The 57,671-nt window shown below is 59.9% G+C and carries 44 protein-coding genes, 1 tRNA gene and 1 riboswitch (2 of these 46 cut by a window edge); of the genes, 41 read left to right on the top strand and 4 right to left on the bottom strand.

What is annotated here, in order from left to right; all coding sequences use genetic code 11:
- From PQG80_RS13190 to rsgA, 5 genes are all read left to right on the top strand, one after another.
- Positions 1 to 906: the 3' portion of a sensor histidine kinase gene (locus tag PQG80_RS13190; RefSeq protein WP_271751828.1), read on the top strand. It extends 876 nt beyond the left edge of the window; the window shows 906 of its 1,782 coding nt (coding positions 877-1,782); the start codon falls outside the window, past its left edge; its stop codon occupies positions 904 to 906.
- Positions 899 to 2,653 (top strand): response regulator transcription factor, encoded by a 1,755-nt coding sequence (locus tag PQG80_RS13185; protein WP_271751827.1) that lies wholly within the window; start codon positions 899 to 901, stop codon positions 2,651 to 2,653. The genes PQG80_RS13190 and PQG80_RS13185 overlap by 8 nt, the downstream gene beginning before the upstream one ends.
- Positions 2,654 to 2,680: 27 nt before the next feature.
- Positions 2,681 to 5,095: an alpha-L-rhamnosidase-related protein gene (locus PQG80_RS13180; protein ID WP_271751826.1), complete on the top strand. Its 2,415-nt coding sequence runs from the start codon at positions 2,681 to 2,683 to the stop codon at positions 5,093 to 5,095.
- Entirely contained in the window at positions 5,092 to 6,711 is a 1,620-nt protein-coding gene (locus tag PQG80_RS13175; protein WP_271751825.1) for a beta-galactosidase, read from the top strand. Before PQG80_RS13180 ends, PQG80_RS13175 begins: the two co-directional genes overlap by 4 nt.
- 409 nt (positions 6,712 to 7,120) lie before the next feature.
- A complete protein-coding gene (gene rsgA / locus PQG80_RS13170) occupies positions 7,121 to 8,251 on the top strand; it encodes a ribosome small subunit-dependent GTPase A (protein WP_271751824.1) in 1,131 nt (376 codons plus the stop codon).
- 115 nt (positions 8,252 to 8,366) lie between these two features.
- On the opposite strand, the gene PQG80_RS13165 is transcribed toward rsgA, so the two are convergent.
- Positions 8,367 to 9,236, bottom strand: coding sequence for an AraC family transcriptional regulator (locus PQG80_RS13165; protein WP_271751823.1), 870 nt, complete (start codon positions 9,234 to 9,236; stop codon positions 8,367 to 8,369).
- A 125-nt stretch (positions 9,237 to 9,361) separates the two neighbouring features.
- On the opposite strand from PQG80_RS13165, the gene PQG80_RS13160 reads away from it, so the two are divergent.
- From PQG80_RS13160 to phoU, 14 genes are all read left to right on the top strand, one after another.
- A complete protein-coding gene (locus tag PQG80_RS13160; protein ID WP_271751822.1) occupies positions 9,362 to 10,432 on the top strand; it encodes a Gfo/Idh/MocA family protein in 1,071 nt (356 codons plus the stop codon).
- A 158-nt stretch (positions 10,433 to 10,590) separates the two neighbouring features.
- Positions 10,591 to 11,553, top strand: coding sequence for a sugar phosphate isomerase/epimerase family protein (locus PQG80_RS13155; RefSeq protein WP_271751821.1), 963 nt, complete (start codon positions 10,591 to 10,593; stop codon positions 11,551 to 11,553).
- 23 nt (positions 11,554 to 11,576) lie between these two features.
- Positions 11,577 to 12,710, top strand: coding sequence for a Gfo/Idh/MocA family protein (locus PQG80_RS13150; protein WP_271751934.1), 1,134 nt, complete (start codon positions 11,577 to 11,579; stop codon positions 12,708 to 12,710).
- A 369-nt stretch (positions 12,711 to 13,079) separates the two neighbouring features.
- Positions 13,080 to 13,123: riboswitch (PreQ1 riboswitch) on the top strand.
- Positions 13,124 to 13,254: 131 nt separating this feature from the next.
- Positions 13,255 to 13,920, top strand: coding sequence for a 7-cyano-7-deazaguanine synthase QueC (gene queC, locus PQG80_RS13145; RefSeq protein WP_271751820.1), 666 nt, complete (start codon positions 13,255 to 13,257; stop codon positions 13,918 to 13,920).
- A complete protein-coding gene (gene queD, locus PQG80_RS13140) occupies positions 13,920 to 14,363 on the top strand; it encodes a 6-carboxytetrahydropterin synthase QueD (protein ID WP_271751819.1) in 444 nt (147 codons plus the stop codon). The genes queC and queD overlap by 1 nt, the downstream gene beginning before the upstream one ends.
- The gene (gene queE, locus PQG80_RS13135) at positions 14,356 to 15,090 is read left to right on the top strand and encodes a 7-carboxy-7-deazaguanine synthase QueE (protein ID WP_271751818.1); all 735 of its coding nucleotides are present in this window, start codon (positions 14,356 to 14,358) and stop codon (positions 15,088 to 15,090) included. The genes queD and queE overlap by 8 nt, the downstream gene beginning before the upstream one ends.
- A 12-nt stretch (positions 15,091 to 15,102) precedes the next feature.
- On the top strand, positions 15,103 to 15,600 hold the full coding sequence (gene queF, locus PQG80_RS13130) for a preQ(1) synthase (RefSeq protein ID WP_271751817.1): 498 nt from the start codon (positions 15,103 to 15,105) through the stop codon (positions 15,598 to 15,600).
- Between the two features lie 235 nt (positions 15,601 to 15,835).
- The gene (locus tag PQG80_RS13125) at positions 15,836 to 17,080 is read left to right on the top strand and encodes a methyl-accepting chemotaxis protein (RefSeq protein WP_271751816.1); all 1,245 of its coding nucleotides are present in this window, start codon (positions 15,836 to 15,838) and stop codon (positions 17,078 to 17,080) included.
- A 122-nt stretch (positions 17,081 to 17,202) separates the two neighbouring features.
- Positions 17,203 to 18,117: a phosphate ABC transporter substrate-binding protein PstS family protein gene (locus PQG80_RS13120; RefSeq protein WP_271751815.1), complete on the top strand. Its 915-nt coding sequence runs from the start codon at positions 17,203 to 17,205 to the stop codon at positions 18,115 to 18,117.
- Between the two features lie 99 nt (positions 18,118 to 18,216).
- Positions 18,217 to 19,143, top strand: coding sequence for a phosphate ABC transporter permease subunit PstC (gene pstC, locus PQG80_RS13115; protein ID WP_432432752.1), 927 nt, complete (start codon positions 18,217 to 18,219; stop codon positions 19,141 to 19,143).
- Positions 19,140 to 20,027, top strand: coding sequence for a phosphate ABC transporter permease PstA (gene pstA / locus PQG80_RS13110; RefSeq protein WP_271751813.1), 888 nt, complete (start codon positions 19,140 to 19,142; stop codon positions 20,025 to 20,027). Before pstC ends, pstA begins: the two co-directional genes overlap by 4 nt.
- A gap of 374 nt (positions 20,028 to 20,401) precedes the next feature.
- Positions 20,402 to 21,130, top strand: coding sequence for a phosphate ABC transporter ATP-binding protein PstB (gene pstB, locus PQG80_RS13105; RefSeq protein WP_271751933.1), 729 nt, complete (start codon positions 20,402 to 20,404; stop codon positions 21,128 to 21,130).
- A 103-nt stretch (positions 21,131 to 21,233) separates the two neighbouring features.
- A complete protein-coding gene (pstB, locus tag PQG80_RS13100) occupies positions 21,234 to 21,980 on the top strand; it encodes a phosphate ABC transporter ATP-binding protein PstB (protein ID WP_271751932.1) in 747 nt (248 codons plus the stop codon).
- Positions 21,981 to 22,003: 23 nt separating this feature from the next.
- The gene (phoU, locus tag PQG80_RS13095; protein ID WP_271751812.1) at positions 22,004 to 22,663 is read left to right on the top strand and encodes a phosphate signaling complex protein PhoU; all 660 of its coding nucleotides are present in this window, start codon (positions 22,004 to 22,006) and stop codon (positions 22,661 to 22,663) included.
- Positions 22,664 to 22,770: 107 nt separating this feature from the next.
- Here phoU and PQG80_RS13090 read toward each other — a convergent pair whose 3' ends face one another.
- Positions 22,771 to 24,732 carry a copper amine oxidase N-terminal domain-containing protein gene (locus tag PQG80_RS13090; RefSeq protein ID WP_271751811.1) on the bottom strand — a complete coding sequence of 654 codons (1,962 nt, stop codon included), beginning with the start codon at positions 24,730 to 24,732 and terminating at the stop codon, positions 22,771 to 22,773.
- Positions 24,733 to 24,922: 190 nt separating this feature from the next.
- A complete protein-coding gene (locus PQG80_RS13085; protein ID WP_271751810.1) occupies positions 24,923 to 26,065 on the bottom strand; it encodes an acyltransferase in 1,143 nt (380 codons plus the stop codon).
- A 168-nt stretch (positions 26,066 to 26,233) separates the two neighbouring features.
- Here PQG80_RS13085 and polA point away from each other — a divergent pair, with 168 nt between their 5' ends.
- The 5 genes from polA to PQG80_RS13060 all read left to right on the top strand — a co-directional run bounded on the left by polA (position 26,234) and on the right by PQG80_RS13060 (position 32,288).
- On the top strand, positions 26,234 to 28,945 hold the full coding sequence (polA, locus tag PQG80_RS13080) for a DNA polymerase I (RefSeq protein WP_271751809.1): 2,712 nt from the start codon (positions 26,234 to 26,236) through the stop codon (positions 28,943 to 28,945).
- Positions 28,946 to 29,012: 67 nt separating this feature from the next.
- Complete coding sequence (gene mutM, locus PQG80_RS13075; RefSeq protein WP_271751808.1) at positions 29,013 to 29,957, top strand: DNA-formamidopyrimidine glycosylase; 945 nt, start codon at positions 29,013 to 29,015, stop codon at positions 29,955 to 29,957.
- A 112-nt stretch (positions 29,958 to 30,069) separates the two neighbouring features.
- Positions 30,070 to 30,870 (top strand): MntP/YtaF family protein, encoded by an 801-nt coding sequence (locus PQG80_RS13070; RefSeq protein ID WP_271751807.1) that lies wholly within the window; start codon positions 30,070 to 30,072, stop codon positions 30,868 to 30,870.
- A gap of 231 nt (positions 30,871 to 31,101) precedes the next feature.
- Complete coding sequence (gene coaE / locus PQG80_RS13065; RefSeq protein ID WP_271751806.1) at positions 31,102 to 31,710, top strand: dephospho-CoA kinase; 609 nt, start codon at positions 31,102 to 31,104, stop codon at positions 31,708 to 31,710.
- A complete protein-coding gene (locus PQG80_RS13060; protein WP_271751805.1) occupies positions 31,707 to 32,288 on the top strand; it encodes a lytic transglycosylase domain-containing protein in 582 nt (193 codons plus the stop codon). The genes coaE and PQG80_RS13060 overlap by 4 nt, the downstream gene beginning before the upstream one ends.
- Before the next feature lie 83 nt (positions 32,289 to 32,371).
- On the opposite strand, the gene PQG80_RS13055 is transcribed toward PQG80_RS13060, so the two are convergent.
- Positions 32,372 to 32,593: an alpha/beta-type small acid-soluble spore protein gene (locus tag PQG80_RS13055; RefSeq protein WP_271751804.1), complete on the bottom strand. Its 222-nt coding sequence runs from the start codon at positions 32,591 to 32,593 to the stop codon at positions 32,372 to 32,374.
- Between the two features lie 119 nt (positions 32,594 to 32,712).
- On the opposite strand from PQG80_RS13055, the gene nrdR reads away from it, so the two are divergent.
- The 17 genes from nrdR to PQG80_RS12970 form a co-directional block, all read left to right on the top strand.
- Entirely contained in the window at positions 32,713 to 33,174 is a 462-nt protein-coding gene (nrdR, locus tag PQG80_RS13050) for a transcriptional regulator NrdR (RefSeq protein ID WP_090113883.1), read from the top strand.
- Positions 33,175 to 33,341: 167 nt separating this feature from the next.
- Positions 33,342 to 33,417: transfer RNA gene (locus PQG80_RS13045), tRNA-Ala, on the top strand.
- 441 nt (positions 33,418 to 33,858) lie between these two features.
- The gene (locus tag PQG80_RS13040; protein ID WP_271751803.1) at positions 33,859 to 35,670 is read left to right on the top strand and encodes a sensor histidine kinase; all 1,812 of its coding nucleotides are present in this window, start codon (positions 33,859 to 33,861) and stop codon (positions 35,668 to 35,670) included.
- A 3-nt stretch (positions 35,671 to 35,673) separates the two neighbouring features.
- Positions 35,674 to 36,459 carry a response regulator gene (locus tag PQG80_RS13035; protein WP_271751802.1) on the top strand — a complete coding sequence of 262 codons (786 nt, stop codon included), beginning with the start codon at positions 35,674 to 35,676 and terminating at the stop codon, positions 36,457 to 36,459.
- 143 nt (positions 36,460 to 36,602) lie between these two features.
- Positions 36,603 to 37,958, top strand: a complete 1,356-nt coding sequence (locus PQG80_RS13030) for an ABC transporter substrate-binding protein (RefSeq protein WP_334219819.1) — start codon at positions 36,603 to 36,605, stop codon at positions 37,956 to 37,958.
- 268 nt (positions 37,959 to 38,226) lie between these two features.
- Entirely contained in the window at positions 38,227 to 39,108 is an 882-nt protein-coding gene (locus PQG80_RS13025; protein ID WP_271751801.1) for a carbohydrate ABC transporter permease, read from the top strand.
- 21 nt (positions 39,109 to 39,129) lie between these two features.
- A complete protein-coding gene (locus PQG80_RS13020; protein ID WP_271751800.1) occupies positions 39,130 to 39,978 on the top strand; it encodes a carbohydrate ABC transporter permease in 849 nt (282 codons plus the stop codon).
- Positions 39,979 to 39,987: 9 nt separating this feature from the next.
- Positions 39,988 to 42,234 carry an FAD-dependent oxidoreductase gene (locus tag PQG80_RS13015; RefSeq protein ID WP_271751799.1) on the top strand — a complete coding sequence of 749 codons (2,247 nt, stop codon included), beginning with the start codon at positions 39,988 to 39,990 and terminating at the stop codon, positions 42,232 to 42,234.
- A 128-nt stretch (positions 42,235 to 42,362) separates the two neighbouring features.
- The gene (locus tag PQG80_RS13010; RefSeq protein WP_271751798.1) at positions 42,363 to 43,529 is read left to right on the top strand and encodes an MFS transporter; all 1,167 of its coding nucleotides are present in this window, start codon (positions 42,363 to 42,365) and stop codon (positions 43,527 to 43,529) included.
- A 229-nt stretch (positions 43,530 to 43,758) separates the two neighbouring features.
- On the top strand, positions 43,759 to 44,529 hold the full coding sequence (locus tag PQG80_RS13005) for an SDR family NAD(P)-dependent oxidoreductase (RefSeq protein WP_271751797.1): 771 nt from the start codon (positions 43,759 to 43,761) through the stop codon (positions 44,527 to 44,529).
- Positions 44,530 to 44,897: 368 nt separating this feature from the next.
- A complete protein-coding gene (locus PQG80_RS13000) occupies positions 44,898 to 49,856 on the top strand; it encodes an InlB B-repeat-containing protein (protein WP_271751796.1) in 4,959 nt (1,652 codons plus the stop codon).
- Positions 49,857 to 49,963: 107 nt separating this feature from the next.
- Entirely contained in the window at positions 49,964 to 51,703 is a 1,740-nt protein-coding gene (locus tag PQG80_RS12995; protein WP_271751795.1) for a sensor histidine kinase, read from the top strand.
- Positions 51,700 to 53,055: a response regulator transcription factor gene (locus tag PQG80_RS12990; protein WP_271751794.1), complete on the top strand. Its 1,356-nt coding sequence runs from the start codon at positions 51,700 to 51,702 to the stop codon at positions 53,053 to 53,055. The genes PQG80_RS12995 and PQG80_RS12990 overlap by 4 nt, the downstream gene beginning before the upstream one ends.
- Positions 53,056 to 53,256: 201 nt before the next feature.
- Entirely contained in the window at positions 53,257 to 54,960 is a 1,704-nt protein-coding gene (locus tag PQG80_RS12985; RefSeq protein ID WP_271751793.1) for a type 2 periplasmic-binding domain-containing protein, read from the top strand.
- A gap of 64 nt (positions 54,961 to 55,024) precedes the next feature.
- Positions 55,025 to 55,915: an ABC transporter permease gene (locus tag PQG80_RS12980; protein WP_271751792.1), complete on the top strand. Its 891-nt coding sequence runs from the start codon at positions 55,025 to 55,027 to the stop codon at positions 55,913 to 55,915.
- Positions 55,916 to 55,933: 18 nt separating this feature from the next.
- Positions 55,934 to 56,818: a carbohydrate ABC transporter permease gene (locus PQG80_RS12975; RefSeq protein ID WP_271751791.1), complete on the top strand. Its 885-nt coding sequence runs from the start codon at positions 55,934 to 55,936 to the stop codon at positions 56,816 to 56,818.
- A gap of 47 nt (positions 56,819 to 56,865) precedes the next feature.
- On the top strand, positions 56,866 to 57,671 hold the 5' portion of the coding sequence (locus tag PQG80_RS12970; protein WP_271751790.1) for a glycoside hydrolase family 31 protein. Its footprint extends 1,624 nt past the window's final position; 806 of the gene's 2,430 nt are visible here — the first part of the coding sequence; it begins with the start codon at positions 56,866 to 56,868; the stop codon falls past the right edge of the window.

Below are 57,671 nucleotides of genomic sequence, written 5' to 3'. Positions count from 1 at the left end.
CTGTTCCTGCTGGCGTTCGTGATCTCCGCGCTGCTGATCTCTGCGATCTCGGTCGGCATGACCCGGCGCCTGTCGGAGCTCGCGTCCAAGATGAAACGTATCCACAAGGACAACTTCCAGAGCTTCGTCGAGGTCCGGGGCAAGGACGAGGTCGCGCAGCTCGGCGAGATGTTCAACGTCATGGTCCGGCGCGTGGGCACGCTGATCCAGGAGGTCTACCAGTCGGAGATCGACCGGAAAGGGCAGGAGCTGAGGACGAAGGAGGTCGAGCTGTACGCGCTGCAGACGCAGATCAATCCGCACTTCCTGTTCAACGTGCTCAACATGATCCGGGGCAAGCTGCTCATCGTCGGCGAGCGGGACACCGCGAAGGTCGTCGGATTGCTCGCCAAGTCGTTCCGGATGATGCTGAGGAGCGGGGGACAGACGGTCGCGCTGTCCGACGAGCTCGAGTTCGTCGACAGCTATCTGCAGATTCAGCAGTACAGGTTCGGTCACAAGTTCACGTACCGGATCGACGTTCCCGCGGAGGCGAAGGACGTACGGCTCCCTAAGCTTAGTCTGCAGCCGCTCGTCGAGAACGCGATTACGCACGGCATCGAGCTAAGTCCGACCGACTGCCGGATCTGGGTCGAAGGCGAGGTCGTCGGAGAAGAGCTGCGCCTGAAGGTAGGCGACGACGGGCTCGGCATGACGCCGGAGCGTCTCGCGGAGGTGGAGCGGTCGCTCGCGGAGGATGCGCTAAGCCGGGAGTCGCATATCGGCCTGCGCAACGTTCATGCAAGACTGAAGGCGAGATACGGCGAGGACAGCGGATTAAAAATCACGTCGTCGCCCGGGGAAGGCGTGACGATACGCCTGGTGATCCCGATGGCGGAGCGACCGGAGGAGGAGCGCGATGTATAGCGTGTTGATCGTGGACGACGAGCCGCTCGCCCGGCAGTCGCTCCGATATCTGATCGATTGGAAATCGCTCGGCTATCATATCGCGGCCGAGGCCGCGGACGGCGCCGAGGCGCTCGCGATCATGAAGGCGCAGCCGATCTCGCTCGTGCTGACGGATATCCGGATGCCGGTCATGAACGGGCTCGCGTTCGTGGAGAGGCTGCGCGAGTTCTCGGAGGCGGCGGTCATCGTCCTGAGCGGCTACGACGACTTCGAGTACGCCAGGCAGGGCATGAAGATGGGCGTCAAAGACTATCTGCTGAAGCCCGTCGACGAGGACGATCTGGAGGCGCTGCTCTCCCGCATCTCGGCGGAGCTCGCCGCAAGGAGCCGGCTCGACCGCCAGCAGCATCTCGGCGAATCGATGCTGCGCGAGCAACTGCTCCGCAGATGGACGCAGGGCCAGATCGGCGCCGCCGAATTCGGGGAACGCCGGCATCTGCTGCCCTGGCGGGATCCGGACGGCGTCTACGTCTGCCTGCTGGCGGAGATGGACTTCGTGTACGGCAGCGGCGGCCTGGCGCTGTCGGAGCGGGACGTCGCGCTCAAGCGGTTCGCCGTGCTGAATATCGCCGAGGAGCTCTGCATGGGACTCGGCTCCTTGTTCGAGGCGGGCGAGGACCGGTACGGCATCGTGCTGCGCGCTGCTGAAGCGGCGGAAGCGGAGCCAGGCGAAGCGGGGGACCGGCCGGTCGAGGCGAGTCAAGGCGAAACGGGGGACCGGTCGGCGGAGGCGTTGGCAAAAGCGGAACTGCTGGCGGAGATGTTGGCCGCGCGCATCGCCGAGTCGGTGGCGCTGTACGCCAAGGAATCGGTCACCGTCGGCGTCGGTCACGCGGTGGCGGATCCGATGCGCCTGGCCGATTCCTTCGCCGCAGCCGAGGAGGCGCTCGCGGCGAAGTTCCTGCATGGCGGCGGCGCGGTGCTGCGCCCGCTGAAGCCGCCGGCCGAGGCCGGCGATGCCGGCTTGGCTGGCGGGGGCTGTGACGCCGACGGCAGCGAGGCTGCCGGCCTTGCGGGCGCGACTGGCGCCGGCGACCGGCCGGCGGAGCCGGTCAAGGCGATCATGGCGCAGCTGGAGCGGGTGCTCGCCGCGGTGCGGAGCCAGGATCGCGCCGGCGCGGAGCTGGCGCTGACGAGCCTGCGCCAGGCGCTGCCGCACAGCGGCATGAGCGCGGGCGCGATGCGCACGGCCGTGTTGTACGCGCTCGTGCAGCTGTTCCAGCTGCTCAAGGAGCAGGGCGCCGATCCGAGCCCGCTGTTCGCGCACGAGATCGGCGACTACGCCCGCGTCATGACGACCAAGACGGCCGACGAGCTGCTGCGCTTCGCGGAAGGCAAGTATATGGGCGTCCTGGAGCAGCTGGCGCGCATGCGCGCCATGAAGCCCAATAGGGTGATCGCCGAGGCGAGGGCGATGATCGACGCCCATTACAGCGACAACATCAGCCTGAGAAGCATCGCCGATCAGGTATATTTGAATCCCAATCACCTCGGCAAGCTTTTTAAATCCGTGACCGGCCTGTCGTTTAACGACTACCTGCTGCAGGTCCGGATGGAGCATGCCAAGCGCATGCTCCGCGATACCGATCTCAAGGTGTACGAGATCGCGGCCAGCGTCGGCTATACCGAGCTGGATTGGTTCTATAAGCGCTTCAAGGCCTTCACCGGGGTCAGCGCGGGCGAATATCGGGCGGGCGCGGGATGACCGCGTCCCGGAAAAGAGGCGAGAAGCATGGATGAGATCAGAGAGTGGCGGGCCGACTGGATCTGGCCCGAGGCGCTGCGCTTGGAGCAGGAGGGCGGCACGCGGCAGCAGCGGGCGCTGTTCAGGCGCACGTTCGAGGTGCCGGCCGGCGGAGCGAGGCTCGCGCTGGACATATCGGCGGACAGCAAGTACCGGTTGTATCTGAACGGCAAGCCTGTCGCCCGGGGGCCGATCAAGGGCGATGCCTGGGCGCAGTATTACGACACGCTGGACCTCAGCGAGGCGCTAGTCCCGGGCGTCAACGTGCTTGCGGCCGAGGTCGTGCATTATCCCCGCTTGGCCGGACTGCCTGGCGCGGAGGTCGGTCCCGCGTCCGAATGGCGGGCGGACAGCGGCGGGCTGTGGATCCAGGGCGCGCTAGCGGACCAAGCCGGCGGGGAGCTGGAGCGGATCGATACCGGCGACCGGTGGGCGGCGCTGCCGCTGCGGGCGGTCCGGATCGGGCCGGAGACAGGCACGCTGTTCGTCGGCGGCACGGAGGAAGTGCGCGGCGACGCGATTCCGGCGGGCTGGCGGGAAGCGGGCTTCGACGACGCATCGTGGCTGCGCCCGAGCGCGACGGAGCCGCTCGACCGGCTGTACGGCCAACTCAGCCCGTGGCAACTGACCGCGAATACGATTCCGCGCATGCGGGAGACGCCGCGCGCGTTCGCGAGGACCATGCGGTGCGAAGGCGTGCCTGGGGACGACGTTGCGGCCGGCACTCGGGAGACGCTGCCGTTTCCCCTTACGCTGGCGCCGGGGCGATCCGCGTGGATCGAGCTGGATGCCGGTCTCCTGACGACCGGCTACGTCCGGCTGGCCGTCGCGGGCGGCGCGGGAGCGCGGATCGCGCTCCTGTATTCGGAAGCGTACGAATACGAGAACCCCGCGGACCACGGCGGCCAGCGACGCGGCGTGCGCGACGACCCCGCAGGCAAGGTGCTGCGCGGCATCGAGGACGCGTACTTGCCGGCCGGTACCGGCACGCCGGACAGCCCTGAGGCGTACGAGCCCATGGGAAGGCGGGCGTTCCGCTTCGTCAGGCTGTCCGCGCGGGCGGGGGACGCGCCGCTGACGATCGTGGGACTGGATTATGCGGAGACCGGATATCCGCTGGACGCCGTCTCCCGGGCCAGGACGTCCGACCCGCTGTCCGGCGCGCTGTGGGACATCAGCCTGAACACGCTGCGGCGCTGCATGCAGGACACGTACGAGGACACGCCTTATTACGAGCAGATGCAATACGTGATGGACGCCAAATCCCAGGCACTGTTCACCTACGCCGTCGGCGCGGACGACCGGCTGGCGCGCAAAACGATCCACGACTTCCACAGCTCGCTCACGCCTTCGGGCATGATCCAGAGCCGCTATCCGTCGGTGAACGGCCAGTTCATCCCCGGCTTCGCGCTCTATTGGGTCATGATGGTGCACGATCATTACCGGCACTTCGGCGATGCGGCGCTCGTGCGCAGGTATCTGCCCACGGCCGACGCGATTCTCGGCTGGTTCGACCGGCGGATCGGGGGCGACGGGCTCGTAGGCCGCATGCCCGAAGCCCACTGGTCGTTCGTGGATTGGGTGGCGGAGTGGAACGGCACCGCGGGATCTCCGCCGGCCAAGTGGCAGGGACCGCTCACGATCTACAATCTGATGTACGCGACCGCGCTTCGCCAGGCGGCGGACCTGAACGCGTGGTCCGGGCGCGGCGACACGGCGGCCGAGTACCGGCAGCGCGCGGAGCGCGTGCTCGAGTCCGTGCGCGAGCAGTGCTACGACGACGCTGAGCGGCTGTTCCGGGACGGTCCGGCAGTCGCCCAATTCTGCCAGCATACGCAGATCTGGGCCGTGCTGGCGGAAGCCGTCGGCGGCGTCGAAGCCCGCGCCTTGATGGAGCGGATGCTCGCGCGGACCGACCTGCCGAAGGCGTCGTTCTCGATGGCGCATTATTTGTTCCGGGCGGCCGCTAAGACCGGGCTGTACGGTTACGCCGACGCCTTCTGGCAGCCGTGGCGGGAGCAGGTCGGCCTGCATTTGACCGCCTGGGTGGAGGATCCCGTACAGCAGCGCAGCGATTGCCACGGCTGGGGCGCGCTGCCGCTGTACGAGTATATCGCGGAGACGCTGGGCGTCCAGCCGGAGGAGCCGGGCTACCGGACCGTCCGGATCGCGCCGCGCATAGGCGGCCTCGCTTGGGCGAACGGCGAGGCGATAACGCCCGCCGGTCTGGTGAAGGTGGCTTGGACGCTGGAGCGGGTAGACGGCAAGGACCGGTTCGTGCTGAACGGCGAAGCGCCGGACGGCGTTCCGGTCGCGGTCGTGCTGCCAGACGGCACCCGGCACACGCCGGCTGGCTCGGTTTTCAGATATGAATGCATCTTGGAGGAGGAAGCGACGGCATGAAGCTGGCGACCGCATATTATCCCGATTATCACCCGCAGGAGGAATGGTCCAGGGACTTCAGGCTGATGCGCGAGGCAGGCATCGAATGCATCCGCATCGCCGAGTTCGCCTGGGCGAAGATGGAGCCGGAAGAAGGCGTCTACGACTGGGGCTGGCTGGACGATAGCATCCGTGCGGCCGAGGCGCACGGCCTCGCGGTCATGCTCTGCACGCCGACGGCGACTCCGCCGGTATGGCTCACCGAGCGGTACCCTGACATCCTGCCCGTCGGCAAGAACGGCAGGACGATCGCTCACGGGGCCAGGCAGCAGCGCTGCTACAGCTCGGACCCATACAAAGAACGCTCGCTCCGGATCGTCGAGGAGATGGGCAAGCGCTATGGCGGCGATCCGGCCGTGATCGGCTGGCAGATCGACAACGAATTCGGCGGCGAGACGAAATACGACTACGGCGAAGTGTCCAAAAAGGGATTCCAGGCGTATCTCGAAGCGGAATTCGGGGATATATGCGCGCTCAACGAGCGATGGGGCACCGCGTTCTGGTCGCAGACCTACCAGCGCTTCGACCAGATCCAGCTGCCGGCGCCGATCGACTGCGACGTGATGATGTGGCCGCATCCCAGTCTGGAGCTCGCGTTCCGCCGTTTTTCCTCCAAGGTCATGACCGACTTCCACCGCAGCCAGGTCGAGATGCTGCGCCGTTATACGAAGGCCCCTATCACGACGAATGCCTTTATGTTCAACTGGGGGGACAACGTGGATTGGTCGAAGCTGTTCGATTGCAGCGACGTCGTCGGCATCGATATTTACAGCAGCGACGAGGAGGAGATCGCCTTTTATGCGGATGCCTGCCGTTCGCTGCTGGATCGACCGTTCTGGGTGATGGAGTACGGATCGGGGAGCGCGGCGCTGCCGGCCGAGATGGATCTGATGCGCGCGCGAGGCTGCGAGTGGTTCAGCCTGTTCAAGTTCCGGGTGTTCCCGTGGGGTCAGGAGCAGGAAGTGGCGCACGGCGCGCTGCTGGGCGTGACGGGCCATCCGCGCCCGGGTTATGACGCAGTCAAGAGCTGGGCCGCGGTCCGCGACGTCTCGGCCGCGCCGCCGCAGGCCGAAGCCTCGGGCGTCGGCGTCTATTACGACTTCGAGTGCGCTTGGGCGTACCAGATCTCGAAGGCCGATCCCGTCGATTACTTTAAGTACGTGCACCGGACGGTGTACGGCAGCGCGTACAGCCGGGACGCCTCGGTCAAAGTGCTGTTCGAGCCCGGCGCCATCGCGGGGATCCGCACGCTGCTGCTGCCGCTGCAAATTCTGCACGACGACGCGCTCGAGCGTGCGCTGATCGACTTCGTGAAGGGCGGCGGCCACCTGGTCGCGACGTCGGACCTGTTCCGGCGCAACCGCGACAACGTATACTTGAGCGCGGTGCCCGCGATCTTCAGTGAGGTGCTCGGGTGGAGCGACGGCCGTTTTATCGACGACGTACCCGAGCTGGAAACGTCGGCGGATCCCGTGCTGGCGGACCGCGCCTGCGGGCTTGGCCGGATGACGGTCGTCAGGCGGGATCTGGACCGGGAGGGCTGGGCCGCGCTGACCCGCGAGGGCGTGCGTGCGTGATTCCGGCCGCTTGACCTTGTCCTGTAACCAATGATTGACATCGGGACAGCGGCATGATTATAATGTAAATCAACGATCGAACAAGGAGGCTGATGTAACATGTCCAACGTAACGCTGATTGTTTTGCTGCCGTCCGTCGCATTTGCATCGGTCTCGAACGGAGCCGGCTTAGGAGACTAAGCTTATTCAGCCATCCTGGCTGACGCCGCGGAGACCGACAGGTCTCCGCGGTTTTTTGTTGTGCACGGATATTCGGTTCTTCTCTCCGCCCCGCAGCGGGTTCTAGCTGCGTTCCGAAGGCGTATCGCGCCTGGCGCGGGAAGGATCCGAGGTCCGTCCGGCCGCAGGGAGACCTGGGGCTTTTTGTGTTTTTTATATCAAAAATCTAACCTAAGGGGTTATCGTACGAATGCAAACGGACGCAAAGACAGCTTGGCCCGAGATGGAAGCCTACGGCTGGAACGAGGAATGGGAGAAGAAATATCTGGCGCTGCCGACTGCGGCCAAAAAGCTCGCGCCGGCGCGGGTCGTCGCGCAGTACAGCCATCAGTACAGGCTCGCGACGCCTTGGGGAGACCGGTTCGCCGAGGTGTCCGGCAAGTACGCCTTCGCGGCCGCGTCGCCGGGAGATTATCCCGCGGTCGGAGACTGGGTGGCCGCCGAGCTGCCGGACGGCGGCTCGCCTGCCGTGATCCACGCGCTGCTGCCGAGGCGGACGTCGATCGTGCGCAGAGCGGCGGGCAGCCGTCCGGACGAGCAGATCATCGGCGCCAACCTCGACGCGGTGTTCATCGTCGCTTCGCTGAACGAGGACTGGAACCTGAGGCGCATCGAGCGTTATCTGATCGCCGTCCGCGAAGGCGGGGCGCAACCCGTGCTGCTGCTGACCAAGGCGGATCTGTGCGACGCGCCGGACCGCTACGTCGAAGAAGCCCGCGCGATCGCGCCGGACGTGCCGGTGTTCGCGGTCAGCGCGCTGCTGGATCGGGGGCGGGACATGCTCGCGCCTTATGTGACGCCGGGGATGACCGTCGGCGCGACGGGGTCGTCCGGCGTCGGCAAGTCCACGCTGCTCAACTGGCTGGCGGGCGAGCGGCATCAGGTCGTACAGGACATACGCGAAGATGACGCGCGGGGGCGCCATACGACGACGCACCGGGAGCTGTTCCTGCTGCCATCGGGCGCCATATGGCTCGACACGCCGGGCATGCGCGAGCTCCAGTTGTGGGAGTCGGAGGAAGGATGGCAGGCCACGTTCTCCGATATCGAGGCGCTGGCCGCGTCCTGCCGGTTCCGGGACTGCAGGCACGGCGCCGAGCAGGGCTGCGCCGTGCGCGAAGCGCTGGAGGCGGGGGAGCTCGATGAGGGGCGTTACGCCAATTACCGCAAGACCGAACGCGAGCTGGCCCGCCTCGCGCTGAAGGAGCAGCGCGCCGGCAAGCGTAGCGCCAAGGAGGCGGCCGGGCGCGGGGGCAAGTCTGCGGCGAAGGATAAGAAGCAGGCGCGCCGTCCTATCGTTACGATCGGAGACGAGGACTAGTCTAACCGCTCTAAGTTTATGCACGGGAGCATGGGAGCCCTTGAAGCCCGGCAAAAAGAAACCCGCGAAGGATCGCCATGGGCGCCTTTGCGGGTTTTTTATCCATATGTCCGCGCTATCGTCCCCAGGCCAGCATCTTGCGCTGGAACTCCTTGGGCGAGCACTGGTTGAAGCGCTTGAACATCTTGTAGAAATGCGCCATGTTCGGCATGCCGATGCGGTCGCCGACTTCGCTGACGCTGAGATCGCGGGTGAGCAGCAGCTGTTCGGCGGTCTTGATCTTGCGGAAGTTGACGTATTCGGTGAACGAGATGCCCATCGACTTTTTGAAAAACTTCACGAAATAATAATAGCTCATATTCGCCAGCCTGCAGGCGTCCTCGACGGTGACGCGCCCGGTGATCCCCGATTCCACGTAATCGAGCACGGGCCTTAGCCGGATGCGCTCGACGCGGTCCTGTCCCGCCAGCAGCCCCATCTTGTCTTGCCGGATCATGACGAGCAGAATCTTCTTGATCAGCAGGTTGACCGCGAGCTCGTACCCTGCCTCCTTGCGGCGGGCTTCCTCGTAGATCTCGGTGATGCAGGCAGCCGTCTCGCGTCTGGCTTCCGCATTTTCCTTGAACAGATAGTTCATCGCGCTGAGCGGAACCTTGGTCTCATTAAAGTATTGAAGATACGAGATCGTGCTCTGGTCGAAAAAGGCCTGGAGATCGAACTGCAGCACCAAGTACTGCAGCTGCGAATCCCCGTAGCTCCGGTCGCGGTGCAGCTGCGAGCTGCCGAGCACGACGACGTCGCCTTCGCCCATGACGTGCGTCTCGCCGTTCACCTCGACGTCGAGCCTGCCGCTCTGGATGAGCAGGAGCTCGCATTCGGGATGGTGATGCCAGCCGTAGAGCAGGTCCGCGTGGCGCGTAGCTTGCCATACCTTGATCGAGAGCAGCGGATTCTCGTATTCGATTTTTTCTTGCCTTGCCTGCATGCCGGGTGGCCTCCCTGACCAAAATCGCATAACGACCGCGCATCATTGCACATGGGAATCTCGAGGATGAATGATATACTTGAATTGTAGTTCGAACAGCGCGAACATTCAAGGAGGACAACCTTTTGAGCCATGTGCATGTGGGCATGATCGGCTGCGGGGGCATCGCCTTCGGCAAGCACCTGCCTTCGCTCGCCAAGATCCCCGAAGTCAAGATCACCGCATTCTTCGACGTATCCCAGGAGCGGGCGTACGACGCCAAGTCCAAGTTCGGCACGCCGGAAGCCCGCGTGTACGACAACGTGCAGGCGCTGCTCCACGATCCGGACGTCCATGTCGTGCACGTCTGCACGCCTAACGATACGCATGCCGAGATCTCGATCGCCGCGATGGAAGCGGGCAAGCACGTGCTCTGCGAGAAGCCGATGGCCAAGACGTCGGCCGACGCCCAGCGCATGCTCGAGGTGTCCGAGCGGACCGGCCGCAAGCTGAGCATCGCCTACCAGAACCGCTATCGCGCCGATAGCCGCTGGCTGTACGCAGCCTGCCGCGGCGGAGAGCTGGGAGAGGTGTATCTGGCCAAGGCGCATGCGGTCCGCCGCCGCGCGGTGCCGACCTGGGGCGTATTCCTCGATCTGGAAAAGCAAGGCGGCGGCCCGTTGATCGACATCGGCACGCACGCGCTCGACCTGGCGCTGTGGATGATGGACAATTACGAGCCGAGGACCGTCCTCGGCACGACCTACCGCAAGCTCGCCGAGCAGGGCAGCCCGGCCAACGCCTGGGGCAACTGGAATCCGGAGGCGTTCACCGTCGAGGATTCGGCGTTCGCGATGATCACGATGAAAAACGGCGCGACCGTGTGGGTAGAATCGAGCTGGGCGCTCAACACGCTCGACGTGGACGAGGCCAAGGTGACGCTCCACGGCTCCAAGGCCGGCGCCGACATGAAGGGCGGACTGCGCGTCAACGGCGAGGAGCACGGCCAGCTGTACACCAAGGAGATCCTGCTGGGCAACCAGTTCGATCCGTCGATGCCCAATGACTCGGCCGAGCGCGAAGCGCGCGCCTGGATCGACGCGATCCTGAACGATCAATCGCCCGTCGTCACCGCACGCCAAGGCTACGTGGTGCAGCAGATCCTCGAAGCGATCTACGAATCCGCGAACAAGGGACAAGCGATTTCCTTCGCCTAAGCGTCCTGGTCCAGGAGATACTCATAGCGTCGCCGGAAGCCGATCCTCGTTTTAACGCAAAACGGAGATGACTTCCGGCGACCGTTCCTGTAAACTAAGTTTGCTGGATAAACAAAGCAAAATCCATATCCACTTTCGAAAGGTTGGGTGAAGCGCTCGTGAAATTGGGAGTATTTCTCGTATTGTTCGGCCAGCAGGACCTCGAAGCAGCACTGGATACGGCCAAGTCGGCCGGTCTCGAAGCCGTTGAACTCGGCTGCGGCGGATTTCCCGGCACCGCGCACGTTAACGCGCGCGAAGTGCTGAATGACGAAGCCGCGATCGCGCGCATCAAGAATGCGGTCGAATCCCGCGGCATGACGATCAGCGCGCTGAGCGTGCACGGCAACCCGTTGCACCCTAATGCAAGCGTTGCCAAGTCGGATCACGAGGACTTCGTCGCGACCGTCCAGCTGGCGGAAAAACTGGGCGTCGACACCGTTATCACGTTCTCCGGCTTGCCAGGCGAATCGGAGAATTCCAAATATCCGTCCTGGGTGACCTGCCCTTGGCCGCCGGATTTCCTCACCGTGCTCGAGTGGCAATGGAACGAAGTCGCGATTCCATACTGGAAAGAGCAATCCGCGTTCTGCCGCAAGCACGGCGTGCGCGTCGCGATCGAATCCCACCCGGGCTTCCTCGTGTATAACACCGAGACCGCGCTACGTCTGCGCCGCGAAGCCGGCGACAACATCGGCGTCAACTTCGACCCGTCCCACCTGTTCTGGCAGGGCATGGACCCGATCGAGTGCGTGAAGGCGCTCGGCGATTCGATCTTCCACGTGCATGCCAAGGACACGAAGATCGACGCGCGCAATACCGCGCTCAACGGCGTGCTCGACACGAAGCACTACGGCGACATCCTGAACCGTTCGTTCGTCTTCCGCACGGTCGGCTACGGGCATGACGACGAGTTCTGGAAGAACCTCGTCAGCACGCTGCGTCTGGTCGGCTACGACGGCGTCATCAGCATCGAGCACGAGGACGGCATCATGAGCGTGAACGAAGGCTTCACCAAAGCCGCGAGCTTCCTGAACGGCCTCATTCTGAAAGAGAGCGCGGGTGAAATGTGGTGGGCGTAAACAAAAAGACGCTGAACGTCGGCATGGTCGGCTACAAGTTCATGGGCAAGGCCCACAGCCATGCCTACAAGGATGTCGGCATGTTCTTCGACCTCGAAGCGCCGGTCGTCATGAAGGCGATATGCGGACGGGACGAGCAGGGCGTGTCCGAAGCGGCCGACAAGTTCGGCTGGGAAGGCTACGAAACCGACTGGAAAAAGCTCGTCGCGCGAGACGATATCGACTTCATCGACATCAACGCGCCGAGCGACGCCCACAAGGAGATCGCGCTGGCCGCGATCGCGGCGGGCAAGCACGTGCTCTGCGAGAAGCCGCTCGCGCTGAACCTGGCCGACGCGCGCGAGATGCTCGCGGCTGCCGAAGAAGCGGGCATCAAGCACGCCATCTGCTTCAACTACCGCTTCCTGCCGGCCGTGCAGCTGGCCAAGCAGATCATCGACAGCGGCAAGCTCGGCGAGATCCACCACTATCGCGCCACCTATCTGCAGGACTGGCTGGTCGATCCCGAGGCGCCGCTCGCATGGCGCCTCAAGAAGGAAATCGCGGGCTCCGGCACGCACGGCGACCTCAACGCGCATAGCATCGACCTCGCCCGCTTCCTGATCGGCGAGTTCGACCGCGTCGTCGGCCACAGCCGCACGTTCGTCAAGGAGCGTCCGATCCCGTCGTCGACGTCCGGCCTGTCGGGCAAGGGCACTTCCGAAATGGGCGAAGTCACCGTAGACGACGCCACGGGCTTCCTGGCCGACTTCAAGAACGGCGCGATGGGCGTCTTCATCGCGACCCGCTTCGCCGCCGGCCGCAAGAACCATAATACGTTCGAGATTCACGGCAGCAAGGGCACCTTGCGCTGGGATCTGGAGCGTCTCAACGAGCTCGAGGTCTACTTCCGCGAGGACGAGCCTGAGCTGGCGGGCTTCCGCACGATTCTCGCGACCGATCCTTCGCACAAATACGCGGGCAACTGGTGGCCGGCCGGTCATATCATCGGCTACGAGCACGGCTTCGTGCACATCGTGTACGAGTTCCTGCAGCACATCGCCGCGGGAACGCCATTCGCGCCGACGTTCGCGGACGGCGTACGCTGCCAAGAGGTGCTCGAAGCGGTCGATCTGTCGATCGAGCGCGGCGCCTGGGTCGGCATCGAAGAAGTATAATTGGAGCTTAACGCGGCGGAGCCTATTCCGCCGCTATACAATCCCTCGACCCTCCGGGCGTCGGGGGATTGTTTTTTTCAGCCCATTCCACTATCCCATCGGCTCAGCTTGCGGGGCGATCGAGCCTTTGGCAGCGCATTGCATGGGTAGAAATAAGATGAATCTGCGTCTAAGGCAAGGTTTGCTGAACGGATGGGATAGTGGAACGACGAGAAAAATCGGGTAAAACTTTTGGGGTTTCCAGAATTTTGAATTCGTTTCTCTCTGGAATGGTGCTGGCGGTTGCTTGGCCGAGTGTGGTATAGTACCTACCGTACAACTAAAGAATAATTCCGGGCGAGGCGGTCCTTCCGAGGACGGCCGGCAGCGCCGGGAGAGGTTCGCGAACTCCCTCTATAAAAAACTATGCAAAAGCGGCGGACCGTCAAGGGCGCTGTCGTTTTTGACGTTCGGCGCGAAGCGGGCATGGCCGCTTCGCGCCGTTTCTTTAGGATCGGGGAATTCAGAGATCTCTCTCCTCTTGCCCAACTAGGAGCGTGCAGCGATGAAGCAAGAAAAAGCGGTCGTCGTCTTCAGCGGCGGCCAGGACAGCACGACCTGCCTGTTCTGGGCGAAGGAACGATTCGCCGAGGTAGAGACGGTTACGTTTAAATACGGTCAGCGGCATGCATTGGAGACGGAGATCGCGGCAGAGATCGCCGAAGCGCTCGGCGTGCGGCATCATCTGCTGGATATGTCGCTGCTCGGCCAGCTCGCGCCGAATGCGCTCACGCGGGACGACATCGACATCAAGCAGGAAGAAGGAGCGCTTCCCACGACCTTCGTGGACGGCCGGAATTTGCTTTTCCTCAGCTTCGCGGCCGTGCTCGCCAAGCAGGTCGGCGCGAAGCATATCGTGACCGGCGTCTGCGAGACGGATTTCAGCGGTTACCCGGACTGCCGCGACGTGTTCGTCAAATCCCTGAACGTGACTTTGAATCTGTCGATGGATTATCCGTTCGTCATCGATACGCCGCTTATGTGGTTAAACAAAGCGCAGACGTGGGAGCTGGCCGACCGGCTGGGCGCCTTCGAATTCGTGCGGGATCGGACGCTGACCTGCTACAACGGCATTCCCGCCGGCGGATGCGGGGAATGTCCCGCATGCAAGCTTCGCAGGCGCGGCCTGGAAGAATATATGGCCGCATCCGGACGGGAAGGTGAACGCTGATGCTGCAGCAGATCTATCCCGTACCCGCTCATCCGTACCGCTATGAGCTGAACAAGGATTTTCAGTTTGCCGCCGCCCACTATATTCCTGCCGACGAAGCAGGCAAGTGCAGGCAGCTGCACGGGCATACCTACTTCGTCAACGTGACCATAGCGGGAGACGCGCTAGACGGCGCGGGATTCCTCGCGAACTTCTCCGAGATCAAGCGGCTCATCCATGCACGGTTCGACCATACGCTTCTCAATGAAGATACGGAGAGCTTCAGCGCTGCGGACCCGGACCGGTATCCGACGACGGAGGTCGTGGCGCGCACGATCTGCGAGTTAGTCCAGCGCGATCTCGATCAACGGGCGAACCGTCCGGTCTGCCTGCAAGTATTCGTGCGCGAGACGCCGACGAGCTACTGCATCTATCGACCGCGTGCGGGCGACGGCCATGCTTGAGAGAGAGGCGCGGCTGCCCGTCATGGAGATCTTCGGGCCGACCGTACAGGGCGAAGGCATGGTGATCGGACGCAAGACGACCTTCGTCCGCACGGCAGGCTGCGATTACCGCTGCGCATGGTGCGACTCCGCCTTTACCTGGGACGGTACGGGCAAAGAAGATATTCGGATGATGACGGCAGAGGAGATCGTGGCCGAACTCTCCGCGCTGGACGGCAGTCCGCCGGATCATGTGACGCTGTCCGGGGGAAACCCCGCCTTGTTGTCGCAGCTCGGCGCCTTAATCCAAGCGCTCCGCGGCGCAGGCGCCATCGTCGCCCTGGAGACGCAGGGCAGCCGCTGGCAGGATTGGTTTCTGCAGATCGACGAGCTGACGCTGTCGCCCAAGCCGCCGAGCTCCGGCATGGCGACCGACTGGGACCGGCTGGAGGAGATCGTCGCGCGGCTGGCCGAGGCTGGCCGCCATTATAGCCTTAAGGTCGTCGTGTTCGACGACGAGGATCTGTCCTATGCCGGCGAGGTACACCGGCGGTTTCCGGGCGTACCGTTCTATCTGCAAGCGGGCAACGGACGGCTCGGCGAGCAGGAGCGGGATCGATTGCTGCCCTATCTGCTGGCGCGATACGAATGGCTGGTCGAACGTGTCGTCGCCGATCCCGGACTGCGCCGCGTGCATGTGCTGCCGCAGCTGCATACGTGGATCTGGGGCAATAAAAAAGGCGTATAGGAGGCGAGAGAGATGGCAGGAAGAAGCAAGGAAGAGTTGACGGGCGTATCCCTGCTTGGCAATCAGGGCACCGCGTATAAAGCTACGTATGCGCCCGAGGTGCTGGAAGCGTTCGATAACAAGCATCCGGGAAGGGATTATTTCGTTAAATTCAATTGTCCCGAATTCACGAGCTTGTGCCCGATGACGGGCCAGCCGGACTTCGCGACGATATATATATCTTATATTCCCGACGTGAAGATGGTGGAGAGCAAGTCGCTTAAGCTGTACCTGTTCAGCTTCCGCAATCATGGGGATTTCCACGAGGACTGCATGAACATTATTATGAACGACTTGATTGGACTGATGTCGCCTCGCTATATCGAGGTGTGGGGGAAGTTTACGCCGCGCGGCGGCATCTCCATCGATCCGTACTGCAATTGGGGCCAGCCGGGCACGAAATACGAGGCGATGGCCGAGCATCGGCTGATGAATCACGATCTGTATCCGGAAAAGGTGGATAACCGGTAGTTTGAACAAGCATGCTTGAATCGATACGCGGTATATAAGGCTGCTCTCGATCGGACTGGAAAACAGTCCGGCGGCGCGGCCTTTTTGCTGTATATGGGTTCGCGTTTGTGTCGCGAAACGCAGCGTTTCGTAAAAACCGGCAGAATTTACAATTCTCCAACGTCCTTCGAACGCCCCGTTGACAAGGCGCTGATACACTGAGCGGGTCTAGAACAGCGGAGAAGGAGTTGGGGGCATGAGCTTGCTTCTATTAGAAAAGTCAAAATTCAGAACGGCTGCGGAAGCCGCGCGTACGCAAACCAAAATTCGGAGCGTGACCTCTCCTGGCGCGGAGGAGAGCCGCACGGACGAATCGTCGGACTATGCGAAGCACTATCCGTCGGTGTCGCTCGCGGACTGGATTCGCAGCTGTCCGCAGGTGTCGCCGGAGCAGACCTGCGGCGAGATCGCCGAGCTGTTCCGCCGTCGCGAGGAGCTCGAGTGCGTCGCCGTCGTGCGAACGTCCGGCGAGCCGGCGGGCATTGTCATGCGGCACCGCTTTTTCAGGCTGATCGGCTCGCTCTACGGCATGCCGCTGTTCGCGGACAAGCCCGTCGCCAAGCTGATGGACGGCGGAGCGATGACCGCCGAGACCGACCTGTCGCCGCAGGAGCTCATCGACCGCGCGATGTCGCGCGACGAGGAGCGTATCTACGACGCCTTGCTGATGACGAGCGGCGGCCGCTTCGCCGGCGTGCTCACGGTCAGCGACATGCTGCAGCTCTCGCGCTTGCTGCGCCGCGAGCTCGCCGGGCGCCAGATGGCGACCGTGCGCGGCGCCGAGCGGATGTTGCGCGACATCCGCGGCTCGGTCGATCGCCTCGCCGGCGAGGCTGCGGTCTCCCGCGCGGGCAGTCTGGAGATCGCGGAGATCGCGGAGCATGGCAGGGAGGACATGACCGAGATGCTGGGGCTGTTCCGCTTGTGGACCGAGACGGCGGACCGTCAGGCCAAGTCGGTGGACGAGCTGCTCGCCCGGGTGTCCGACACGGTCGGCATCGCCAAGATGATCGCGCAGCTCGCGGACCAGTGCAACCTGCTCGCGATGAATGCGCAGATCGAAGCGGCGCGGGCAGGCTCGCACGGACTCGGGTTCGCCGTCGTCGCGCAGGAGGTGCGTCAGCTCGCGGATCAGACCAAGTCGCAGGCGGGGCAGATCCATGAGCAGCTGAGCGGCATGGCGGCTTCTGCCGCGGCCGCGGCGGCCCATGTGCGCGAAGGCAAGGAAGGCGCCGACCGCGGGCTGCTTCAGGTGCGCAGGACGGAGGAGACGTTCGGCAGGCTGTGGGCGCGCAGCTCAGACAACGCGAAGGGAACGGAGCATCTCGCGGCGGCTTCGCTGGAAGCGTCGGAGATGTCGAAGCAGATCGCGGCGCAGGTCGCCAAGCTCGCGGCCCAGATGAACGAGACGCCCGACGAAGAAAAACAAGAAATATATTAACGCCGGACAATTTTTACATAGCGTTAACAATACCCGAATACGAGATTGACGATTGGCCGCTAGAATCAGAGATGTGCTTGAGGCAAACCACATAAACACACATTTGAAAGGGGCTCTCATCCTTGAAAAAATCTCTGCTCGTACTGACGACGCTCGCGCTTGGCATCTCTCTCGCCGCTTGCGGAAAAAACGAAAATTCCAATAACGCGAACGCCGGCGCATCTTCCGGCGCCGCGCTCAGCGGCGCGATCAGCGCTGCAGGCTCCACCGCTCTCCAGCCGCTCGTCGACCAAGCTTCCAAGAAGTTCATGGATCTGAACAAGGACGTGACGATCACCGTCAACGGCGGCGGCAGCGGCGCCGGCCTGTCCCAAGTCGCGGAAGGCACCGTGCAAATCGGCAACTCCGACGTATTCGCCGAAGAGAAGCTGAAGGACGCGGACGCCGATAAGGCCAAGGAGCTCGTAGATCACCAAGTCGCCGTCGTATCGATCGCGGCCGTCGCCAACAAGGATGTCGGCGTGGACAACCTGACGAAGGCGCAGCTCGTAGACATTTTCACAGGCAAAGTAACGAACTGGAAGGACGTCGGCGGCAAGGACGAGAAGGTCGTGCTCGTCAACCGTCCGGCAAGCTCCGGTACCCGCGCGACGTTCGAAAACTTCGCCCTGGGCGCCAAGTCCGAAGATCTGCCGGACTCGATCACTGAAGACGCATCCGGCACGGTACGCAAGCTCGTCTCCGAGACGCCTGGCGCGATCGGTTACCTGGCGCTCTCCTACCTGGACGACACGATCCAAGCGCTCAAGTACGAAGGCGTAGAGCCGACCAGCGAAAACGTCGCTTCCGGCACTTATCCGGTATGGGCATACGAGCACATGTACACGAAGGGCCAGCCGGAAGGCGCGGTCAAGGCATTCCTCGATTACATGCTGAGCGACGAGATTCAAACCACGGACGTGAAGGATCTGGGTTACATCCCGGTCAGCGACATGAAGGTTACCCGTGACGTCGCAGGCGTCGTAAGCAACAAATAATCATAAGCCCGACCGACGGAAAAGCACGATAATAGCGGCAGAGGCGGACCTGTAATTAGGGCGCCTCTCTTGCCATGTTAAGGAGAGGCTTGCATGAACATGACCCAAACCGGACCTGCGGACGCCCTTTCGAAGGACGGCGGCAAATTTCCGAAGCATAGACTCGAGGAGCTCCGCGGCAGAGGCTACGTGATGTTCTGCGTATTGCTGCTGATCGTCATCATTTTCTCGATCGTCTACTTCATCGCGTCCCGCGGCCTTACGCCGTTCACCAGCCAGGGCGTGAGCCTCGGCAATATGCTCGGCGGGCTCAAGTGGGCGCCCGAAGCGGATACGCCGTCGTTCGGCGCGCTGCCGTTTCTGTTCGGCTCCTTCGCGACGTCGGTGCTGGCCGCGGTCATCGCCGCGCCGCTCGGCATCTGCGCCGCGATCTTCATGACCGAAATGATGCCCAAAGTCGGCAAAAATATTTTGCAGCCCGCCATCGAGCTGCTCGCGGGCGTGCCTTCCGTCGTATACGGGTTCGTCGGCCTTAGCGTTATCGTGCCTTTCCTGCGGGACGTCTTCCCCGGACAGGGCGTCGGCATCCTCGCCGGCTCGATCGTCTTGTCCGTCATGATCCTGCCAACCATCACGACGGTCGCGACGGACGCGCTTCGCAGCCTGCCCGCCGGGCTGAAGGAAGGCTCCTACGCGCTCGGCGCCACCCGCTGGCAGACGATCTCCCGCCTCGTCATCCCGACGACGCTGCCCGCGCTCATGACGGGCGTAGTGCTCGGCATCGCCCGCGCGTTCGGCGAGGCGCTGGCCGTGCAGATGGTCATCGGCAACGCGCCGCATATCCCGCATTCGCTCACGCAATCGGCCGCGACGCTGACCAGCATCATCACGCTGTCGATGGGCAACACGACGAGCGGATCGCTGCATAACAACGCGCTGTGGAGTCTCGCCCTTATTTTGCTGATCATGACGTTCCTGTTCGTCTTCGTCGTACGCCTGCTGGAGAGGAGAGTGAAGCGCGTATGAAGGCCAAGTCCGTAGACCGCATCATGACCGGCGTCATCGTCGGCATCGGCTTCTTGATCATCGCGCTGCTGGCCGCGCTGCTCGGCTATCTCCTGATCCGCGGCGTAGGCCATATTAGCTGGCACTTCCTCACCTCCGCGCCGGAGTCGATCCGCTCGGGCGGCGGGATCGGGCCCCAGCTGTTCAACTCGCTGTTCCTGCTCGTGCTGACGATGATCATCACGGTGCCGCTCGGCCTCGGGGCCGGCATCTACATGAGCGAGTACGCCAAGCAAAACCGGTTGACCGCGTTCATCCGCCTCATCGTAGAAGTGCTGTCTTCCTTCCCTTCGATCGTCGTCGGCCTGTTCGGACTGCTGGTCATCGTCAACCGCTTCGGACTCGGTCTGTCGCTCATGTCCGGCGCGCTCGCGCTGACGGTGTTCAACCTGCCGCTCATGGTGCGGATCACGGAGCAGGCGCTGCGCGCCGTGCCGCGCGAGCAGAAGGAAGCGGGGCTGGCGCTTGGCCTGTCACGCTGGCGCACGATCACCACGGTAATGCTGCCTATCTCGCTGCCCGCGATCGTCACGGGCACGATCCTGGCCGCGGGCCGCGTGTTCGGCGAAGCGGCTGCCCTGCTCTTCACCGCCGGCATGAGCTCGCCGCGGCTCGACTTCAGCGACTGGAATCCGCTGCATCATACGTCGCCTTTGAATCCGTTCCGCCCGGCCGAAACGCTGGCCGTGCACATCTGGAAGGTCAACAGCGAGGGTCTCGCCCCGGATGCCGCGCAGATCGCCGCGGGCGCATCGGCCGTACTCGTCATCACCGTGTTGCTGTTCAACCTGGGCGCGCGCTGGCTCGGACGCGCGCTATACCGCAAGCTTACTGCCGGACGCTGATTGCCGCTCGGCTCGCGCAGCTGCCGGGGGCAAGTGGGCAGAGTCCTGCTTGACCGGGTATTGCAGAAGCGCACGCGAATTCAAAGGAGGAATTGATCGTGACCATGATCGCGACGGAAAAAACGGAAGCCGAACGCGTCGCAAACCGGACGACCGCAACCCCTAGCGACGCAGGGACCGCCGTCGGCGCGCCGGCCGACCCCCGCGAGAAAGCGGCGGCGTCCGTGCCTGCGCCGCTCCCCGGCGCATCGCCCGCTGCAGCTCGCGACGAGTCGGCGCAGCGCGCCATCCCGGGTCTCGCGCCATCGGCGCCGGAGCCCGGCGAGACCGCCCGGACCCAGCCCGCGCCGAATCCGGCCTTTTACACCAAGGACCTGTCGGTCTACTACGGCGAGAAGCAGGCGATCAAGCAGGTCAGCATGGCCTTCCCGGACCGCCAGGTCGTCGCGCTGATCGGCCCCTCGGGCTGCGGCAAATCGACGTTCCTGCGCTCGCTCAACCGGATGAACGATCTCATCCCGGGCGCTTCGATCGACGGCGAGATCTGGATCGGCGGCCAGAATATCTGCGATCCCCGCACGGACGTCGTACGGCTGCGCCAGCGGATCGGCATGGTATGGCAGCGCCCGAATCCGTTTCACAAGTCGATCTACGAGAATGTCGCCTTCGGCCCGCGCTATCACGGCGTGAAAAACAAGGCTGCGCTCGATCAGCTCGTGGAGGAATGCCTGCGCAAGACCGCGCTCTGGGACGAGGTCAAGGACCGGCTGCACCAATCCGGCCTCGCGCTGTCCGGCGGCCAGCAGCAGCGCCTCTGCATCGCCCGCTCGATCGCCGTGAAGCCCGACATTCTGCTCATGGACGAACCGGCCTCCGCGCTCGATCCCGTATCGACGGCCAAGATCGAGGAACTCATCGCCGAGCTCAAGCGGGACTATACGATCGTGATCGTCACGCACAACATGCACCAGGCCGCTCGCGTATCCGACAAGACGGCGTTCTTTTTCCTGGGCGACCTGGTCGAGTACGACGAGACGAACAAGATCTTCACCAACCCGTCGCGCAAGTCGACGGACGATTATATCTCCGGGCGGTTCGGCTGAGGCTCATGGGAAGCTGCCGAAGCGGCGCATCGTCGGCTTCGCGCAGGACGGCAGAGTGGCGGATTGGAGCCACAGCGCAAGGACAGGAGGAGGAACGCAAGTGATCATCGAGACGAAGCAGCTGCAGCTGTACTACGGCAAGTTCCAGGCGCTCAAGGACGTGGACTTGACGATTCCCGAGAAGAGCATCACCGCCTTCATCGGCCCTTCGGGCTGCGGCAAGTCGACGCTGCTGCGGACGCTCAACCGGATGAACGACACGATTCCGGGCGTGCGCATCGAAGGCGAAGTCGTGATTCAGGACCGCAACATCTACGACGGGGAGACGGAAGTGGAGTTCCTGCGCAAGCGGGTGGGCATGGTGTTCCAGCAGCCGAATCCGTTTCCCAAGACGATCTACGATAACGTCGCGTACGGGCCTCGCCTACACGGCACGACCAAGAAGTCCGAGCTCGACGCCATCGTGGAAAAGAGTCTGCGGTCGGCGTCGCTGTGGCACGAGGTCAAGGACGTGCTGAAGAAGTCCGCGTGGAGCCTGTCGGGCGGCCAGCAGCAGCGCCTGTGCATCGCGCGCGCGCTCGCGGTCGAGCCGGACATCCTGCTCATGGACGAGTCGACTTCGGCGCTCGACCCGATCTCGACGACCAAGATCGAGGAGCTGACGCGGGAGCTCAAGAAAAGTTATACGATCGTCATGGTCACGCATAACATGCACCAGGCAGCCAGAATCTCGGACCGGACGGTATTTTTCCTGAACGGAGAAGTAGTGGAGTCCGCGGATACGGAGCAGCTGTTCCGTGCGCCGCGGGATCAGAGGACGGAAGATTATATCTCCGGCAGATTCGGTTAACGACCGGGAAGGGGCATCGGCTAATGACGGCAAGAAGAGAATTCGATATCGGGCTCGTGCAATTGCAGAACATGCTCGTGGAAATGGGGGAGCGGGTGGAAAAGGCGCTCGGCGACGCCATGCAGGCGCTCGAGGGGCTGAACAGCCCGCTCGCGCAGCGGATCGTCAAGGCGGACCCCGAGCTGAACCGGCTTGAGGAACGGATCGCGGATCTGGGCGCCAAGCTGATCGCGACGCAGCAACCGGTGGCCAAGGACCTGCGCCGCATACTCGTGGCGCTCAAGATCTCCTCGGACCTCGAGCGGATGGGCGATCTGTCCGTCGACATCGCCAAGGCCGCGATCCGGCTGGAAGGGCAGTCGCTCATCAAGCCGCTCGTCGACCTGCCGCGGATGGCCGAGCTGGCGCAGACGATGATCGGCGAGTCGATCCGATCGTACATCGACGAGAACGTGGATCTCGCCTACAAGATGGCCAAGGACGACGACATGATCGACGCGCTGTACTCGCAGATCCTGCGCGAGCTGTTCGAGATGATGGGCGACAATCAGAAGACGATCAACCAAGCGATGAACCTGTGCTTCGTGGGACGCTACATCGAGCGGATCGCGGACCACGCGACCAATATCGGCGAGAACGTCGTCTATCTGGTCGTCGGTACGCGGCCGGATTTGAATCAGTAATTGTAGCGAATATGAAACGCCTTTCGTAGAGAAGGCGATGGACTCAGCGCCGACGCGCACAAAAAAAGCCGTTCCCGTCATGAGACGGGGAACGGCTTTTTTGCGCTTTATTTCATCGGGATAAACATCAGCGTGATCGGCAGATTCGAGCCGAGCGCCGTCAGGTACGAGATCTCGACGGTCTCGTTGTACTGTCCGGTGCGATAGACCGGCGTCGCGACGTTCGGATTCTCGAGAATGCTCGTGTTGGTCACCGGGACCTTCATGCCGTTGACGAGGAAGGCGCCGGTGTAGATGCCGCCTCGCGCGTTAAGCGAGATCAGCGTGTTGGCCTTGACCTGCAGCGTCATGTGGTAGACGACGCCGAAGTTGCCCCAATTGTTCTCGGGCTGACCGTTGAGCTGGTCGATGCCGTCGAGCGCCGGATCGATCTTGTGATCGCCGAACACGATGCGCTTCGGCGTATCGCCGAGGGTGTCCTGGATGACGATCTCGCGATCGGCGCCCTGGAACGTGCCGCGGATATGCTTGCCGTCGCGCTTCATGACGCCGAGCGTCGGCAGCTTGGTCAGCGGGTCGTCGCCGCTCTTCACGGCGAACAGCGTGAACTTGACGTTCGTCGACGTGCTGAGATCCGCGTATGCGGAGAAGGTCTGGCCTTTGGACAGCGCCTTCTGGTTCAGCTCGGGCACGATCAGCTTGGTCGCGCCGGGCGCGAGCCACGTGGTAGTCGTCGACTGCGTATCCCGGGCGTCCAGGTAGCGGATCGCGGCCATCTTGCCCGTGTACGCGCCGAACGTCTCCGGACCCGCGCTGCCCCATGCGCCGAGGTCGATGCTGGCGGACTCGGTCGCGCTCTCGTTGGTCGCCGCCATGTAAATCTTGAGCGGCTCGCTGCCGAGGTTCTGGTGGTACAGGAACAGGCGAAGATCGCCGGCCAGCGTATCGCGGTACAGGACGCCGGGACCGGTCAGGTCCTCGGGGCTGTCGGAAGCGATGAGCGCGCGGTTCGTATTATAGAAGGTATAAGGAACGGTCGGGATATTCAGGATCTCCGGGCCCTTGACCGGATATTTGTCCCCGACCAGCGTGAAGCGCTCGTTGAACTCCGTCTCGGTGTACATGACATCGGTCGAGATCGTAATCGTCTTGGTGAAGTCCGAGATGCTGCCGTGCTTGTCGGTGACGCGCAGCGTGACCGTCTGCGGGCCGGATACGAAGAAGCCCCGTTTGTTGTTCGCCCATTCGGTCGATACGATCGCATTCTCGTCGTCATACGATTGATCCGTATAAGTGATTGGTTCGCCGATCATATACGTGTCCTTGTCCGTCGTGAACTGGGCGACAGGCGGCTGATTGGGCGGCAGCACCGTGACGGACACGGCATAGGGCTCGAGCCAATTCCCGGCCATGTCCTGCACGCTGCGCGTAATCACGTATGTGCCGGGTTCGGGGAAGACGCTGAGGTTGCCGTCCCAGCTCTCGGACAGAATCTTGCCCGCATTCTTGGAGAGGCTCGTGTACGTGACCTGCGTCTCGCCCGCATAGATGACGTCCTGGTCGACCTTGAAGTCCGCGGTCGGCGCGACGCTCCACGTCAGCGATACGGTGCCGGGCGCGGCGGACAAGGTGGAGCCTGTCGCCTTGACCCAGTCCCTAAGCGGAACCATGAGGCTCCCCTTGTAGATGTAGGCTTTGCCGGAGGAGGCGTACCTCGTGCCGTTCAGCGAATAAGTGGTGCTGCCCGTCTTGAAGTCTACGACGTTGCCGTCGGTCGAAACGGTATAGGTCTTGGAGGCTGCGTTATAGGCGATCCTGTATCCGAATCTGGCAGCCAGCATGGATATGGGCGCGTAGGTAACGCCCTTGACGATAAGCGCGGGCTGCGGCGACGCGTATGTAGCGCCATTGACCGAGATCTGCGGCTTGTTCAGCGTCAGCGTGAGGACGGAATCGCCGGCGCCGGCGGCCGTCGCGACAGGCGTGGCTACGGGCACGATGAGCGAGGCGAGCAGCGCCGCCGAGGCGACCCATTTTACGAAACGTTGTTTTCCTTGCTTCCAATTCATAGTGCGAAAGTCTCCTTTTGTTCGTTAAAATCCGATAAGTGCGGGAAGGTGCAACTCTACTCTAGACGAGACCCGCCTCCAAAAGTTGCGTTTTAAATGGTGAACAAAGAACGAACAAAAGGCCGCCCTGGCGGACGGCCTTGTTGAAACGCGGCCCAGGGGGCCATAAGAAGCACGGATAAAACGCCGATCAGCGGGTTGCCCCAGGTTTCTTTTTGGGTGCGGAGGAGGTGCCGAACAGGATCCAGGCCCACCGGAAATTGCGCTGAATGGCCCAAGTGACGCCCCATGCGACCAGCAGCGCCGAGAGGAACTCGCAGGCGTAGTAGACGTGGAACAGCAGGCCGTTGCCCGGAACCGGGATGTCGCGGTAATAGTAGAGCACGGCCGGGTGGATAAAGTAAATGCCGAAGGAACATATGCCGATATTCCCGAGCAGACGGACCCAGACCGCCCGCGGGCGGCGGAGCAGGAGATTGGCGATCAAGAACAGCGCGATGGCCGATAGCACGTTAAAAAAGAATTGCGTATAAGCGAAAACCTGACCGTCGGCCCAGTCCTTGTGCACGAGTCCCTGGTAACGCAGGTACACATAATAAGCGCCGGAGACCGCCCATAGCGCGACCGCGATCGAGGCAGCCAGGCGCCGTACCGCAGGACGCGCCGCGAACCAGGCCAGTATCTTTTCATAATGAATGGCGATCCACATGGCGACCGCGAAGATGCCGAAGTACGAGATGAACAGGCTGCCCGTACGGTGCAGCACGCCCGGCCATCCCTGCTGATGGACGATATACTCGCGGTTCAGGTAATAGTAGCCCCACTGGAGGGCGATGCCGATCCACCAGATATGGCGGCGGACCCAGCCGCTGCGCAGCGCGAGCAGGAGGATCGGGAACAGGATGTAGTACTGAATGATGACGAACATGAAGTACAAGTGGCCGTAAGCCTGGCCGGTGAGCAGCTGGCCCAGGAACTTGGACGCGGAGTCGGCGGGCGGCGCGAATTGGTTTTTTAATAGAAAATACAGCAGGCTGAATATGGCGTACGGCAGGACGGCGTTCCAGATCCGCTTGCGGTAGAAGACGGCGATCGCGCCGCCGGTCAAAGGCTTGCCGACGTAATTGTAAGTGAGCACGAAGCCGCTGATGAAAATAAACGCCGGCACGGCAAAGACCGCGAATTCATGCAGGAACACGTAGATGCCGTAAAAGGACGATGACGTCTGCAGCTGGACGAGCGCGTTGCTGGTGGAATGAATCATGATGACGGCCAGGATCGCCATCGCGCGCAGCAGGTTGATCTCTGGAATGTAGCGCCTCGCTTGGGTCATGCGAACTCTCCTAACGATTCAAATATATTAGCAATATATCATAGCCTGCGACGGCGAAGTGCTTAAACTTTCCTTAACGAGCGGAGGCGTCCGGACGTCGCCCGGCCTCCGGCGTTTATGGTATGATTGATCCTAATGGAAGAAGAACGGGATGGAGCGTGCGATACGATGGCTAAAACATGGAAAACGGAGCAAGGCGAAGGCGCGGCGCCGCGGGACAAGCTGCTCTTGATCGACGGCAACAGCATCGTCTTCCGGGCGTTCTACGCGATGCCTCCGCTGACGAACGGCGCCGGCTTGCATACGAACGCGGTGTTCGGGTTCACGACGATGCTCCTCAAGGTGCTGGAGGAGGAGCGTCCGACGCATCTGGTCGTGGCGTTCGACGCGGGCAAGACGGTATTCCGCCACGAAGGCTTCGCGGCGTACAAAGGCGGACGCCAGAAGACGCCGCCGGAGCTGTCGGAGCAGTTTCCGCTGCTCAAGGAGCTGCTCGACGCGTTCTCGATCCGCCGCTACGAGCTGCCCGGCTACGAGGCGGACGATATCATCGGCACGCTGACGCAGCAGGCCGAGGAAGCGGGCGTCGAGGCGGTCGTCGTCTCCGGCGACAAGGACATGCTGCAGCTGGCGTCCGAGCGGACGACCGTGCTCCTCACGCGCAAGGGCGTGAGCGAGACGGAGCGGTACACGCCCGAGATGATCGGGGACAAGTATGGCCTTACGCCGCTGCAGATCATCGACTTGAAGGGGCTCATGGGCGATACGTCGGACAATATTCCGGGCATTCCGGGCGTCGGCGAGAAGACCGCGCTGAAGCTGCTGTCCGAATACGGCAGCGTCGAGCGCGTGCTCGAGCACGCCGAGGCCATTAAGGGCAAGCTCGGCGAGAACGTCCGCAGCCATCAGGAGTCGGCGAAAATGAGCAAGGAGCTCGCGACGATCCTGCGCGAGATTCCGCTCGAGCAGAACTTCACGGAGCTGGCTTGGGAGGGGTTCGACGAGGCGTCGCTGCTGTCCGCGCTGCGGAAGCTCGAATTCAAGTCGCTCATCGAGCGGCTGGAGCTGAGCGAGGGCGCCTATGATGCCGGCGGCGCGGCAGACGTCACGCAGGGCGCTGCGTACGAGACGGTCCGCGTGGAGAGCGCTTCGGATTGGGCGGCGCTCGCGGAGGCGCTGCCGCAGGCGGAGAGCTTCATTCTCGACGCGAACGGCGACAACCCGCATCAGAGCGAAGCCATCGGCATCGCGGTCGCCGCGGGCGACCGGGTGTTCGCGCTGCCGTTCGCGGCGCTGCTGTCGGCGGAGGCAGAGCCGCTGCGGGCCTGGCTCGCGGACGCCGGCGCGCCGAAGACCGGCTACGACCTGCACCGCGTGGAGCTGGTGCTGGCCCGCCGGGGCATCGAGCTGCGCGGCCAGGCGTTCTGCTGCTCGCTCGCCGCGTACCTGCTCGATCCGACCGAGGCCGACCCGTCGCTGGTCGGGCTGCTCGCGAAGGCGGGCCTCTCCGGCATCGCCCCGGACGATGCCGTATACGGCAAGGGCGCGAAGTTCCGCGTGCCGGAGCCGGACGCGCTCGCCGCTCATCTGGCCGCCAAGGCGGACGCGATCCGCAGGCTCGCCGCGCGGCAGGCGGAGGCGCTGGATGAGGCCGGCATGAGGCCGCTGTACTACGAGCTGGAGCAGCCGCTCGCGATGATCCTCGCGGACATGGAGAAGCAGGGCATCGTCGTGCAAGCCGAGGCGCTCGAGGAGCTGGGCAAGGACTTCCAGTCGCGCATCGGCCAGATCGTGACCGAGATCTACCGGATCGCGGGCTTCGAATTCAACATCGGCTCGACCAAGCAGCTTGGCGAAGTGTTATTCGACAAGCTGGGTCTGCCCGTCGTCAAGAAAAACAAGACCGGCTATTCGACGGACGCCGAGGTGCTGGAGAAGCTCGAGCCCTACCATGAGATCGTGCGGCTCATCCTGCATTATCGCCAGCTGGCGAAGCTCCAGTCGACCTATATCGAAGGCCTGCTGAAGGAAATTCGTCCGGAGGACGGCAAGATCCATACCTACTACCGGCAGACGATCGCGGCGACGGGCCGACTCAGCAGCCAGTACCCCAACCTGCAGAACATCCCGATTCGCATGGAGGAGGGACGCCAGATCCGCAAGGCGTTCGTGCCGTCTGAGCCGGGCTGGCAGATCCTCGCGGCCGACTACTCGCAGATCGAGCTCCGCGTGCTGGCGCATATCTCCGGCGACGAAGGACTAAAGGAAGCGTTCCGCCTCGAGATGGACGTCCATACGAAGACGGCCATGGACGTGTTCGGCGTCAGCGCCGAGCAGGTGGACGGTAACATGCGCCGCAGCGCCAAGGCCGTCAACTTCGGCATCGTATACGGCATCAGCGACTACGGGCTGTCGCAGAACCTCGGCATTACCCGGAAGGAAGCGGCCGCCTTTATCGAGCAATACTTTGCCGCCTTCCCGGGCGTACGCCGCTATATGGACGAGATCGTGGCGCAGGCTAAGCAGGACGGCTACGTCAAGACGATGCTCGAGCGGCGCCGCTATCTGCCGGACATCCGCTCGTCGAACTTCAACCTGCGGTCGTTCGCGGAGCGCACGGCGATGAATACGCCGATCCAGGGCACGGCCGCCGACATCATCAAGCTCGCGATGGTGCGCATGGCCGAAGCGCTGAGGTCCAAGGGGCTGAAAAGCCGGATGCTGCTGCAGGTGCATGACGAACTCGTATTCGAGGTGCCTCCGGAGGAGCTGGAAACGATGAAGGCGCTGGTACCCGAAGTCATGGCGGCCGCGCTGCCGCTCGACGTGCCGCTGAAGGCGGAGGTCAGCGCGGGCGTAAACTGGTATGAGGCGAAGTAAGAGGCGCGCGTACTAGCGTTCAAGTTTAGTAAATGGGTCAGTCACCGTAGAGAAAGGATGAGCGAACATGCCGGAACTCCCGGAGGTAGAAACGGTCAGGCGTACGCTGAACGAGCTGATCGTAGGCAAGACGATTCGGTCGGTTACGGTACGTCTGCCGCGCATTCTGCAAAAACCGGACGATCCCGACGTCTTTGGCGCGATGCTGGAGGGGCGGACGTTTACGGCCGTGGAGCGGCGCGGCAAGTTCCTGCGGCTCATTCTGGACGGGCTCGTGCTGGTATCGCATCTGCGCATGGAAGGGCGGTACGGGCTGTTCGCCGACGACGCGCCGCTGGACAAGCATACGCATGTCATTTTCCACTTTACGGACGGCACGGCGCTGCGGTACACGGATGTCAGGCAGTTCGGCACGATGCATCTGTTCCCCGCAGGGGAAGAGCTGGTATCGCCGCCCCTCGCCAAGCTCGGCCTCGAGCCGCTCGAGCCTGACTTTACCGCGGACAAGCTGAGAAGCTCGCTGGGGCGCAGAAATACCAAGATCAAGCCGCTGCTGCTGAATCAGGAATGGATCGTGGGGCTCGGCAATATTTATGTAGATGAGACGCTGCATCTGGCGGGCATCCATCCGGAGCGAATGGCGGGCGAGCTCACGGGCAAGGACTGGCGGCGATTGCACGAAGCGATCGTCGTCACGCTGACCGCGGCGGTCGAAGCGGGAGGCTCCTCGGTCAAGTCCTACGTCAACGGACAGGGCGAGATGGGGATGTTCCAGCACAGGCTGCGCGTGTACGGCAGGACCGGCGAGGCTTGTCCGTCGTGCGGTCATCCGATCGCCAAGTCGGTGGTCGGCGGGCGCGGCACGCATGTGTGCGCGAAGTGCCAGAAGCCGCCCAAGGGAGCTACCGGCCCGGCGAGCGGCGCCAGCGCGGCGGCTTCCAAGCGTTACCGCGAGGGAGGCACGAATGCCGTGAAACGCAGGCTCGACGGACCGAATGGCGGCGAAGCGTAACCGATTGTTCACGGTCAGGCGGGCATTCGCCCTCCCTGCTGCATAGGATGAACAGAACCGGCGCTCCTTACACGGGGCCGCCGGCATGTCTTCACCTTGCAGGAGGAACGTCATGCTCGCACATTCGGCTTCCTTATTATTTCTCGCGTTCGCGGTCAGTCTGGACGGCTTCGGTGTCGGCATTACGTACGGATTACGCAAGATACGCATCCCGCTCCCGTCCATCGCGATCATCGCGGCTTGCTCGGGCGCGGTTATCCTCGTTTCCATGCTCGTCGGTTCGGTGATCGCCAGGTGGCTGTCTCCTTACGGAGCGAAGGCCGTCGGGGCGGCGATCCTGATCGGCATCGGCACTTGGGCGCTGGTTCAGTTCGCCAGGAACCGCAGGAGCGAGACCGATACGGAAAAGGCGCCGGTAGTCGGGGGACATCGCGATGAGGGAACGGTAGCGGAAACAGGAGCTGCAGGTGGAACGAGATCGGCGTCCGCAGGCGGTTCGGCTTCCGGTCTATCGCGGCCGGGCATCGAGGGAAACGCGAGCGCTCCGGAAGCCGACGGCGCCGTGCCGATGCTCACGCTGGAGCTTCGGGTATTCGGCTTGATCGTGCAGATCTTGCGCACGCCATCGGTCGCCGACGTCGATCGTTCGGGCATTATAACCTCGGGCGAAGCCTTGCTTCTCGGTCTGGCATTGTCGCTGGACGCCTTCGGAGCGGGCATCGGGGCCGCGCTTGTGGGATTCCCCGCCGCGCCGACCGCGATTCTGATCTCCGCGGCGAGCGGGATCTTCCTTTGGGTCGGCATGCGCGTCGGTTTCTTGGCTGCGGGCATGCGATGGGCGCAGCGGCTGTCCGTATTGCCGGGCATTATTCTGATCGCGATGGGCATATTCAAGCTGATGCAGGCGTCTTGAGACGAAGGGTAAAGGGTATTGAAATGATGTCTCATGCCATTATCCCATCGACTCAATCGGGGCGGAGGCGGCCGTGGACGGTCGCCGGATCTGAGCCGAGGGGATAGTGGCATGCCGGGGTTCGCGCAAGTTCGGCATTCGGCTGAACGGATGGGATAATGGAATAGCAAGCGGCGGCAAAGTCTAACGAAGGCACTCGGCATACGAAGCCGCTGCAAGGAGGTTAGCAGGATGAACATCGGATTGACGGGAGGCATAGCCACCGGCAAGAGTACTGTAGCGCGCATGTTGGTCGCTCGCGGAGCGGCGCTTGTCGATGCGGATCGAATTGCCCGGGAAATCGTCGAACCCGGACAGGCTCCCCTGGCTCAGATTGCGGAGCGGTTCGGAGCAGGGGTCATACAGGAAGACGGCACGTTAAACCGGCGTATTCTGGGTGCGATTGTCTTTGCGGATGCCCACGAGCGCAAGGCGCTTGAAGCGATTACGCATCCCGCCATTCGCGAGCTGATGCGCGAGCGGATCGCGGCTCTGGAGACGGAGCGGCCGGATAGGCTGGTCGTGGCGGACATTCCGCTGCTGTACGAGTCGGGATTGCAGCATTTGTATCAAGGCGTCATGGTGGCCTACGTCCCCCGAGACGTGCAGCGGACGCGGCTCATCGAACGCGACGGGCTGGCGCCGGAGGAAGCGGACAAGCGTATCGGCGCGCAAATGGATATCGAACAAAAGCGGCAATTGGCCGATTACGTTATAGATAATAGCGGCACGCTCGCGGATACGGAAGCGCAGTTGGATCTCTTTTGGCGGACGCTTCATTTAGGATCGGTACAGTCATGAGCAAAAAAAGGACAAGGCCGAAGCGCAAACGCTGGTTTTTAGCGCTGCTCCTCATCGTCATCGCGCTGCTGTTCTTTCGTTCGGAATGGCTGGGCAAAATGGTCTACCCGATTCAATATCAGGAAGAGATTCAATCGAATGCCGACCGGTACGCCATCGATCCGCGTCTGATCGCGGCGGTGATACGGGTCGAATCGAACTTCGAGCCCGACGCCGTCTCGCCCAAGGGCGCCATCGGCATCATGCAGATCATGCCGGATACGGCCGAGTGGATTCTAAAGCAGGAGGACTTCGGCAGCATCACGACCAAGCAGGCAGGCGAACGGGCCGACGCCGGCATCCGGCTGGGGGCCTGGTACCTCAATGAGCTGCTCCGGCAATTCGACGGCGACATGGTGAAGTCGCTGGCCGCCTATAATGCCGGACCCGGCAAGGTGAAGCAGTGGATTCGGGAGGGCACATGGGACGGCCGCGAGGAGACGCTGGAGGATATCCCTTACGGCGAGACCCGCCGATATGTGCAAAAGGTGCTCTTTTACCATAAAAAATACGACGAACTGTATGACAATTGGTCCTAAGGACGGTAAAATGTAAAAGAGCCCTGAAGCGCGAAGCTTCAAGACTCCTTGGTATTGAATTACCTAGGTGAAGACCATAGTACTTAGAAACGGCCTGCGAGTTGTTGCTCGGCGATTTGTACCAGGCGCTTGGTGATGCTGCCACCGATCGAACCGTTCTCGCGCGTAAGCATGTTGCCGCCGTAGCCGTCTTGCGGGATGGAGATGCCCAGTTCTTGAGCAACTTCATATTTCAGTTGTTCAAGCGCGTTGGAAGCTTGAGGTACCACCAGGTTGTTGCTGTTGCCGCTGTTTCCTTGGCTCATGTTGTTCACCTCCTCGCGGTTGGTAAACGTATTATGTGCCTTATCCCTGGAATCATGTAAGGGAAGGTATGGAAAAATAAAAAAAGTTTCTCGCAAGCGCAAAGGAGAGCCGCAGACTTATGAAATGCCCTTATTGCGACTATAACGGTACGAAGGTACTGGACTCCCGTCCGGCCAACGACAACAAGTCGATCCGCAGGCGGCGCGAGTGCGAATCCTGCAATCGCCGCTTCACCACGTTCGAGATGGTCGAGGAGACGCCGCTGATCGTCATCAAGAAGGACGGCAGCCGCGAGGAATTCAGCCGAGAAAAGCTGCTGCGCGGCCTGCTGCGCGCCTGCGAGAAGCGTCCGGTATCCGTGGGTCAGCTGGAGATCCTGGTCTCTAACGTCGAGCGCGAGCTGCGCAACACGGCCCAGGCCGAAATCGACAGCAACATGATCGGCGAGAGCGTCATGGAGCAGCTGTACCCTGTCGATGAGGTCGCCTACGTGCGCTTCGCGTCCGTGTACCGGCAGTTCAAGGACATCAACATGTTCCTCAAGGAATTGAACGTACTCATCAATAAGCACGGAATCTGACCGGCTGTGCGGGACCATGGGGGGCGGGGAGCGGACAAGCTCTGCGCCTTCGCTCGCAGCCCGTACTACCGTGTTCATTTTATCGGATGCTCGACGAAAATATGGTTGACATGACTTTTCTTCTTATGATAAGATCATTCTTGTCGCCAACGAGCGACACGTCATGCGGGGCCATAGCTCAGCTGGGAGAGCGCATCGCTGGCAGCGATGAGGTCAGGGGTTCGATCCCCCTTGGCTCCACCAAATGCAAACCTACCGACACGCCGATAAGGCGTGTTTTTTGCATTTGGTGGAGCCCCGTAGGGGGCGAACCCCGCGGGGCGTTCCGCGCGCAGGGAGCCGGAGGCGACGAGCACGGCATCGGTATCTACCGCGGCGCTCTACTTCGGCGAATTTGCTTCGTCAGCAAGTTCAATCAGGATATCGTTATCCCCCTTGGCTCCACCAAATGCAAACTTGCCGACACGCCGATAAGGCGTGTTTTTTGCATTTGATGGAGCCCCGTAGGGGGCGAACCCCCAGGGCCTTCCGGCGCCAGCGTTTTTTGTCTGTTGCCCGGATAGAACGATTTGATGATTTTCACCGTCCGATCCTACGATTTGGTGATTATGCGCGCGCGAGCCGAATGGATGTCCTCCCAATGCTATAATGAGGTCACCACTCGGCGCAAAGGGGTCGCTCATCATGCGGGGCTTGCTGTCACATCTCGTTCCCCATAAACTCAAATACCGGCTGTTCGCTGCGTTCGTGCTCGTCATTCTGCTGCCTTTCAGCATTTTGAATATATACAATTACCAGAAGATCGAGTCGCTCGTCCAGAAAAAGGTCAGCGAGCAGAGTCACGAGCAGCTGGACAACCTGCATCGTTCCCTCGAGGACCAGCTCAGCATCGCGTTCAAGACGCTGATTTTCCTCGAGCAAGACACAGAGGTGCGACAGATTCTGCAGGAACCCGACCGTTTTTCATCCTTAGACAACAAGGATATGATGGAGGACAAGTTCAAAGGGTTGAATAACAGCTTTTTCCTGTACAATCCGTCCGTTTACTTCACGCTGCTCGACGATCATGGCCATGTGTATACGTCCTATCAGCCGAGGCTGCCGCTCGACTATGACGCGATCGCCTCCAACGCCTCGTTCGCCGCCATGCGGGAAACGAAGGCATCCTACCTATGGGTGCCGGACGACGCAAACTACGTGTCGCGCGACATCTCCAAGAGCCCCATGCTGCTGTCGCTTTACGCCGAATTGCGAGATCGCGGCAACCGCACGTACGGGCTGGCGCGGATCAGCATCGACTTTTCTTTCTGGTTCCAGTCTATGCTGCAAAAGTCCGAGAGCGACCAAGCCTACTTTATCATGACAAGAAAAGGGGAGACGATCGCGAGATCCATCCCGGATTCGGAGCTGTCGCCTGAAGCGATCGAGGGGGTCTCGCGCGCGCCCGACAACGGATATTGGATGGACGACCGCGGGGATGCGCTGGTCAACTACAGCTATTTATCGTCGCTGGACTGGTACTTGGTGGACCGAATTCCGCTGCGCGTGCTTTTTAACGAGATCGAGAGCCTTAAGCAGCAATATTTCGTCACGTTTTTCATCATCACCGCCGTCTTCGTGGCCGTCGCGTTTATGCTCGCCTATACGTTCACGCGCCCATTATCCCGCATGCAGTCGAAAATGAGGGAAGCCGTGCGCAAGGACCTGCTGATTCGGCTGCCCGAGAAAAATTACAAGGGAGAAATTCTCGAGCTGACCCGCACCTTTAACACGATGATGGTCGACATGAACGGGCTGATCCAGCGCCTGCGGGCGGAGGAGCGGCAGAAGGATGCCGTGCATTTCCAGATGCTGCTTGCCCAGATGAACCCGCACTTCCTGCTCAATACGCTCAATACGCTCAAGTGGATCGGACTGCGCGGCGGCAGCGAAGAGACCGTCGAGATTTGTCTGTCCCTGGGCAAGCTGCTGGAGACGAGTCTGAACGCCGACGTGGATCTCATCTACCTGCGGGACGAGATCGAGCTGACCCGAGCATTTCTCTATATTCAGCAGGTGCGGTACGGCAACCGCTTCGAGATCGAGTTCAGCTACGACGAGGACCTCGTCTATGCGCTCGTGCCGAAGCTGAGCCTGCAGCCGCTCGTCGACAATGCGATCCGGCACGGCATCGCCAACATGCAGGAGGGCGGGCGCATCTGGATCCGCATGGACCGAGATGTCGAATACCCGGACAGGCTGACGCTTGAGGTCGAAGACAACGGGGTCGGGCTGGAGCAGTCGAAGCGCAGCCGCGAGGAAGGGCGCAAGCGGCCGGGCATCGGATTGGATAACGTCCGGGAGCGGCTGCGGCTGCTGTTCAAGGACAAGGGAGAGCTCGATATCGTTCCCCTCCCGCGCGGCACGTTGTGCCGGCTGCGACTGCCGCTGCTGCTGTCCCAGCCGTACGATAGCGGACTGCACGCCATCGACCGTCAAGATGAGAGGGAGGCTTAAGCGATGTACAAAGTGCTGCTCGTCGAAGACGAGACGTTCGTCCGGGAATCGGTCAAGGAGATCATCCGCTGGGAAGAGATGGGCTTCACGCTGGCCGGCGAAGCGAGCAACGGCGTCGAAGCGCTGGAGTTCATCAAGCGGGAGCCGCCGGATCTCGTCCTGTGCGACATCGTCATGCCGCAAATGGACGGTCTGGCGCTGCTGAAGGAGACGCGGGACGCCGGCATCGGCTCCAAGTTCGTCATGCTGACCTGCATCGGCGACTTCGAGGCGATGCGTCAGGCGATGGAGTACGGCGCGTCCAATTATATACTCAAGCTCTCGATGAGCGTGAAGGATCTGCGGGAAACGCTTGCCAAGGTGAGCCGGGAGCTGGCGGGCGGATCGGCGTCCGCCGCCGCTCGATCCGGCGCGGCGCCTCAGACAGCCGAGTCCCGTCCGCTGCTCGCGGCGCGGGAGCGGATCACGCATCCCGAGGTGAACAAGATCATTCAATACATCGAGCAGCACTACGATCAAGACATCACGCTGGGGTCGCTATCCCGCTACGTCATGATGGGAGAAAACTACGTCAGCGCGCTTTTTAAGAAGAAGACCGGAGAGACCCTCATCCACTATCTGCATGGCACGCGCGTGAACAAGGCGATCGAACTGCTGATGAATACCGATCTGCCGGTGAACCAGATCGGCCAGCGCGTCGGCTTCATGAACGACAACTACTTCATTAAGATTTTCAAGCGGATGACGGGGACGACGCCCAGCCAATACCGGAACCATAGAACGATTTGATCGTTAACTGCAAGCGGAGGCGCTGCGGATTGTGTATATCTGTTCCATAGAGATCATGATTCTGTTACTTATGAACCGCCTTGCCGTCCTGCTATCCTTGATTTGCACACAACAATTCCGGTTCATTCGGGGAGGCGTCTCTAGTGAGAAAAAAAGGCTGGCTGGCAGGCATCGCTTCGCTGGCGCTCGTATCGGGCGTTATGGCAGGCTGCGGCAACAACAATAACGGCGGGAACGCGAGTCCCGCTGCAAGCGGAAAATCGGAAGCGTTATCATCGGCCTCGGCCGGATCCAAGGCGAGCGGCGGCACGGTGAAGCTGAAGATGTGGGGCGGCGTGCCGCCGGAGGCGGGACCGCAGACGGTCATGGACAACTGGAACAAAGCGCACCCGGACATCCAGATCGAATACGTACGCTACGTCAATGACGACGAAGGCAATCTGAAGCTCGACACCGCGATGTTGACGGGGCAGGACGTCGACCTCTACGTCAACTATACGATCTCCCAGACGGCCAAACGGGTCGAGTCGGGTTTTGCGGCGGACCTGAGCGCTTTCACCGACTACAATATCGACGAAAAGATGGGTGCCGACGCCGCGGGCTGGAAGATCGACGGCAAGTATTACGGCGTGCCGACGACGAAAAGCTCGTTTTTTGTAGCGTTGAACAAAGACGCGCTGGACGCTGCCAATCTCCCGGTGCCGAAGGACTGGACCTGGGACGAGATGCGCGAGTATGCCAAGAAGCTCAAGCAAGGCGACGGCTACGGCTTTATCCAGAACACCGAGCCGTACGCCGATCCGATCGACGCCGTGCTGTCGAAGGAAGGTTACACGAAGGCAGACGGCACCTCCAACCTGGATCATCCGCTCGTCCGCAAATGGCTCGAATCGCTTAACGGCATGATGCAGGACGACAAGACGACGCCGCCGCTCGGCGAGCAGCTGACGAGCAAGATGCCGGTCGAGCAGATGTTCCTGAGCGGCGAGGTGCCGATGCTGAACATCGGGGCATGGCTGCTCCGCAGCTCCAATAACTTCACCGATTATCCGCGCGATTTCAAGATCGCTTTTGCGCCGGTGCCCAGACTCCAAGATGATGCAGAAGGCAGCATGACGCGAGGCGGCATCGGCGACTACATCTCGATCAACGCGAAGTCCAAGAACCAGGCCGCCGCCTGGGAGTTCCTGAAGTGGTACGCGGACGGCGGCATGGCGCCGATGGCTGCGGGCGGACGTCTGCCGGCCTCGAAGGACGCCGATCAGGACGCTGCGCTGACAAGCATGCTTGGAGACAAGGCCGACACCTACGACAAGGACTCGCTTAACTACGTCATTTTCGAAAATAAGACGCCGACCTTTGTACGCTCCTTGCCGCAGGAGGTCATGGACTTGCGGTCGCAGGAATACGAGAAGTACTTCCTCGGCGCGCAAAGTCTCGACGAGACGATCGCCGCTATGGTGAGCCGGCACGACGATTATTTGAAGAAATCCAAATAAGCTTTAAGTCTGGATTGCCGTCCGAGACGGCAGTCCTTTTTACTTGCTCGGATGCCAAATCGTCAGAAGGCGGTCGACTGGGCGTTCGAAGCTTGTTTTTTCGTTTGACGCCGGGTAGAACGATTTGATGGTACCCGCTTCCCGAAGCCCCTCCGGGCGGCTTTTTTTGCATGGATATGTGCGATGAAGACGATGGTTTTGTTCCTTATGGGATCGGCGCGCGGTTGATAGACTGGAGCTATTCATTCGAGAAGCGAGGTTAATGCGCATGTATAACAACTGGATGAGAAGGCAGCGCCTGCTCGGCTACGTATTCATCGGCCCCAGCATGCTCGGGGTGCTGGTGTTTTTCCTGATCCCGGCCGTCTATTCGTTCGGCTTGATGTTCACGAATTACAAGTTCATGAGCCCGAACATCGACTTTGTCGGCGCCGACAACATCGTCCGTATGCTGCACGACGACCTGTTCTATCTCTCTTTGCGCAATACGGTCGTATTTTTGCTCGCGGTGCCGGTTTCGATCGCGCTCGGCTTCGTCGTCGCCGTCATTTTGAACCAAAAGATTTATTTGAAAAAGCTGCTGCGCGGCCTGTACTTCATGCCTTACATCACGAGCGGGGTCGCGGTCGCGTTCGTCTGGATGCTGCTGTTTCAGCCGAAGCAGGGGCCGATCAACGGCTTCCTGCGCAGCGTCGGCATCGAGCATCCGCCGGGCTGGCTGTCGACGACGACGTCCTCGATGTACGCGATCGACATCATCTGGGTGTGGTTCCTGCTCGGATACAACATGATCATCTACCTGGCCGCGCTGCAGGAGGTATCGTCCGAGCTGCTCGAAGCCGCGAAGATCGACGGCGCCCGGCCGACGCAGATATTGCGCAAGATCATCTGGCCGCTCGTCAGTCCCACGACGTTCCTGCTGCTCATCACGGGCCTCATCATGACCATCAAGACGTTCGGCATCATCCAGGCGACGACGCAGGGCGGTCCGGGCAACAGCACGACGATTCTGTCGCTCTACGTGTACCAGAACGCGTTCCGCTACTACGAGATGGGCTACGCCGCCACGGTCTCCTGGGCGCTGTTCGCGATCATATTGCTCATCACCCTCCTGCAGTGGCTGGGTCAAAAAAGATGGGTTCACTATTAAGCCGCCAAGGAGGGCATCGGGATGGAGCTTAAAAAACGAAGTCTGACGTCCGGCGCGGCCGGAAGGCTGCTCGTCACCGTCATTATGCTGGCGCTCGCGATCGTCATGATCATTCCGTTCCTGTGGATGATCAGCACGTCGCTCAAGACGCCGGCCGAAGTATTCAAGTATCCGATCGAATGGATCCCGTCGCATCCGACGTGGAGCCATCACCACAAGGTGTGGACGGGTCCCAAGAGCTTCGGCACCTATTACCTCAACTCGCTCAAGATCTCCGTCATCGGCATGCTTGGCGCCACGTTCCTGTCCGCGTTCGCTGCGTACGGGTTCGCGCGGATCGAGTTTAAAGGGCGCAACGCGCTGTTCATGATCTACCTGTCGATGATGATGGTGCCGCCGCAGGTGCTGTTCGTGCCGAAGTTCATCATGTTCGAATGGGCCGGCATCTACAATACGCATCTCGCGCTTATCCTGCCCGGCCTGTTCACGATATTCGGGGTGTTTATGCTGCGCCAGTTTTTTCTGTCCATCCCGCACGAGATCTCCGAGTCGGCGTTCCTCGACGGGGCGGGCCACTTCCGCATCTTCTTCCGGCTCGTCCTGCCGCTGGCCAAGCCCGCGCTCGCGACGCTCGCCATCATCGACTTCTCCTGGCAGTGGAACGACTATGAGAACGCGCTTGTCTTCCTGATCGACGAGAAGCTGTACACGGTCCCGCTCGGGCTTCAGAACTTCATTTTGGAGAATACGGTCGACTATAACGGCATGATGGCCGCGGCGTCCGCCGGCATTCTCCCGATGATCGCCGTCTTTGTCATCGGCCAGCGGTTCATTATTCAAGGATTAACCAACTCTGCGGTAAAAGGGTGATACGGCGATATGCGCAACGAAACGGTAGTTAGCGATATAACGGTGGTCGGCGGGGGGCTGGCAGGCATCTGCGCCGCAATTGCGGCGGCAAGGCTCGGGCGCAAGGTCGCGCTCGTGCACAACCGGCCGGTGCTGGGCGGCAATTCGAGCAGCGAGGTGAGGGTATGGGTGTGCGGCGCGACCGCGCACGGCACGAACCGGTACGCTCGGGAGACAGGCATCATGGGCGAGCTGTTCGTCGAGAACCAGTACCGCAATCCCGAGGGCAACCCTTACCTATGGGACCTGGTGCTGCTGGAGGCCGTGCGGGCGGAAGCTAATATTACGCTGCTGCTGAATACCGACGTGCACGAGGTAGAGGCAGAGGGAGACGAGGAGCGCCGGACGATCAAGTCGGTCACCGGATGGATGATGGGCTCGGAGCGGCGGATTCGGCTCGAGAGCCCCATTTTCCTCGACAGCACGGGGGACGGGCTGATCGGGTTCCTCGCGGGTGCGCGTTACCGGATAGGAAGGGAGGCGCGCAGCGAGTTTAATGAAGCGTGGGCGCCGGAGATCGCGGACGACATCACGCTGGGCAGCACGCTGCTGTTCTATACGAAGGACGCGGGCCGTCCGGTGCGGTTCGTGCCTCCGAGCTTCGCCAAAGATATCGCGCAGACGCCGATACCGATTCGGAGGGTGATCAAGAGCGGCGATTCGGGCTGCCATTACTGGTGGATCGAATGGGGCGGCGAGCTGGATACGGTGCATGACAACGAGCGGATTCGCGACGAGCTGGGGTCGGTCATTTACGGCATCTGGGACTATATCAAGAACTCCGGGCAATTCGACGCCGAAACGATGACGCTGGAGTGGGTCGGATCGATACCGGGCAAAAGGGAATACAGGCGCTTCGTCGGCGACTATGTGCTGAACCAGAATGACATCATCGGACAGGAACCGTTCCATGACCGGATCGGCTTTGGCGGCTGGTCGATCGACCTGCATCCCCCGCAGGGCATGTATGCCGAGGAGAGCGGCTCCAAGCATATGCATGCGGACGGCGTATACCATATCCCTTACCGTTCTCTGTATTCGGTTAACGTGGGCAATCTGCTGTTCGCGGGCCGCAACGTTAGCGCTTCGCACGTTGCCTTCGGCACGACGCGCGTGATGGCGACCTGCGCCGTAATGGGCGAAGCGGCGGGAACCGCGGCGGCGCTCTGCGCCGAGAAAGGCGCGGCGCCGCGCGACATCTATGCTGCGCATCTGGCGGAGCTGCAGCAGACGCTGCTCCGTCAGGACGCGGCGATCGTGGGCCTCGCCTGCGACGATCCGGACGATCTGGCGCCGGGGGCCGCGATCAGCGCCTCGTCGCGGCGGAGCCGGATCGCCGTCGAGGAAGCCGTGACGGTGTATCCGTTGGAGCGGGACGCGGGATTGCTGTTCCCGGTGAACCCGTCGATGCGTGGGCTCGAGCTCCTCGTGTCTGCCGATGCGGAAACGGAGCTGACCGTCGAGCTGTGGGACACGGGCCGGGCGGAAAACTACGTGCCCGTCGGCCTGATCGGCTCTACTGTCGCCGCCGTGCCACAGGGCGAGCTGCAATGGGCGGCGTTCGATTTGCCGTGGACGCCGTCACTGCCGCAGAACGCGTTTGTCGTCGTGCGGCGCAACGCGGCGATCCGGCTGCATCAGGCCGCCGAGCCGTTCACGGGCGTGCTCGCGTTCGAGCACGGCGCCGCGCCGCATGCTGTGGCGGCGCTCGAGGACCATGACGAGACGCAGCCCGTCGTCGCGTGGAGCATGAAAAAGCTCGTCCGCAGGCCGTTCTGCTTCCGCGTGTTCGGCGAGACGGCAGCTTATTCGCCGGCGCAGGCGGTCGGAGGCTTCAAGAGACCTTATGGCGGGCCGAACCTGTGGGCGTCCGAGCCGCTGGACGGCGGCGAAGCCTGGCTTGCGCTCGAATGGGAGCGCGCTGTCTCCGTCCGGGAGATTCGGCTGACATGGAATGACGACGTGAACGAGGATCTGATCAATCTGCATCATCACCGGACGCCGTTCGAGGCGATCCCGGAGCTCGTCGAGGCGTACCGCGTTGAAGTCCGGACCGGCGGCGAATGGAAAGTGGTTGCGGAGGTAACCGGCAATCGGCGCCGCGCCAATCGCGTAGAGCTGACTTCCCCGTTGACTGCGGACGGCGTACGCGTCGTCGTCGAGCGCACGAACGGCGCAGCCTGCGCGGAGCTGGTGGAGATTCGCGTATACGCATAATGTGACAACTAAGCATCGACGTCTTCGTCGGCAATAAGCGCCAGGCTCCATGATTCACCGTTGATCTCGCAAGCGGCAAGGATTATGCTAGAGGCATCTTGCGTAATCTGATGCAAAGGAAGCTGCTTATGACAACACCGGTTCGGCTCTCCTATTTCTATTTATTCTATTTTTTTATTTACATGGGCAACGCGGTATACGGCACGTTCATCCCGCTTTACTTCCGCGATGCGGGATTCGATTCTTCGCAGATCGGCATCCTGCTTGGCATCGGCCCGCTCGTTGCCATCTTCGCGCAACCGGTATGGGGAACGTTAAGCGACCGGGCCAAAACCAAAAACACCATATTATTGTTGCTAATTGCCGGGAGCGGAGGCGCCATGCTGCTGTATCCGTTATCCGACGGGTTCGGCTACTTACTCGGCATGATCAGCATCTTCACCTTCTTTCAGGCTTCGATTTTCGCCCTCAGCGACGCGATTACGCTTGAAGAACTGGATCGGCATAGATGGGCAGGCGGGTTCAGCCGGATTCGGCTGGCGGGCACGCTCGGATTCGCGCTCATGTCGATCGCGTTCGGCTTGATTGCCGAGAAGCGGGTAGATCTATTGTTTGCGGTCTACGCGATGGTCATGGCGGTGTCCTTCATGTTTGTCCTCCGCTTTCCGTCCGTCGTCGGCCATCAGACAGATGGACGGCGCATCCGGATCTGGATCTTATTTCGTAATCGCAAGCTGGTATTTTATTTGGCGGTTAATTTCGTTCTTCATATCACACTAGGATACTATTATTCGTTTTTCCCCTTATATTTTCAGGAATTGGGCGGCAGCAACGCATGGCTCGGTTGGTCGATGGTCATATCATCGCTGAGCGAGGTTCCTTTCCTGCTGCTGGCAGGGAAGATATTTCAACGGGTGCGCATCCACTACATCCTGTTCGGAGCAGGCATCGCGGCAGCTCTGCGGTGGTATTTGCTCTCGGCCATCCATGATCCCTATTGGACGATTCCGGTGCAGGTGCTGCACGGCTTGATCTTTATCGTATTGTCCGTCACGATGGCTACCGTGATCAACCGGGAAGTGCCGGATGAACTCAAAGCGAGCGGACAGACGCTAAACGCCCTATTGTGTCTGGGCGTCGCCCGCTTGATCGGGAGCTACGCGGGCGGAGAAGCGAGCGAGATCTGGGGGATGCGCGACGTGTTCATGTACAATGCGGTGCTCGCTATCGGCTGCATTGTCGTGTTCGCGGTCTTGTTCCGGCGGATGGACGGTCGTTCTACGCAATCGACGTAACTCTCTCAAGCTCCGAACCACCACGTCCAACCGGACGTGGTTTTTTGTTGCTGGTGGTACCGCGTTGGAGGAACCCCGGGGCGGGAGGTCGAATTGTACGACACCGAAAGTTTGTCGCCACGGTTGCGGGTAAAGGTCTAAAGAAGCGCGGAAGGGATAACCTTATGCTACTGGAAATGTTCAAGCTAGACGGCTGTGGGACGATCATCCATGGTAAGGGGGACTTCGCATGAAGGAAGCGATCATGAGCTTTGAGAATAAGGTTGCGATCGTCACTGGCGGCGCCATGGGCATCGGAGCGGATATCGCGCGTAGGCTGCTGATGGGCAAGGCCAAGGTGGCGATTGCGGACGTTAGCGAGCGAGGCGAGGCCGTCGCGGCAGGATGGCGGGAGAAAGGATTCGACGCGATGTTCGTGTCCTGCGATGTGACTTCGGCAGCGGACGTGTCCCGGCTCGTCTCGCAGACGGAACAGCGTTACGGGACGATCGATATTCTCGTGAACAACGCGGGCATCTTTCCGCGCGCCACGCTGCTTGACATGGATGAGGCACTGTGGCACCGCGTGCTGGACGTGAACCTCAAGGGTACGATGTTGACCTGTAAAGCCGTGCTTCCCGTCATGGTTCGCGGAGGCGGCGGCAGCATCGTCAACATCGGTTCCTTGCATCATGCCAAGGGGGCGGAGGATACGCTGGCGTACGCAGTAGCCAAAAGCGGGATCGTGACGTTCACGCGCAACGTAGCCGCAAGCTCTGCCAAGCATCGGATACGGGCCAATGTCGTCCATCCGGGCTGGGTCATGTCCGAAGGCGAGACGGCTCGGATCGAACAAGCCGGCACCTTGGCGGAGGCAAAGCGGATGTCCAGCCGGCTGCCGCTGGGCCGACACCAGACCGGCGAAGACATCGCGAACGCCGTCGCCTTTTTCTGCTCGGAGCTGGCCTCGCAGGTAACCGGTCAAGAGCTGGCCGTGGACGGCGGTATGAGCGTCGTTTAATGGATTTTCTGAGAGCTGAGTCTCCTGGTAAAGAACGTTATGCTATCCGCACGCGATCCACGCTTCACTAGAGACGGCAAACAACGAAACCACGTCCAACTAGACGTGGTTTCTTGTTGTTGGTGTAGCATGGATCCATCCGGTTGCTGCTTGCAATCTACCTCTTTCGCGTGATAGGCCGGCTAATTCTAGGACTTATGCAATAAACAAGGTTAGGTATTCCGACGAAAAGAGGATAGAATTTTTTCGCGCCGTTTTTTTGTAATCGCTTAATAATCGTCTAGTTTCGATATCGATATCTACCTCGAAAAAAAGGGGGAGGTGATATATTAACTTGGCAATATAAAAAGATTGGAAGGGGAATTCATTTGAGCAGGAAATGGAATAAGGTTTTGGCGCATGTACTCGTTTGGTGCATGGCGGTCGTTTCGTTCCCGTTTGTCACCGCTACAAATCCGGTATTCGCAGAAGAGCCGATAGATGCGCCGTTTACGGCGTCGGCCGCCGCTGGCGGCGGCACGCCGGAACGCATCCGGGACGGCGTTATTCTGCACGCCTTCGACTGGAATTTAAACGTTATACAGGAGAACCTGCAGGCGATCGCCGACGCAGGCTACACGGCGATTCAGACGTCGCCGATCATGGGCAGTTCCTCCGGGGGGACCGGCTGGGCTTCTTCCTATACGCCCCGCAATATGGTCGCCGGCGGCAACGGCAACAAATTCGGCGACAGGGACGCGTTCGTCAGCCTGACCTCCGCCGCCAACGCGCTTGGCATCAAGGTCATCGTCGACGTGGTGGCGAACCATATGGGCGCTGCCGCCAACTCGGATGCCCCGTGGAACGACAGCACGTATTTCCACAATGTGACCGGCAATGTAGGCTACAATGATCGTTTCCTTCTGACCCAGCCGGAGATGATCAGCGGACTGAGGGATCTGGACACGCATTCCAAGTTCGTTCAAGACGCCTACATCGCGTACTTGAAGGACATCATCGACGCCGGCGCGAGCGGTTTCCGCTATGACGCCATCAAGCATATCGAGCTGGACGACGACGCGCCATCCCCCGCAAGCATCGCCGCGGGCGCAGCGAATCCGAAGTATGCCGACGGAAAGTTCGCCAGCGATTACGTGAAAAACGTGACCGGCGCCGCCAAGGCTTACCTGGAGGAGAAAGGCAAGGTCAACTTCCAGTACGGCGAGGTGCTGCAAGGGGGAGACCCCAACATGGACAGGATGCAAGGCTATGCCAAGTATATCGACCTGACGGCTTCCAAGTATGGGCATGATGTACGCGGCGTCCTCGAGGTCGGGGATATCGGTCGTCTCGACAAATGGGCGGATTACGGCGCCGAGGGTCTGACGGCCGACCGGCTGGTGCCTTGGGTAGAATCCCACGACACTTACAACAACGAAGGGGAGTCCCTGAGCTTCAGCCCGAAGCAGATCAGACAGGGCTGGGCGATGATCGCCGCACGGAAGGACGCCTCGCCTCTTTTCTTCGCCCGTAACGTCAATGCCGACGGCACGCAGCGAGCCAACGTGCGGACTGCGGACAACGTCGCCAACAGCAAGCCTCAATGGACGCATCCCGAGGTCGTGGCCGTCAACAAGTTCCACAACGCCATGGCGGGACGCGACGAGAATCTGGTAAGCCTCGGCAACAACGCCGTCATGATCGAGCGCGGCACGAACGAGGCCGGCGGCGGCGCGGTACTGGTTAACACGAGCAAGACCGACCGCGTGCTGGGTAGCGTGCCTGTGAAGTTCCTGAAGGATGGCTTCTACGTGGACGTGCTGAACCCGAGCAACGTATTCACCGTAGCGAACGGCAGAATGAGCGGGACTCTTCCCGGCAACCCTGCCAAAGTATCCAATACCGACACCAATCCTAACCCCGGCCTCGTGGTGCTGATGGAACGGGAGAGCGCGACGCCCGCCATTCTGGCCGCCTTGCCGAGCGACGACGATGTCATCGCGGGCAACAGCTTTACGGGCAATCAACTGAAACTGAGGCTGTCGGCGGTCAATGTCACCGAAGCGATGTATGCCGTTAACAACGGTGTCGCCGCGAGCTTTGTCAACGACGACATCATCATCGTGAGCGGCAATTACAACGATCCTATCGCCGTGTCGCTGATGGGCCGGGAAGCCGGAGGCAAGTGGATGATCCGGGAATTTACCTACACGCGGGTAGAGCCTGAAAAAGCGGCCGCGCCGCCGGTAGCGGAGCCGACGCACGTCAACGTTTATTTCTCCATCAACCGGCATGCGAACTACCAGGCTTGGGGCACCTTCGACTACGGAGTAAGGGCTTACACGTTTAACCCCGAGCTGTTCGGCGGATGGCCGGGCGGCACGATGACGAGAATGAAATACAACGGCGCCGACACCCATTGGTATACGATTAAAATGCCGCGTGCTGCCGTCGGCGGGATTATCTTCAACACACGCACCAACGCGGACGTCCAACAACAATCCAATCAACCGGCGATTACCGCCTCCATGCTCAATAATGAGCAATTGTATTTCTATGGCACCAGCAATACGCTGACGAACTTTAACATCAACGGCTCGTCCGATACCGGCAATAACGCCCGCGCCAACTGGGACACGGCGTTTGCCGCAGGCAACAACATCGGCTACGCGACCAGCGGCGTATTCCCGCCGGGACGCAACGGCGTGATCTTCGACACGTCGGGCGGCAGCGCGGTCGCCAATCAATATGTCCGGGAAGGCGCAAAAGCGACCCGGCCGGCAACCGATCCTACGCGCAGCGGGTACCTCTTCGACGGAAAATGGTACATTGACGCGGGGATGACGCAGGTCTATGACTTCGACAAGCCCTTGGTCAACCCCCTCGGCGAAAATAACATCTATGCGATGACCCTTTACGCCGGATGGATCAAGCTGGATGCGGACAAAGCCTTGGTCAATTTCAATGCCCAGGGCGGCAGCCCGGTCATGTCCGTCGCCAACGTCGTATACGGCACCAAGATCGCCGCGCCGCAGCCGCCGGTCCGAAACGGTTATACGTTCGGCGGATGGTACAAGGATGCGGAGTTCAAGAACGAATGGAACTTCGGCACGGATACGGTGGCGGCGTCGACGACGCTCTTCGCCAAGTGGAACCTGGTATCCTACGCGATCGCTTATAGGGACGGCGCAGGCTCCGCCGTCATGCCGGGCACCGAACCGGCGGCCTATACGATCGTAACGCCGGCGCTCGATCTGATCGCGCCGAGCCCGAAGGAAGGCTATTCCTTCGTCGGCTGGTTCACCGATCCGCAATTCAAACCGAGCTCCAAGCTCACCAGCATTGCGGAGGGCTCCGTGGGCGATCTGACGCTGTACGCCCGCTTCGCGGCGAACAGCTACAATGTCGCGCTGGATCCGCAGAGCGGATCGGGCGGTACGGCAAGCGTATCGGTCTCTCATGGCGGCAAGCTGCCGATCGGCATCACCCCGCCGGAAAGAGCCGGCTACGTGTTCAGAGGATACTATGACAACACGGACGGAATAGGCCAGCAGTACTACAACAGCAACGGCGTCCGCGTGTTCGAGGGCAACTGGTCGACCGCGTCCGTCACCAACCTTAACGCGCACTGGGTTCTCCAGGGAGATCTGGACGCAGAAGCGGTATCGGATGCGGTCGCGGCGCTCGAAGTGGGCTACGCCGAAGGCAACGATGCAGCGCTCGTCACGGGTAACGTGACGCTGCCCACTTCCGCAGCGGGCGATGTGGCCATCTCCTGGTCCAGCGACAAGCCAGAAGTCATCAGTGCGGCGGGCGCAGTCGTTCGTCCGGCGGCAGGCGAGTCGGACGCTACCGTGGTCCTGACCGCGACGTTAACGAAGGGTGAAGCGACCGACAAGAAAACCTTCACGGTCGTCGTCAAGTCGATGACGATCGAAGACCGGACGGCGCTCCGCCAGGCGATCGATGCAGCGCAAGCCTTGCTGGACGGGGCGGTCGAGGGCGCAAACCCGGGACAATATCCGGCAGGCTCCAAGGCTGTGCTGCAAGCGGCCATCGCGGCGGCTGAAGCGGCATACGGTAATTCGGCCGCTACAGCGCAGCAATTGGACGATGCGCTGACAGCTCTGGCAACGGCGGCGGATACATTCAAGAAGGCGGTCATTACGCAAGGTCCGGTCATCGTACCTGATCCGGGAACGCCGACACCAACGTCGACGCCGACACCGACGCCGGCCGGCGACAACAAAGTCGTTACGACCTTTAAAGATGAAGATCTGAAGCGGTTAAGCGGAGATCAGGTTCTGAGCGCAGCGAAGGAAGCGACGCAGGTTCTGCTTCCGATCCAGGCTGCCGACCTGACCGGCAACAAGCCGATCCGGATCCAGTTTAACGCCATCTCCGTCGAGCTCCCTGCGGAAGTTCTGAGCGCAGCGCAATTGAGCGCAGCAGGCCAGTCGACAGCCAACACGAAGATTTCGCTGCAGGTTGCTCCCGTCGCGCAATCCAATACGGAAGAGCTCCAGAATGCCGGTCTTCTGAACCGCGCTTCCGTCAAGGTCGTCGGACAAATGTATGATTTCTCGCTATCCATCGTGACCGACAACAAAGAAGCGAAAAAGATCAGCGAATTTGCGAAGCCGCTCACGCTTCGGTTCGCGCTGGAGGGAGCGGTCGATAAGGATCTGACGGGCGTCTTCTTCATCGGCGACCGAAATGAGCTTCAATACGCAGGCGGTAAGATCGAGAACAACGTCATTTCCGCGCAAGTTCGTCATTTCAGCACCTATGCCGTGCTGGAAGTGAACAAGAGCTTCAGCGATGTCGGCGAGTCTAACTGGGCTTCTCTAGCCATTAAATCGCTTGCCGCGAAGCAGATCGTAAACGGAACGACGGAGACGGAATTCTCGCCTAAGCGTTCGGTATCGAGAGCGGAATTCGCCGCGCTGCTGGCGAGGTCGCTTGGTCTCCAATCGACAGGCTCGAATCCGTTTAAGGATGTCAAGGTCAACGCATGGTACTCAGATGCGGTGACGGCTGTATATGAAGCGGGAATCGTAACCGGCCTCGGCGAGCAAAGGTTCGAGCCGGCTCAGACGATCACCAGGCAAGAAGCGGCCGTCATGCTGATGCGCGCCTATGCTTTCCGAAGCGGGAACCATGACGCTCCGGCAGCAGGCTCTGCATTCGCGGATCAGGCAAGCATCAGCGCTTGGGCGCAGGATGCCGTGTCGCAGGCAAGCGCGCTAGGTCTCTTGAAGGGCAAGGGCGCGAACGCCTTTATGCCGCTGACTTCCCTGACGCGCGCAGAATCCGCGCAGATCGTATACTCGCTTTTGAATAGCTAATTCGCAGCCATAAGCCCTATTACCGAAAGGTATGGGGTTTATGGCTTGCTTATCATTATTTTATGGGCAATCCATGATAAGATAAGGTGAGATCGGGAGGGAAGATAGTGAAGTTAGGTTTTATATCCAAGCGTTTTCGGCAATTCACGTTTAAACATCGAATTATCTCAATATTTTTCCTGATTGTACTGATCCCCTTCGTTTGTCTGGGATTGGCCTCTCTCTTTACGATTAATTCGATCCTCGCCAACAAGGTCGGCACCTCCCTTCAGAGCAACCTCAAGCAAGATTTGTTGATTTTGGACAATACCTTAAACAACCTGAACCATGTTTCCCAGCAGCTCGCTTTCGGCGGAGGGACGAACAGGATTCTGGAGCAGCTGCATGAAGAGACCAGCCGATTCGAGATTATTAGACTTCGGAATGACATGAAATACGAGCTGAACGTCGTTACCTTTTCGAACCCTAACGTCGGATTGACCTTGTACTACAATGAAAATACCGGCGAATATGATTTTGAGAATTTTATGGTTAGAGAATCCTTTAATCCAGCGCTGCTTCCAATTATGGAAAGTTATCCGGAAATCACTTATTTCGGTCCGCATAAAAGCTATAATAGATCGTCCAATCAATTGGTTTTTAGTATCATGCGAAAAGTAAATGTGTCGAACCAGGACATTTATCTATACGTAGAGACAGGCTTTAATACGGCTCAGAAGCTCTTGCAATCCAAATCCACGGACAGCAGGTCGCGCAATCTCCTCATTCTCAATAATGAAGGCAGAATTACGTACTCCCAGGATGAAGTGAATTTTCCGTTGAACAGCCTATTTCCTGCCGCCGGCAAAAAAGTAACGTCGGGCATAAACGGACAATCCGTATGGCATAAAGAAACAAGCAATCAAGGCTGGAGTCTCGTGTCGATCGTGCCTAAAAAGGAATTGAACCGAGAGAAAAATCAATGGTTCTTGCAAATCGCTTTATATTTCTTGTTATTTGAACTAGTCGCGATCGGTCTTGCTTTATTGATGTCGAGAATGGTCTACAAGCCGCTAGAGCGATTTAACATGGAAATCAAAAATTTGGTGCAATCCAACGCCAAGGACAACACCGAATTAACGAATATACCTGAATTCGATTATCTTCTCTTTAAAATTCGCGTGATGAAGAAGAAGGTATGGGAGTTATACGCGGAAATCGAACAGAAGGAAAAGCGAAGAGCGGATTTAGAGGTAGAGAAACTGTTGTACCAGATTAATCCGCATTTTCTGATGAATACGCTCGACACCGTGCATTGGCTGGCGATGATGAACGGACAGGAGGAGATCGACAAGCTAACGCTCTCCCTCAACAAGCTATTGCAGTACAACTTGGGGAAAATGGGCGGTGGCACGACCATTCAGGGCGAGGTGGAGGCTTTAAACGAATATCTGCAGCTTCAGAAAATCAGATACGACTTCCAATTCGACGTCGATATCGATGTGGACGAGGAAGCGATGCAGCTCGAGATCCCGCGGTTCATCCTTCAGCCGTTGGTGGAGAATGCGCTCTATCATGGCGTAAGCGACGACGGTTATGTCCATGTCGATATCCGGTTAAACGAGGAACTGGAAATTAAGGTGCAGGACAACGGGGTCGGCATGACGCCGGAGAAAATCGAACAGCTGCTCCATGACGACCCCCTGGACGGCCAGAAGGTAGGGATGGGAATCGGCATGAAGTACGTGATCCGGATACTGGAGTCCAATTATGGAGATCGGGCAACGTTTACGATTAAGAGCGAGATTGGCAACGGAACGATCGTTTCCTTAAGCTTGCCTGTTTATAGAGGTGAACAAAAATCGTGATTCGCGTACTGGTTGTCGATGATGAGAAAATCGTTCGAATAGGCCTGGTCAGCTTCATGCCATGGAAGGAATTCGGAATGGAAGTCGTCGGGGAAGCGAATAATGGCGAGAACGCGCTGAAGTTTATCGAGAATAACAAGGTGGATTTATTGTTAACGGATCTCTCGATGCCGGTCATGTCCGGCATTGAGTTAATGAAGGAGGTAAGCAAGCACCATCCGCATATCCAGGTGGTGGTGTTGACGCTGCATACCGATTTCGAATACGTGCAGGAGGCGCTGCGTCTTGGCGCCATCGATTATATCGCCAAGACGCAGCTCGAGAAGGAACAGTTCGAGGATGTACTGGGGAGAATCGCTTCCTTGTTGGATAAGAAGAAGCTTGGGGTTCAACAAACGGAAACGAGTCAGGTCGATCGGATTTATGTCGTCTATACGTTGAATCCGCATAGCGATGATCCGAAATGGGACGCAGCCTTGCCCAAGGACGCCGTTGAAGTCGAAATGGGCGTATGGTACTGGGACGATATGCCAACGGCCGCTTGGACAACGGGCGCAGGCCACGCCCTTGTTTGCTTCCGCGATCTGAAGGAACTGGACCGCAAGGCGATCGTGCAGCTGATTCGGACCTACCGCAGGAACGGCTTTTTTTATGACTATGATCCGGCGCAGTCGCTTCGCGTCATCCATCGGGACGAGGTCGTGAACATCGGGAAAGATAGCGGTCATGACCTGAATGAGTTGAAACGAAAATGGCTGTCTCCGGATTGGATCTACGAGGATCCCTTTTTCGATCGTTTGCTTCAGGAGCTGAAGGCGGTCAAGCTTCCGCCGATTCGATTGACCCGATTGTTCTTCTCTCTTACGGATGAGTGGAACCGGCTGTATGGCCAAACGATGGGAATCCATATCGCGATGGAAGACTCGTTTCATTACTTCCTGCAATTCGCAGCATGGTTAAGCGGCGCAAGGGACGCGATCCGGCATGCGAATATCAAACCGCAGTTCTCGCTTGAGATTCAGAACAGTATCGCGAAGGCGACGAATCTGGCCCAGACGATGATGAGTCAATCGCTCACGGCGGGAGAAATGGCGCAGATGGTCAATATGAGCAGCAGCTATTTCAGCCAATGCTTCAAGCAGATCGTGGGTAAAACGTACACCGATTATTTAAGGGAAATCCGCATGGAGCGGGCCAAGCATTATTTATTGAATACGACCAAGACCATTCAATGGATCGCGGAACAGGTCGGCTATAACGACGATAAATATTTCAGCCGGTTATTCCGGGAGCATGTAGGCGTGCTGCCAAGCGACTACAGACAAGCGAGCGTTCATGATAAGCACAGCTAACGTCAACGAACCTATTCGCAAGCCAAGTAGAAAATCGTCCGAAAACAGGTTAGATAGTTTTCGGACGATTTTTTTATTTTCGCGATCTTCATCGTATTCTCATCCTTACTGGCACGGATCTTCTAACGCGGCCCATGCGCATGAGGAATTATAATAAATCTGCAAGGATGCGAAATGAATAAACCATCTGGGGGAAAGAAAATGAATAAGAGTTTCAAGACCTTGGCAGTCGGTCTGACCGTTGCGATCAGCTTGGGCGCATGCGCAAGCAACAACAACGCGGACAACAACGCATCCGGCAGCGCCAGCCCTGCGGCAAGCAGCAGCTCGAGCGGCGCCGCGCCGACGGGTGCAGCCGTCGATCCCATGGGCAAGTTCCCGGAACCGGTCGAAGTATCGCTCGGCAGAAGCGTGGATCCTACCTACAAATACGAAGGCGAGGATACGGCCGAAGACAACGTGTATACGCGCTGGCTGAAGGATTCCTACAACATCGTCGTTAAACATGAGTGGGAAGCCGCCCCGGCCGATTACGGTCAAAAGGTAAGCTTGGCGATCGCAAGCAACAACCTGCCGGATGCGATGCTCGTTAACGAAACGCAGCTTAGACAAATGGTGAAGGCCGGTCAGCTGGCCGACTTGACGGAAGTATACGACCAGTACGGCGCAGAACGGCTGAAGCAGATTTATAAGACGAATCCGGGCCTTCTCGAAGGCGTAACCTTCGACGGCAAGCTGTACGCGCTGCCCGAGACGACGCTGCCTTCGGCACCGATGACCTGGATCCGCAAGGATTGGCTCGACAAGCTCGGACTCGAAGCGCCGAAATCGCTGGAAGACCTCGAGAAGGTCGCGAAAGCCTTCATCGACAATAAAACGGGCGGCGAAAACACGCTCGGAATCGTAGGCACGCAGCAGGGCGGATCGCTTTATTCTACGTTCCTGTCTTCCGGCGACCATTTCATGAACTTCTCGTCGTTGTTCTTCGCCAACGACGCCTATCCGGGCATCTGGGTGAAGGATGACGGCGGCAATGCCGTATACGGCTCGACGACGGCCGAGACCAAGGCAACGTTGGCCTTGATGCGCGACTGGTACGCCAAGGGCATCTTGGACAAAGAAATCGGCTTAAGAAAAAGCTCGAAGGAGGCGCTGACAAGCGGGCAGGCGGGCATCTTCTTCGGCCCTTGGTGGTCGCCGTACGATCTGCAGGACGCGATCAAGAGCAACCCGGAAGCCAACTGGAGACCTTATGCCGCGCCATTGAACGATGCGGGCGTATTTAACTCCAACCAAGCGACGGGCAGCAACTTCATCGTCGTGAATAAGAAATACGAGCACCCGGAAGCCATTATCAAAATGCTGAATCTGCACGTGTCCGAAAAAGCCGAGAGCTATAAAACGGCCGTAGGCAAAGAAATGACCTCTCAGGAAATTCCGTTGTTCCTGATCATGGGCTTCGGCGACCAACTGCAGTACGCGGTAAAAACGACGCAGAAGGTGCTTACGGGCGAAATGAAGCTTGAGGAAGTCGACAAAGTGAACTACGGCTTTACTTACGAGCTTTCCTCGCACGTTAAAAACATCAAAAAAGAGCCGTTCGACAACTATGACATTCAATACTGGGATCAAAAAACGGATCCGGACTTCTTCGCCCATGTCTACGCGCATCTGAACGGCGGATCTACGTTCGTGGACGCGGACGTCAACTACGTGAAGAGTATCGCGACGGCCCAAACCAAAACGATGCAAACCAAGTGGACCAACCTGAAGAAGCTCGAGGACGAGACCTTCCTGAAAATCATTATGGGGATCGCTCCGGTCGACGAATTCGATACCTTCGTCGCGAAGTGGAAGCAGCAAGGCGGAGACGATATTACGGCGGAAGTCAATGAACTGAAATAAAGGATCATGCTCAAGGCGAGTGGCGGCTTCACTCGCCTTGATGTTCCTGTTAAGGAGAATGGATATGCTTAACCGAGGCGTTTCTAAACATTATTTTCTGATGCTCCTCCCTGGATTGATATGGCTCGCGCTTTATAATCTGTTCCCGATGTACGGCGTGCTGATGGCCTTTAAGGACTTTAATCCGGGACTCGGCATATTCAAGTCGGAGTGGGTCGGTCTAGACAACTTCGAGTACATGTTCCAGCTTGACGATAGCAAAGTCATATTCAAAAATACGATCGTGATCGCGCTGTTTAAAATGATCGGCAACTTGATCGTGCCTTTAGCGTTCGCGCTAATGTTGAATGAAGTAAAGAACAGGCTGTTTACCCGTTCGGTTCAGACGATCGTGTACTTACCTCACTTTTTGTCTTGGGTTATTATTGCGGGCATTATGCTGGATATCTTTTCCTACTCGGGCCCGATTAATCAGGTTCTCTCCCTATTCGGCGCGGAGCCGATGCTGTTTTTCGCGAATCCCAATATATTCCCTTGGATGGTTGTTTTCAGCGACATTTGGAAGGAATTCGGATTTGCGGCGATCATTTTCTTTGCGGCTTTAACTTCCATCAACCCTGAAATGTACGAAGCGGCTGCCATTGACGGCGCATCCCAGTTTAAACGGTTGACCCGTATTACGCTTCCGAGTATTTTACCGGTCGCCGTTTTGCTTGGTACGCTAAGTCTCGGGAATATACTGAATGCCGGTTTCGATCAAATATTCAATCTGTATAATCCAACGGTCTATTCGACAGGCGATATTATCGACACCTGGGTGTATCGGGCGGGTCTCATCGATATGCAGTACGGGCTTGCGACGGCGGTCGGCTTGCTTAAATCGGTTGTGGGTTTGGTTCTCATCTCGGTTTCTTACACGCTCGCTTACCGTTTTGCGAACTACAGAATTTTTTAACGGAAAGACGTGATCACAATGGTAGAGGATCGTTCCGCGCTCACTAGGCTGTTTAACGGAGTCAATAAAGTTCTGCTGATCGTCATCACGCTTTTATGTATCCTGCCTGTCTGGTATACGCTCGTCGTATCCCTGAGCGACAGAGCGGCCGTAGCGGGCGGCGACGTGTTTTTCTGGCCCCAGGGCTTAACGTTCAACTCTTACGCGACCATCATCGAGGACGGACAGTTTTTCAGGTCGTTTTTCATATCGGTAGAGCGCGTCGTCCTCGGTGCGATCATTGCTTTCTTCGTGGTGCTGCTCATGGCCTATCCGCTATCGAAGACCGCCAAGGAATTCAAGCCAAGAAATATCCTCATGTGGCTATTGATCTTTTGCATGCTGTTCAGCGGCGGCCTGGTCCCTTGGTACATGACGATGAAGTCGCTGGGCATGATCAACAACATCTGGGGACTGGTGCTTGGCGGCGGCTTGCCTGTCTTTAACGTCATTCTCGTCATGAACTTCTTCCGGAATCTGCCGAAGGAAATGGAAGAATCAGCGTTAATTGACGGAGCGGGCCCATGGCGCATCTTGTTCGGCATTTTCCTGCCGCTGTCCACGCCGGTCATGGCCACGATTCTCGTATTTACGATCGTAGGGCATTGGAACGAGTTTTTCCAGGCGCTGGTGTTAATGACGAAAAACGAAAATTATCCTTTGCAGTCTTACATCCGCCAAGTCACGATCGTGCTTAATCCTGCTAAGATCGACGCCGAATCGGCCAAGCGGCTGTCGACCATGTCGAACCAAACCTTAAACGCGGCGAAGATCTTCATCTCCATGCTGCCGCTTCTCATGATTTATCCTTTCTTCCAAAAGTATTTCGTAAAAGGCATCACGCTTGGTTCGGTCAAAGGCTGAGCGCAGATTCGATAACTTGAAGATTAGAGAGAATAGGAGATCATCTTGTGCAAACGAGCGAAACGATACATCCCGACAAAATAGAACATGACGATAAACCTAAGATTGATTGGCATATCGGCGCGATTCAGTCGGTTCTAAGCGAACAGGGCGTCTACGTGTTCAGGGGCGAACACGCGTCGATTATGCTGCAGCCGGTCAACGACCATATCGTTCGCGTCAAGCTGCTGCTTGACCATGCGCTCGATGTGAAGTCGACGATCGCGGTTCAAATGGAAGCTTACACCGCCGTCGACGCGCGCTTGGAGGAAGAGCTTCAGCTGTACAAGCTGGTCCTGCCGACCCTTGCGGTCGTCGTGCATAAACGCGATGCCCGAATCGATTTTTATAACGCCGACGGCGAATTGATTTCGAGGGAGATAGATCTGTACCGCGAAGGACGAGGCGTGTACGGCATCCGGAAAGCGATGGAGACGGATTCCCATATCTACGGACTGGGGGAGAAGACGAGCTTCCTGGACAAAAAGGGCGAGAAGTACGACATGTGGAATTCGGACGTCTACGATCCGCATGTGCCCGAGATCGAATGCTTGTACGTATCCATTCCGTTTCTCGTCCATTTCCGCTACGATCGGCCCGCCTACGGCATTTTTCTTGATAATCCGGGACGCTCCTCGTTCGATATGCGCTCGAGCGAGACCTCCTACAAGATTCAGGTCAACTCGGGCAAGATCGATTATTACTTCGTGTACGGGCCTCAATTGAAGGACGTCGTACAGCGGTACAGCGGCTTGACGGGCCGGATGGAGCTGCCGCCGGCATGGGCCATCGGGTACCATCAATCCCGTTACAG

This window comes from Cohnella rhizoplanae, from assembly GCF_948329515.1.
Taxonomy (GTDB): Bacteria; Bacillota; Bacilli; order Paenibacillales; family Paenibacillaceae; genus Cohnella; species Cohnella rhizoplanae.
Note: the sequence above shows the minus strand (reverse complement) of the source record. Positions and strands in the feature narration are given on the sequence as shown.

Coding starts and splice junctions, on each gene's coding strand:
- PQG80_RS13185 (WP_271751827.1), top strand. CDS start 899: ATGTATAGCGTGTTGATCGTGGACGACGAGCCGCTCGCCCGGCAGTCG.
- PQG80_RS13180 (WP_271751826.1), top strand. CDS start 2,681: ATGGATGAGATCAGAGAGTGGCGGGCCGACTGGATCTGGCCCGAGGCG.
- PQG80_RS13175 (WP_271751825.1), top strand. CDS start 5,092: ATGAAGCTGGCGACCGCATATTATCCCGATTATCACCCGCAGGAGGAA.
- rsgA (WP_271751824.1), top strand. CDS start 7,121: ATGCAAACGGACGCAAAGACAGCTTGGCCCGAGATGGAAGCCTACGGC.
- PQG80_RS13165 (WP_271751823.1), bottom strand. CDS start 9,236: ATGCAGGCAAGGCAAGAAAAAATCGAATACGAGAATCCGCTGCTCTCG.
- PQG80_RS13150 (WP_271751934.1), top strand. CDS start 11,577: ATGGTCGGCTACAAGTTCATGGGCAAGGCCCACAGCCATGCCTACAAG.
- queC (WP_271751820.1), top strand. CDS start 13,255: ATGAAGCAAGAAAAAGCGGTCGTCGTCTTCAGCGGCGGCCAGGACAGC.
- queD (WP_271751819.1), top strand. CDS start 13,920: ATGCTGCAGCAGATCTATCCCGTACCCGCTCATCCGTACCGCTATGAG.
- queE (WP_271751818.1), top strand. CDS start 14,356: ATGCTTGAGAGAGAGGCGCGGCTGCCCGTCATGGAGATCTTCGGGCCG.
- queF (WP_271751817.1), top strand. CDS start 15,103: ATGGCAGGAAGAAGCAAGGAAGAGTTGACGGGCGTATCCCTGCTTGGC.
- PQG80_RS13125 (WP_271751816.1), top strand. CDS start 15,836: ATGAGCTTGCTTCTATTAGAAAAGTCAAAATTCAGAACGGCTGCGGAA.
- pstC (WP_432432752.1), top strand. CDS start 18,217: ATGACCCAAACCGGACCTGCGGACGCCCTTTCGAAGGACGGCGGCAAA.
- pstA (WP_271751813.1), top strand. CDS start 19,140: ATGAAGGCCAAGTCCGTAGACCGCATCATGACCGGCGTCATCGTCGGC.
- phoU (WP_271751812.1), top strand. CDS start 22,004: ATGACGGCAAGAAGAGAATTCGATATCGGGCTCGTGCAATTGCAGAAC.
- PQG80_RS13090 (WP_271751811.1), bottom strand. CDS start 24,732: ATGAATTGGAAGCAAGGAAAACAACGTTTCGTAAAATGGGTCGCCTCG.
- PQG80_RS13085 (WP_271751810.1), bottom strand. CDS start 26,065: ATGACCCAAGCGAGGCGCTACATTCCAGAGATCAACCTGCTGCGCGCG.
- polA (WP_271751809.1), top strand. CDS start 26,234: ATGGCTAAAACATGGAAAACGGAGCAAGGCGAAGGCGCGGCGCCGCGG.
- mutM (WP_271751808.1), top strand. CDS start 29,013: ATGCCGGAACTCCCGGAGGTAGAAACGGTCAGGCGTACGCTGAACGAG.
- PQG80_RS13070 (WP_271751807.1), top strand. CDS start 30,070: ATGCTCGCACATTCGGCTTCCTTATTATTTCTCGCGTTCGCGGTCAGT.
- coaE (WP_271751806.1), top strand. CDS start 31,102: ATGAACATCGGATTGACGGGAGGCATAGCCACCGGCAAGAGTACTGTA.
- PQG80_RS13060 (WP_271751805.1), top strand. CDS start 31,707: ATGAGCAAAAAAAGGACAAGGCCGAAGCGCAAACGCTGGTTTTTAGCG.
- PQG80_RS13055 (WP_271751804.1), bottom strand. CDS start 32,593: ATGAGCCAAGGAAACAGCGGCAACAGCAACAACCTGGTGGTACCTCAA.
- nrdR (WP_090113883.1), top strand. CDS start 32,713: ATGAAATGCCCTTATTGCGACTATAACGGTACGAAGGTACTGGACTCC.
- PQG80_RS13040 (WP_271751803.1), top strand. CDS start 33,859: ATGCGGGGCTTGCTGTCACATCTCGTTCCCCATAAACTCAAATACCGG.
- PQG80_RS13035 (WP_271751802.1), top strand. CDS start 35,674: ATGTACAAAGTGCTGCTCGTCGAAGACGAGACGTTCGTCCGGGAATCG.
- PQG80_RS13025 (WP_271751801.1), top strand. CDS start 38,227: ATGTATAACAACTGGATGAGAAGGCAGCGCCTGCTCGGCTACGTATTC.
- PQG80_RS13020 (WP_271751800.1), top strand. CDS start 39,130: ATGGAGCTTAAAAAACGAAGTCTGACGTCCGGCGCGGCCGGAAGGCTG.
- PQG80_RS13015 (WP_271751799.1), top strand. CDS start 39,988: ATGCGCAACGAAACGGTAGTTAGCGATATAACGGTGGTCGGCGGGGGG.
- PQG80_RS13010 (WP_271751798.1), top strand. CDS start 42,363: ATGACAACACCGGTTCGGCTCTCCTATTTCTATTTATTCTATTTTTTT.
- PQG80_RS13005 (WP_271751797.1), top strand. CDS start 43,759: ATGAAGGAAGCGATCATGAGCTTTGAGAATAAGGTTGCGATCGTCACT.
- PQG80_RS12985 (WP_271751793.1), top strand. CDS start 53,257: ATGAATAAGAGTTTCAAGACCTTGGCAGTCGGTCTGACCGTTGCGATC.
- PQG80_RS12980 (WP_271751792.1), top strand. CDS start 55,025: ATGCTTAACCGAGGCGTTTCTAAACATTATTTTCTGATGCTCCTCCCT.
- PQG80_RS12975 (WP_271751791.1), top strand. CDS start 55,934: ATGGTAGAGGATCGTTCCGCGCTCACTAGGCTGTTTAACGGAGTCAAT.